Genomic DNA, 56448 nt, shown 5'->3' with positions numbered 1-56448 from the left:
CCTTGCACATATCCGTTCTGATATGGTGGAACGGGCCAAGCGGAGGCCCTTTTTCACCAGAAGATCAGTCATAAATAGATTGCATAAGAAGCTTGGGAAGCCAAAATTTTGGGGCAGTGTGAAATTGTTTTGGATGCAGTTGCCCAAAATAGGTGTCGTATTCACTCTATCCTTAATTCTTTTTCTACATGTTTTGTTATCTAATCCTTTCATTAATGATACCGGATTAACACCTATCTCCTATCTAAAAAATATGATTCATCCTGTAGAACTATCTTCCACTGAGGTGCTGAATCAACTAGATTATTCTGATATCGCCCAAATAAAGCTTCCCAGTGTTCATTTTCTAGGAATTACAGAGTATCAAGCAAAAGCCGAAACCGGTGCTATCAGTACTCGATATAATTCTTCCTACAGTAAGCAACGTAATTGGGCTAAAAGCATTCTCCCCACAGGATGGTTTTATGTTGCTAAGCTTGATAACTCATCAATCGTTTTATTGGTCTCAGATGCCAATCAAGCAATGCAGATGCAAAAAAGTAATTCCATTGATTCGCCAGGAACAATCGTGAAAATGCCGCAAGAGTTACCTGAGTATGTATGGGAAGTTTTGCAGATTACAGACTTTGGATCCAAATACAAAGATTCCAAATTTGTTGTCGATAAACTAATTGTTGTACATAATGTCACTAATGAAGTTCCCGTTAAAGCAGCGATTTATTCCGTATTGTTACTAGTTCTCTATGCATTTTTGCTTCGACTGTTTATCAGAACCTACAAAACGGTCCGATTCTAATAAGGAGGAACCGATGGCACCCACCGATCTTACATATAATCAGAAGGGTCACAGATTATTTCTGCGAGCTCTTTCGTCTGTTTGCTTTAGCAAAAGTGGAGCCTACTATTATGCGTTATATCATGAAAATTTAAGTAGACAAAAGTGCCTATTTCTTCTTAAGGAAAAACAGATTACAGATAAGACCGCACTAATTGATACAATAAAATGGCTCATATCGGAAGGGAAGAGGGAAGAATTCAATCGTCTCCGTCATTTCTTATTTACTTTTTCCGAATCAGAACGAACGGCATACATTCAAGCGTTACCCGAGGACCATCGATCGAAATCTCAGTTGATTCTTGTCGATTACTATTCGAGATGTCTACCTTCAGAGGGTATTGCTGCTCATGACTATGCTTGGTGTGTCCTTTTATCCAGAGCTGGTTTGAAACTGGGTTACTTGCAAAAAGATCAGGCAATGGAATATATGTTGAGTGCTGCAAGACTGGCACAACAAGCGTATTCCGGATGGAGTGAATATATTGCCGGTTTTGTGGCAGGAATTGATTTTTTAATTCCGGATACGTCTTTCCAAACTGCTAAAGAAAATCGAGGTTTCTACACCAAGCTGCTCGCCTCTAGACACAGTCCCATGCGTCAAGTTGATTGGAATGTAGCCCTCAACAGTAATGAATGATCTAAAGTAATTATTAGAGATGCGAATTTCCTGATGTTTCGTCTCCATATTCACGCTTCGGGTTCCGTCGAACAGGCAACCGTGAACGACGCCGTAAAGATCGCGTTTCGATCGTTGAAGCGACCCGCCGAAGTCTTCGATACGTTACGCGTTTCACTGATATTCGTATTATCAGCGAAGTAAAGGCGCCGGATGGACGCTTGTAGACGACATTCTCGCCCGGCTAAGCGTTCACCGGGCTTAATTGCTTGCTGCAAAAGAAAAGACGCCCGATATAGGCGCCTGTAAATTAGTGGGCAAATGTCATTCCATCGTGAATTAATAACCTGTACTCCCTGTCATCTCCTCACATGTGGAGAGTGTTTCCCTGCTTCAACTAAAAATGAGTATCTGAATAAAACAGGAAAGCACCCAAGCATGTATGCTTTCGTGCTTTCCTACCAAACCAAACTCTTAGGAGGGAAAGTAGCCCTTTTTAAATAATTCGTACCATTGATTTAATTCATCGCCCTCTAATACACCCAATCTCTCCAGGATATGTCTTGAAAACTCCAATGCACCGCTTCCATTCGCAGTGATGAGATTCTTGTCACGGATTGACTGACCCTCTACATAATGTTGATCTCCTCTGTAGTTCGGAGCTCCTTCCTTCAAATAAGGTAACGTATTGCCTGTATGTCTATGATTGTCCAAAAATCCGTGATTCCCTAAAAAGGTCGTAGCATCACAGATGGCTGCGACAGGAATATCCTTGCTAACACAATACTCGACCACTACTTTTGCCTGCTGATTCTTTTCTTCTCTCCATCCCGTTCCGCCAGGTATGATTAACATGGCGATATCTAAATTTGGATTGAATTCGTTTACGCTATAATCTGGAAGGATCGTTAAACCCCCCATCGAAACTTTCGGTTCCTGATCAATGGCGATTGTCTTTACACGATATCCTGTTCCCGGCTTGTTCAGCTCGGAACTGACGTAACTTGCCTCCCAATCAGCAAAACCATCCGTTATAAAAATGAGCACTTCCTTCAAAGTGATTCCCTCCTTGTAATGTTTTGTACAAATGAATTGTAAAACAACTTCACTGACAGTTATGGTCAGGAAAGAAAACGGAAATCACATGAACATCTTGAAGCGATCAAGATGAAAACAAAAAACGTAAAACCATCACGACAATAATGCCTGCGAGTACAGTTGCCAATAAACTACGTGTTTTTATCGCAATGAAAAAGGTTGGTATGGCTGCTAAAAGTTCAACGTTATTCGTAGAAAAAGAAATATTTTCACCATTTTTAAATATCTCTTGAGCTACTAGAGCAGCCATAACAGATATGGGGACATAGCTTAACCATCGTGTTGCCCAATCTGGCAATTGAAAACGACTGAGTACCATAAGAGGAAGCACTCTGGGGATGAATGTAACAATAGCTGTTCCTATAATCATCAAAAAAACATCCAATCTTACTTCCATTTTTCCATCACCATCCCTATCGTTGAAGCAAAGATTGTAGCAACAATAACTCCCATGCTGCCAGACAACACTGAACTGGTTCCCACAGCAATGACAACTGCGATTATCGCAACAACCACATCACGAGCAATTTTTTTTCGACTTAACATCGAAAGTACCAGAAGTCCAATAAACATCGCTGTCAAAGCAAAATCCAAACCTAATGTTTCAGGATTTGAAATCCATTGTCCCAAGAATGCCCCGGCTATATTAGCTACGCACCAGTTTAAATAAGCCGTTACATTTAGACCGTGCATCCATTTTTCACTAATGTAATTCTTTTTTGCAGCTTCGTTGATAGCAACACCAAACGACTCATCGGTAAGTAGAGACCCTACTAGCATGTTCCTAAGCGGAGAAAGATGCCGAAAATATGGTGCTAGGGCTGCACTAAGTAAAAGATGCCGAAGATTGACAAAGAAAATCGTAATAATAATGGTGGTAATCGAACTGCTTGCTGCCATCATCCCGGCAGCGATAAATTGGGCTGAGCCAGCATAAAGAATTAAACACATCAGGGCTATCTCAGTTATACTAAGACCCGCTGTCCTTTCGATAACACCAGCAGCGAATCCAATACTTAAATAACCCAGCAACGTTGGGACACAATCCTTTATACCTTGGCGAAAAGTATCCTTATCTCTTGAATCTGCTACCGTTTCGATTTGGTCATTCGCTAAACCCATTTTATCCTCCTTAGTCTTATTTGCATTAAAGGAGTTATTATTATAACCACTATGAAAAAGTGAAAGAAAATACGGTTCAAATTACTTGAACCGCTTTCCTGTAACCACGTGGAACAGGTCAGGATGGTTAATCCAGACAGCTTCGGCTTTCTCAGGGCCAATTTCCTTAACTAATTGCGCAAACATAATGTCGTGCCTGATGTACTCCATTGCTACTAATACAAGTGCTGGGTCTTGTGTTTTTATAGCCCATGCAGCAGTATTTGGAGCGAAATTTGCTATTAATACTTCTTCATTGTCCCGAGCGACAATGGTTAAACGACCACTCATACGTTCCTCTGCTACTTTAGGAGACATGTAATCATGATGAGTGGTTGCACCTATCTCGGTATCGGGTGCTCCAAACAAAATGGAAAATACAGGAACGCCTTCTTCTACACGCTTATCTGCATCCTGTTTAATAAAAGAAATCTGTGGTTGCCAAATCGATAACCATAGTTCTTCTCGGGCTTTGTTTACCATGTCGACCATTTCTGTGATAACCAGTTCATCACTACTAATGCGTCGAACCACGTCTACTTGCTGTTCACTTTCTAATGCAGATAGATTTTTTTCAAGATAATCAAATGATTGCTCGAAGGAATTACGCAATCGCGTGATTAATTCTTTAGCTGGCAAAGGAGAGTAGGTCAGAGGTTCAGAAGGTACCGTATAAACTGCTCCTTTATCTAACAATTTCCCTAATACTTCGTAAATCATGGAACGAGGTACACCCGATCTCTTACTAATCTCATATCCAGTTATAGGAGACTGCTTTAAAAGCCCGATATATGCTTTGCATTCATATTGTGAAAACCCCAATTTCTGAAGCTCTTTATAAATTTCATCCAAAGAAAACCACCACCTTTCATACTCAGCCTTAGTGATTATAACAATAACCTCTACGTTCTATGGTGGTTATTATAATAATCACTAAGAATATAGTCAATAATTTAAAGGCGGGTTTGCTTAAATTGTATAGTAGAGAAAACAACGAAAGAAGTGATATACGATGGATTTAGAAATGATCATGCAGGAACTTGAAGCTCTCGGCAAGGAACGAACCAAGAAAATTTATCTATCCAATGGCGCTCACGAACCACTTTTTGGCGTGGCTACAGGCGCTATGAAGCCCCTGGCTAGAAAAATCAAGATCAATCAATCCTTGGCTGAGCAGCTTTACGCTACCGGGAACTACGACGCCATGTACTTTGCCGGTGTGATCGCAGACCCAAAAGCAATGACCAATGCCGATTTTGATCGGTGGATGGACTCAGCTTATTTTTATATGCTGTCCGATTATGTGGTTGCCGTAACCTTATCTGAAGCAGATATTGCCCAAGAAGTTGCCGATCAATGGATCACAAGCGGCGAGGAGCTCAGAATGTCTGCGGGCTGGAGTTGTTACTGCTGGCTTTTGGGTAATCGCCCAGATCGTGAATTTTCCGAAAGCAAAATTGCCAATATGCTTGAAACTGTGAAAAGTACGATTCACGATTCTCCCGAACGAACAAAATACGCTATGAATAATTTTATTTACACCGTGGGAACTTCCTATTTGCCACTCCACGATAAGGCGGTCGAAATCGCAAAGGCAGTAGGGCCAGTAGAAGTCCAAAAAGACAAAGCAAAAAGCAAGTTCCTAAACGCTTTCGATAATATTCAAAAGGCAGTAAGTAAAGATCAGCTTGGCTTCAAACGGAAACATGTGAGGTGTTAATCCTCTTGGTTTCTCGTGAATAATAGTTCAAACGGAGTAGCCCTTTAGAGGTTGTTCCGTTTTTTTGCGAGCAAGTCGAAGCTCTCTTATTTGTAATAGTAGGCAAGCTTGAAGGCGATACTGGTCGTGTGGAGGTTTTTCGGACAAGCGAGATCAAACTCCTTCTGGAGACTGATATCAAAATACATCGACTGTGGGATGTAACTACTCTCCGTTGGTATATTATGGTACTTAAGTTTCAAAAATAAGATTCGAGGAGATGTAATCCGTGAAGACGTTAATCGAATTCAAAAAAGTAACGAAAGAATACAAAATCGGAGAAGTGCCAATCAAGGCACTGAATGGTGTTGATTTTTCCATAGTAGAGGGAGAATTCGTCGTTATTTTGGGTGCGAGTGGCGCTGGTAAAAGTACGATTTTGAATTTGCTAGGCGGAATGGATACGGCTACCTCAGGTCAAGTATTTGTTGGCGATCAAGAAATCACCAGGTTCAACGAAAAAAAATTAACGCAATACCGCGGTGAGAAAGTTGGCTTCGTCTTTCAATTCTATAACTTAATTCCGAATTTAAACGCTCTCGAAAATGTTGAGTTTGCCACGGAAGTATGCAGAAACCATCTGGATGCAAAAGAGATTTTACATAAAGTTGGATTACAAAATCGTATGAAAAACTTCCCTTCACAGCTCTCTGGTGGCGAACAACAAAGAGTTGCAATCGCGAGAGCTGTTGCCAAAAATCCTTTGCTTTTACTTTGTGACGAACCAACCGGAGCTTTGGATTATGTGACAGGTAAGTCCGTCTTAAAGCTTCTCCAGGATTTGAACAAAGAAACGAAAAAATGCGTCGTATTGGTCACACATAATTCCGCCATTGCTCCTATGGCTGACAAAATTATTAAGGTGAAAAGCGGAACGATTGAAAGCGTTACCATTAATCGCGAAAAGCAAAGTGTGGAAGGGATTGAGTGGTGAAGATGAAATTATTTTTAAAATTAGTAAAGGATATCAAACAATCGATCGGGCAATTTATCGCCTTTGTTTTGGTTATCGCAGTAGGAGCCTTTTTCTATGGGGGGCTAGTAACTTATAGCAATAATCTTAGTGCTTATACAGAAGGTTATTTTAAAAAACATAACGTAAGCGACCTACATGTATTTTACAAGCAAATTTCCAAAAATGATGTCGCTGATTTAAGTGAAATAGAAGGCATAAAAAAAATAGAAGGACGTTATACCTTTGATGCCACGCAAGCCTTTGAAGGTGAAAAAGCTTCTTTGAAAATTCATTCCATCCCTGTCAAAAACGAAATAAACACGATTGCTATGATTGAGGGCAGAATCCCATCAAAAAAGAATGAGATATTATTAGATTCTCGTTATGCGAAAGAACATCTTTTTCAAGTTGGTGATGAAATCCGTATTCGTGCGAACGAAAGAAATTTTACATTTACTATTAGCGGCTTGGGTGAAAATGTCGAACATGCAAAAAAGAACGAAATACAAGACCATAAAACCTACGGAGTCGCTTATATTGCCGAAGAGACAATCTCTGAAATCTTAGGTGGCCTTTTCTATAATGAAATCATGATCGATGCTACAGAAGGTTACGATATTGATAAATTAGGTCAATCCATTGAATCACAATCCCAAAACCTCACTTATGTAAACCAAGTAAGTAAAGAACGGACTTTCAGCTATTCGAAAATAAATGAAACGATCCATAATAATAAATTGATGAGTATGGTTATCCCTTTCGTTCTCTTTTTGATTGTAGCGATTATCTTGTTTCTTACCATGTCGAGAATGATTGACTCTCAAAGAAACCAAGTAGGAATCATGAAGGCTTTAGGTGTCAAAAACAGAAACATCATGCTTCATTACATGGGATACCCTGTGCTGGCAGGTATCATAGGCTCAATCATAGGTTGTGCGATTGCCGCTCTCGTATTTGTTCCATTCGTAACTGCATCGAGTGCAAGAGCCTACTCTCTTCCTGGCATTACATGCTCCCTTTCTTTTTATTCTTTCATTCCCCCCATTATTTTCTCCAGTGCTTTTGGAATCCTAGCGTGTTACTTAAGTGGTAGAACCATATTAAAAGAACATGCGGCTCAGGCTATGCGTCCTAAACCGCCAAAGAAGATGAAATCGCTATTGATAGAAAGAATTCCGGGTATTTGGAGTCATCTTTCCTATAGCTACAAACTCATTTTAAGAAATATTTTCCTAAATAAACAAAAAGCTTTAGCAAGCTCAATTGGTGTTGTTGTAAGCACGGTCTTATTAATCACTGCTTTTGGCACTCAAACTGCCTTGCAACAAGTAGCTAGTCAAATTGAAGATGTTTATACGTATGATTTACGAGTAGATTATACGATGGGAACATCTACTGATACGGTAAAGCTCCCCTCCGGTATGAAAAATCATTATTATCTATCCACCTTTCCTGTTGAATTCATAAAAGGTGATGAAAAAGATAATGCCACTCTCGTTGTTACTGAAAAAGAAAACTCTCTCATTCATTTCTTTGACGAAAATGATCATCGGATCCCTTTAGAAAATAATGGTGTGCTGGTACCAAAATCCTACGCCGACAAATATCATATTTCAGCAGGAGATATCATCTCTATAACGTTCAAAGCACCAGAGCTTAAAAATAAGTCTGTAGATATGAAGGTTTTGCATATATCTACGCAGTATTCGAATCCTTCGTTTTATATCACACCAGACTATTTAAAGAGCTTTGGCATAGACTACACTCCAACCTCGCTTTTCGTTCAAGCAAATAGCTCTGTCGATCTTATTAGCGTTCGTAACTTCTTTGAACAAGATCCTCATGTAGAAACCATTGCAGATAGAAATGATCTAAAGAAAACTGCTGAATATATTTTGAAACAAAACAATTTTGTCTTTATCATGTTTATTGTTTGCGCCGTCATCCTCTCTTTTGGCGCGATATACACAATCTCTTCCATCAACATTTATGAAAGGAATCGCGAGCTTGCAACACTTAAAGTATTAGGCTATCAAAAACATAAAATAAACAGACTTATCTTTTTTGAAAACATGATACTCACTACATTTGCGATCCTTGTAGCTTTACCGATAAGCGGTTATGTTTATTCCATGATTGTCAAGGCACTGTCTAGTACCCATCAACAAATCCCGGATCAATTACATATTCCTATCCTATTGGTTTCTGTTACTCTTGCCTACTTGCTTACGATTCTGTCCAACTTGCTACTTCGGAGAAAAGTAACCAACATCAATATGATTGAATCATTAAAAGGAGTAGACTAAAACTATCGACCAACTGCTTTACGCGCTTGTCTTACGTGTAATGTTTTCATGGCAAATCTGGCTATTGGGTGGGCAATCAATATTTCAACCCAAAATGCTATACCGAAGTTTCTCGGCCAGTTATGAAAGAAGTTTCGAAACGGTTCCAGACTTATTTCCTTCGTGCCAACCCACATTCCGATCATGGACAACAAAATAGATAAGACCGTAACATTTAGCAAAATATGTAGTAACACTCTGGCATTAAATCCATCTGTCTGTCCCACGAATTTTGGCATCACTTTGCTTACAATCGGTCCCGCAACCAATTTTACCAGTAGAACAACAATGATCCACATAAAGGGGATTATCTTTAATGTGTCTAAATAAACTTCTTTGCTAAACCCACGTTCCAGCCCCACTATAATAGGCGCAATAATGTTTACGGAAAGGATTGAAATAATTAGTAAAAAGATGATACCCTCTTTTCCGTTTCGAGGGAGTCTTGTTTCTGCATTCATCTTGATTTATCAACTCCTTCTTAAGTAAAACACCTTGTTATTATAGTGATGGTAGAAATGTCTTCATAAGTGAACACTTTGTGAACATTCACTACTTCATTGCATCTTTCGTAAAGGAGTTGGAACAAGTATTGGAAGAAGCCCCGTAGAATAGGTCAACATCCGTTTCCATCCTATACCTGTCTTCATACCATAAACAAAAAAACAGGGAGGAAACGAGGAATGCCCAAAAAAGTCTCGCTTTGTGAGCAGTTCTCCAGAATTATCAGGGGGCAATCTGGCTTTGCTGGTGGAAAATGCGTCTCGACCATCAATCGCAATCAAATAAAAACGACGATTTTGGGGAAAAGATTTCGCGTAACGTCTTCTTTTTCATTCGAATCCCTCAATCAACAAACGGGCAAAGCGCTCTGTTTAGGGAGGGCAGCGTTCTTGCAGAAAGAAGTCAATCCGTTCATTATAGCCATTCGGAATCAAGGCATAAAAGTCTCCTCTATCCATAATGAATGGCTATTCGATCGTCCCCGCTTGATTTATGTAAATATTGAAGCAGTTGATAAACCTCTTGCTTTCGCAAGAAAAGTAAGGCGAGCATTGGATGCCATTCCTTCATGAGAATAGAAAGCAACGAGTCCTCTCTGTTACCGCAGAGAGGATTTTTTCGTCTCTAGAACATCACAACTCGATCAGCTATAATAAAAAACAACCAAAAATAGGAATTATAGTGAAAATTAGTACCTATTCAAACACCTCTTACTAGGAAGGAATGATTCTCTTGGATACTCAGATCATCGATATAGGCGTAAACCTCATGCACCGCTCCTTTCACCAAGATCGTGATGAGGTTGTCGCCAGAGCAGAAAAATAAGGAATTTACCCATTAATTTTGACAGGAACAAGCTTGAGAAACAGTATGGATGCCTCACGATATGCGAGTCGCTCCAAAGGAAAGCTGTACGCTACGGCAGGTATTCATCCTCACGATGCAAAAAGCTGTGATGAATCGGTGATCAAGAAATTAAGAGAACTGGCATCTCTTCCCCATGTAGTTGCGATTGGAGAGTGCGGGTTGGATTTTAACCGTGACTTCTCCCCGCGGGATATTCAAAGAAAGTGGTTCATTGAACAAATTTCCCTGGCCACAGAACTTCAACTGCCGTTGTTTTTGCATGAACGCGATGCTCATCTTGATTTTGTCTCGATTCTCAAAGAGCATCGCCAAAAAATCAATCGTGCGGTTGTACACTGTTTTACCGGAACCTCCAAGGAATTGGATACTTATTTAGAAATGGACTTTCATATCGGGATTACGGGATGGATTTGTGATGAAAGACGTGGGAAACATCTTCGGGAGCTTGTTAAAAAAATTCCCTTGAATCGTTTGATGATTGAAACGGACGCGCCATTTTTAACCCCTCGTGATTTGAAAGAAAAGCCTGTGGATGGTCGGAATGAGCCAATGTATTTGAGACATATATTGCACGCGGTCGCACAATGCATGGGATTGAGCCCAGAGGAAGTGGCCAGCGCTACTACCAAGACTGCGAAAGAATTTTTTAACGTATAAGTAGTTTTTCGCAAGAGGGACTCGTGCCCTCTTTTTCATTTTGTGACAAGGCAATGAATATAGAGCATTTCACAAAAACGTCGCTTTACGATTGTTAAAAATATATTTAAATTACAAATAATGGATGAAATTAAAAGAAAGGTGGTTTGTTTATGCTTAAAAAAAGTATGGCTTCAAGTTTAGGTCTTTTATTCGTTGTGATGTCTTTCACACTTCCTACTCAGGCTGCAGAACCAACGCTTTCGAAATCGTCCGAACAAAATATTTCATCCCATGCATCACTAAAACAATCCCTATCAGCGAGCTCTTCTTATGGAGCAAAAATGTGGGTCAGGAACAATCAACTGGTCCCAGAAGGCTGGGTGATTACAGACAGTAACAGCACCCATTTCGAAATTACATGCGTGATTGGGGCCACCTACAGATCGACACTATGGATCAAGTACAACCAACGAATTCCGGATGAGTGGGCTGGTATAGATGGCAGTGGGACTTCCCTTCAAATCATTTATACGGGAGGAGCTGGTTACGGAGATAAACTGTGGGTGCGGAACAATCAAATCATGCCGCAAGGATGGGTCATTACAGACAGTACGACTGATAAATTTGAAATTACGAGTATTCAAAGAGCGCCAAAGGGAGCGAAGCTATGGATCAGGTATAATCAACAGATTCCAGCAGGCTTGGTTGTTACCGATCGCTTTAACACGAAAATTCAAATCACTTTTATGGGCTAGAGACCGCTACTAGAGTGGGACGCGACTAATCTGCGTCCCGCTTTTTCATTTCGGCTGTTTTTTGTTTTTTACAATTCTATTACATCCCCATGCTATGCTTTACGAGAGGTAATCCGGGTGGCTACCATCCTAATTGTCTGGATGAAATTCCTATTAATGAGTTGATTAAAAGAAACCTGCAATCAGTGGGACATAGATGTATTTCGGTGATGGACGGAAAAGCGGCACTGGATGTAATGGACAAGCACGAGGTGGATCTCGTTGTGATGGACATTATGCTGCCGGAGATTGACGGACAAGGTAAAGGGCCTGACTCTCGGCGCAGATAATTATTTGGTAAAACCGTTTGAGATGCTGGAGCTGCTGGAATGGGCTATAACAAGTAGCAGAAAGCTTTACCTAGAGTCAACGGAGCATTTACCTGTTCACCTTGTGAAGTACGGTTCGACAGACTGTAAAAGTTGGGGAACCGATGCAGACTATTGGTTTTTACTATTCCGTTCATTTTTAATTGCTCTTATTCTACTAAATCTTTCATACTCTTGTTTGTTTAAGTAATATTTTCACTGTCATCAGCTCCTGATGGCAGTTTTTTATTTCCGGAACCTTATAGGCTGAAGGTTAAAAATACCTCAATGAAATAAGAGTTATGAATCTTTTAAATAAGTTATTTTTTTGTAATATATGGTAGAATAAAAAATCAAAGGGAATAAACCCTGCTTTTGGTAAAAACAGTATAACGATTCTGGTAAACAAGTCGAATTGAATGGTAAACTATAGTGTTTTGGGAGCGGGGGATTTGTGAAAAATGGTGTTACTTGCGCAGGAAAAAGGAAGTTTTACGCATGAAGCAGTTGTAGGGTGCCCTCCAACATAATGCGGATTTTGTACGCTAAGTATCGAAAGCCTTGAAAAACACGTATTTTCTGTACGCTAAGAATTGATAGAACAGCCCTGTTTGAACATATCCAGACCTAGATTTCACTAGTTTTCTCGTTTTAACGTGGTAAATCCACGTTTTGCTGGCGGTACCATAGCTAATTTTCATGACCGCTAAGGTCTTACCGTACAATTTTCGCATTTGGTTGGCGGTACTCCTTATAGAAATTAACCAGCAATTAGACAAGTACATTTACACTGTTTAATCCAAAATAACATAGCGATTCAATTTAACCGCTTCTTGTCAATGTGCTTATACTTGCCTTGGTTTTCTTCAATTTCTCCATCACTTGGTCCAAGTTGAATCCACTCAAGCTCATTTCTGAAAGTATAGTTATAAGTCACATCAGGCTCATCTTTAAACACTACATTTACTGAATATGTAGGCATTTTAGAAAAGACAGCCTCAACTTTGAGTATATCAGACTCTTTATAATCGTTTGTTACCATAAGATATTGGTGCATTTTCGCTTCAAGATCATTTAATTTTATTTGAATGTACGTATACACTCCACCAACGATCAAACCCAGAACAACTATGGAATAGAACAATTTTTTCATCAGAAAACCACCCCATGACTACCATAAATTTACTCAATTGTACATTTTACCGAATGTTCTATCAATAAAATTCTATTTAGAGGTGCTATATCGATGAAAATTCTAAAGAGCGCTTTTTTCACTACCTTGTTTCTTATTCTTCTTGTTGTACCACTTAGTGCAAGTGCGTCATCTACTACCCCTACAGCTGTACCTAACCCTACGTATCCAGGCACTAACATAGAGATGAAAGTTGGAGATGTACTATACTCAACAAAAACACTAGGAAGCTCGTTTAAAATTGTAGGACATGTTGGAATCGTAGGCTCCGATTTCAGAGTATATCATGTTACTCCAGCAACAGATGGCGGAGTAGCAGACAGTATCGATTCCTATATGAGCAGACACGGATCAGGCGAAACAATCGAAATCTATAAATATCGATATGCCGGAGCAGCAAATGCAGCAATGTGGGCTAAACAAAATTACAGTAAAGTATATAACTATTACATTTCTCTAGATCGTTTAAGTGTGATGAATCCGAATTACTGCTCAAAATTCATTTGGCAAGCTTTCTATTATGGTGCTGGTAAAGATGTCATGAATAAAAACCTCACAGACAGCACTTATGGAATTATATATCCAATTGGTTTTACCTATTCAGGATTTTCTCTTTACGATTCGTTCAAAGTAAAATAAGAAAACCAAGCTCCTCATTTTGGGGAGTTTAGTATATCCCTAGGATTGTATTACCCGCATAAAGCGTCTATAAAAACAAAAGAGCGTTCCCCAGCTATCCAAGGCGTGGGGGACGCTCTTCTTCATAGTTTTAAAATATGTACTAGTATATATAATTCTATAGTGGTAGAACCAGCGACCGTGACAGTTTACTTGAAAAAGGAATCTTTTTTACGTATTCAAGTAAATCGTGTATCCATTGGTATAATAGGCTTTTCAGGCGGTATCACTCAGGAGCGTTTACAGGTAGTTTTATTCCAGGGCAAAAGCATGAATCCAATGTGCATACTCTTCCCGACGACTGTCTGAGCGGTAAAACGAATTAGGAGTGTAATAAGTTGTATCCTTACTATCGTCACACGAGAAAGGACACCTGACTGATCTTCCGGGGTGTCTCATTTTTTTCATAAAAGTGAAAGATTGTCAGCAGCTACTCCGTCTATACAGTGACAAGGAGGTGGGGAACACCAGTGGAGGATCATACTGGCGCACGAATCGAGCAATGGTTTCACTCATACAGCCAGGATGTATATCGATTTCTCGTCTATTACACGGGACGAACCGATATCGACGATCTTGTTCAAGAGACCTTTATTCGTGCCCTGAAAGCCATACACGACACAGAGGTTGAGAATCCCAAAACGTGGCTGTTTGCCATAGCACGAAACGTAGCCATCGATGAAAGGCGCAAGACAAAACTGATTAGCTGGTTGCCAGATATCTTCTTGCAGCATCTCGTTTCGCACGACAAAACACCGGAAGAATCGCTGATGTTAAGTGAAAACAAGCGTCTGCTCTATGAAATGATTAATCAGTTAAAGTCTTCTTATCGGGACGTGTTGATACTTAGAGGGATCAAGGGATTATCGAGCAAGGAGACTGCGGAGGTTTTGGGATGGAGCGAAGCCAAAGTCAATCTCACGATGCATAGAGCGATAAAGTCGATTCAAAACAAACGAAATGTTTCGATTGCGGAGGTGATGAACGATGCCATCATGTGATGAGCAGGTCATTCTGGAAGAATTGAATCAATTCCCAGAGCAAATCCTTTCCCGAGAACGAAGCCAAGCAATATTAGAGGGTGTGCGAGAAGAAGGAGGTAGACTTCAAAAAGTGAACAAGCGAAAAATATACTATGGATGGCTGGCAAAAGGGCTGATCACCTGCGGCCTATTGCTCGGTTTTTTCTGGATGAAACCATTTTCTGCACCAGCAGAATCAACGAGCAGTGCAGCAGCCTTGACTCCTGAAGAACAAACGTATTTTGCGGCTGCTCAAAAAGCCGTACAAGATGCGAGTGGCATTCAGAAGACCTTCCCATTTGGAGAGATTGAGAAAGACGCAGACTCCTATATGGTACAGGCAAAGGATCAAGAAGCCAGAGAAGCTCTCGTAACTTTTAAGCCTGGTACCACAGAGGTTCTTACCGTCTTTGCGAGGTTTGCGATCAACGAATTACCGAAGCCCTATCATAAATTTGTAGAGACTGCACAAGAAGCATTTAAGGATACGAAACAACAGGTTACCTTCCAAAAAACCAGTTTTTTCAAAAGTGAGAAAGAAGCATATTTTTCCTTTTGGACAGAAGATAAACAGTACGTCAAAGTCGATTTCCCAACAAATAAAGTGACTGGTTTCACATTGTATTACAACCTAGAAGACGTCGATCAAAAGATCATCTCCATCGCGCAAACAGCCTTGATGCGTTTATCCAATGAAAAAAATCTTTCCTTTACCCAAGCCAAAAAACGTTCAGACGAAAGTGAAGATAAATGGTTGCTCATTAATAAACAAAAGAGATATGAGGTAATGATCGGAGCAAAAACAGGTCAAGTGTATGAAGTGAGCCATGGAACAGATAACTATAAAGTCAAAGCACTAAATGAAGTCATTCCCGTAACCAAGCCACTTATTCAAGACATTTTTGGCATAGATATCTCTGGGTATACGGCATACGGCGGCCGGGACTGGGGCGGCTATATTTTGAGAAGTCCGGGGAAACCAAGCTTCTCCATACAGCTTGGAAATTTGGATGTTGGTGATATTGATCGAATTGAAATCGAATAAGGAGCAACGGGTTCTATATATCGTATATGGAACCCGTTTTCCTTCTCCATCGTACTTCGTTAGTTGATCGACAGCTTCATTTTCAGCCCCTCATGCGTCGCTTTAAAGCCTAATCGTTCATAAAAGCGCAACGCATCTTCTCGTTGTTTATCTGTCGTTAGTTGAATCAGATGGCAGCCTCTCTCCTTCGCCCGTTCAATCGCCCATTCGATTAACTTTCTCCCAACTCCTTGACCCCTTTCCGTAGATGCAGTACGAACCCCCTCAATCGTCGCTCTCCAGCTACCTTGATGTGTCAGATAAGGCGTAAACGTAATCTGTAGAACACCAATAATTTCCTCTTCACGGCACGCCACAATCAATTCATTATTGGGGTCTGCATCAATGGATTCAAACGCTTTTATGTAGCTTTCTGGTAGCGGAGTTTCGTAACGCTCTCTCGTCTTACCTAATTCATCATCCGCAAGCATTTGCACAATTCTATTCAGGTCTTTTGCTGTTGCGACTCGAAAATGAATCATCGTTTGCCTCCAATTGAATCCGTTGCGGGATTATTCTAACATCTTACAAGAAAACCCCTTTAGCTAAAAGGGGTGGGGAATTCATATATTTTTACTTGCACGTATTTCTTCTATTCGGATTCAAAATCAGCGCATCATCGTCCAGCTCAAACAATTTATCCAACAGCGCATCCAAGCCATGCTCCAATTTATATTCCATCTCTTCTTTATACAACGGAATCAAGAAATAGGCATGAACCTTGTTCCCATCCTTGGTGGGAATGACGCTGATCTCTTCGGATAGCTGAAACAGAACGACTCCATTTAAGCCAGTGCCATCCGCATACGGTTCATAGTCCTCATAATTCGGTATCGTATGTCCGTATCCCAACCACGTATTGTACTGATGAGGAAAACGAGCCATTTGCTTCATCAGCCTGATCGGCCAGTAGTTGTTTTCATCCTCCAGTGACTCTTGTGTCAGCTCCCAGGAAGCCGGTAAAAATATCATCATTTCTGCTCGATCGAAATTCTCTTCCATCTGCTCCTGTATTTCATCCGGGATCGTCATCGGTAAATCACTCATCCCAGTCGTATACAAAACCCAAAATGGTTCTTCTTCTGTAGGACTCATTACATTCACATCAATATGTATCATATCGGAAATAATTTCGTGAAAAACACTGCTTTCTCTTCCCGCAAATACCGTTTCAAAGTGGGCAACAATTTCCTCTACATATTCCATGGGAGCTGGGGGTTCATAATCAGCTTGTTCGTTATATGTGTAAATCGTGGTGCCGTCCTTTGACTTTTCTCCGTTGTTCGTACCGCCGAATAGCTTCTTGAAAAAATTCATCGCAAATCCTCACCTTCTCATCATTTAGACGCTGGGTCCTCTCTATTGTATCGGCATGAGATACATCCAACATTTACCTTATCCTTGTAATTCTTGCAAGAGAATTCCGAATCAACTTGCAGAAAAAAGAGGGGATTTTTAGCCCCCCTCTTGATAACTCTTCTTATACCAACACTTGCAAATGCTCCTGGCCATTAAAAGCGACTAAATCTTCTCCCTGAGTAACACGACTGACCAAGTCAGGATTGGCAAGGAATGGACGTCCGAATGCCGCCACATCCATAATTCCATCCTGTACAGCCTGCTCGGCGCGAGCAGGAGATAAACCGCCCACGCCTATGATGATGCCATCCCAGTATTGGCGGACGAGCTCGTGCAGTGTTTTGCCTTCTGCAATCACTTGATCAAAATTCATAGTGGAAGGATGAAGCATCGTTAATCCCGAGTCCTTAAATGCCTCTACAAAGATTTGAACAGCCGCGACTGGGGCCTCCCACATATACTCACGCTGATCATCCTTCAACGCAGAGAAGCGCATAATCGTTCTATTAGCGCCCACTTCGGAAATAACCGCTTTCGCCACCTCTTTCATGAAGGTCAAGCGTTGGCGCAATTCTCCGCCGTATTTGTCTTGGCGGTGGTTGGATGTTTCCGAATTAAACTGATCAATCAAATAGCCATGTGCACCATGAATCTCAACGCCGTCAAAGCCTGCCATCATTGCATGGCGAGCAGCCTGCGCATACTGCTGAATCACTTCTTGAATATCGGCGAGCGACATCTCTTCCGGGATATCGTAAGGTTTGCCCAATCGATGGACATGACCCTCTGCTCGCAGTGCAGAAGGAGCCTGCGGGGGTAAGCCTCCAGCGATCTCATGGTGTGACAACCGCCCGACATGCCAAATTTGTGCAACAATCGCTCCCCCCGCCTGATGAACTGCGTCTGTGACCTTTTTCCAGCCTTCTATTTGTTCCATGGTAAACAAGCCTGGAACACCCTTCGTTCCTTTTGCACGAGGACTAATGACGATTCCCTCAGTAATAATCAGACCCACTCCGTCTGCCGCTCGCTTCCGATAATATTCGACGACATCAGGACCAACTACCCCCGTCTGGTCATCTGCGAAGGTGCGCGTCATGGGGGCCATTGCAATTCGATTGCGCAGCTTCCAAGCTCCCATTCGAATTGGTTGCAGCAATGCTTGGTTTTCCATTCCCATTTTCCTCTCTCCCATCCTTACCTGTCATTTCCTTACATCGTATCGGATCGCCAGCTGCTTTTACAGATGACATGAAAGGAATTATGCTATTTTCCCCTTGAAAACAACGGTATTATGGAGATAATTCATGGAAAGTAAAGGGGGTCATGCGAATGGATCAAGTGGATAAGGAAATACTCATGATTTTGCAGGAGAATGCCCGCATTTCCATGACGGAATTGGGGAAACTGGTCAACCTGTCTCAACCGGCTACCACGGAAAGAGTTCGCAGAATGGAGGACAAAGGCGTCATCATGCAATATCGTGCCATCCTCGCTCCAGAAAAAGCAAATAAACATATCAGTGCTTATTTACTTTTTCATACAAAACGCTGCGAAAAATTCATCGAGTTTTGCAAGGAGTATCCAGATGTGTTGGAGCTGCACAGAATCAGCGGACAATACAATTACCTGCTGAAGGTCGTCACTGCTTCCATGCAGTCCTTGGAGGCATTTATCAATGCCAGTGGGGAACACGGGGAATCCACGACTTTAATCGTCATGTCCTCACCAATCGAACAGAAAAAGATCGTTCCTTCTGTGATCGAGGAGTGCTAAACATCCTTCACTGTAATAGCAAAAGAGGGAAGCCTCTCTAGCGCTCCCTCTTTTCGTCTTTCTTATTTCAATTCTGTATAGCACCTGATCTCTTCTTTATCTAGCTGGAATCCAACTGATTCGTACAGAGCCAAAGCAGATTTATTCGTCGTTTCTACCATGAGATACGCGGATTTCAGCTCATGCGATTTTAGATATCCCAATGCTTGTGTCAGTAAATACTTCGCAAACCCACGCTTCCTCCAAGGTTCTTGTACGAAAACATCCTCGATTACTCCCTCGTCTTCCTCTCGCCATGCCATCAAGCCAGCAGCTATCGTATCGTTATGACGAATCACCATCGATGTCCAGAGCGCCTTACTCTTGTAATCAAACAATCGTTCAAGTCCTAATGGAGCATCTGGCCAAATGGTGGCTTCCACATTTAAGTAATCTTTTTCGTCCTCTGGGCTCTCCATTTTCCAATACGAAAAATCAAAGTCTTCATCCAGCGTTAACACAGGAATAGACTCTAGTAAATCGCGCTTCATCTGAAACAAGCTATTCAAACGCTTGTAGCCCATTTGGGCGAAAAATCGGTTGTTCTCTGTTTCGGAAGAATCGTTACCAACACATAGCATCGTTTGGTACGTTCCTGGCAACGTTTCTTTTAATTGCAGAGCTCTTTGAAAAAGATGCTGATACACATTTTCTAGCAAATCGTCGTGATCGTCTCGCTCCGGGAGCGTTTTTATATTCACGTAGATCGAATGTTTGGTTTCCTCTGAACGTCCGGGAGGGATCGTATTAATGATACTGACTTGACCCTTCGCGATCATTTTCCCATTTTCAAATGCACAATAGACATTACTCCAATTTGCTTCTTCACCGACCCACCAAAACGTCGCGTTTTCTTTTGCAGTCACAGCTTGATATAGCTCGCCGAGTAACGGGAAGTCTTCCTTTTGAAAATTCCGAATAATTATGTCAGCTGATAATAGACTCACATTTTATACCCCTTTCGAAATCGGGGAATATCACGAATTTGCGGGCTACTTACGCGAGTTCCCCATCAAAAATTTGCCCTTTGTTAGCATGTATCCAATCATAAGAAACGCCTCCTTTAACAATTGTTTCCATATGAATTATCATACCGTGTCCCTTATCAGCTATCAAACCATTTTCCCATCAGGTAAGGATTCATCTTGCGAGAAAATCAAAAACCAAGTAAACTTTAACTCATTTACTGGAGGTATGAAAATTATGGAAATGATCAATTTCACAGGTGACTTCGAAAAAGTTGGGGAGAAGGAGCTTCCTTATGGACACGAGAATCCCGGAAAGCGTTAGACCTTTATTACACGACTATACGCAACGACTCATGGCAGAACTGCCTGATGTCATCTACGGTGTGTATTTGTATGGTTCTATTGCGCTGTCAGGCTTCGAGGAAGATAACAGCGATATTGATTTTGTAACACTTTTGCATAGAGGGTTAACGAATGCAGAAATAGAAACACTCAAGAACATTCATCATACTCTCCATAAGGCCAACCCATTAGCCAAGAGAATGGACGGCATGTATATCAAGCTGGATGACATCGGAAAAACCAATCCATCTTTGGAGCCTTATCCTTACGTTGACAATGGGATATTCAAACCATCCGGCCACTATGATATCAATCATGTGACGTGGTGGATCCTCAAGCAACAGGGCATTACCGTTATGGGGAAAAGTGTTGAAGCATTACACATCCCTACCCAGTGGTTTGATGTCGGGGAAACGATGAAATACAATGTACATGATTATTGGGCGCCAAAAGGAAAAAGCATGCTGAATTTCTTGCTCGATGGGTGGGTAGAATTCGCCGTTTTCACCTTATGCCGAATCTATTACGCGCTCATCCATGCGAGCATTATTCCCAAGAGAGAAGCCGTAGAACAAGCCCTGCAAGAACTCCCAAGTGAATGGCATCTTTTATTGAAAGAATCCTTGCGAATACGCTACCAACCAAATGAACCATCTTTGTTTTCGAACAGATTCAAGCGGGCAAAGGAAACTCAGCGATTTATACACTATATCTGCGAGCTGTCGCCTAGTAAGACGGAATAAGGATCATCCCCAGACACCGACTTGGACCAAAGAAAGCGTACAGCGAGCCGAAGCTCTACGGCAAAGCCGCTTTACATAAGGAAGGAGATTTGATTATGAAAATCATGGAGCAGCATTTGCACCTTGAGCATTTTAGACAGATGGCACAACTCGAGCTTCAATACTATGATGCTGAATTTATTACACCTTATGAAGAGAGCTACAATTGGTATTTGTTTCGTCCCGATTCCGTTGTTGCAATCGAAGAGAATGGGCGCATCATCGCTTTTATGAACCTGCTTCCCGTCAAACCGCATATCTACCTGCAAATTGCACAAGGGACGTTTAAAGACAGCCTGATGACGACTGCGGATATCGAAGATTTAACTACTTCACCCGAGCAAGTCTATTATTTTCTGTCCTGTGTCGTTGTCGATCAATCTTATCGGAAAAGCCCTGCCTTGCGCATGATGCTACATCATTATCTCGATGTACTGGCTCATGTTGAGCAAAGTGGCTGCCGCATCCAATCGATCATCATGGATAATATCACAGAAGCAGGCAATCGGTTCGCTCAGCGCCTTGGCATGAAGCATGTATGTATAAGCGACCACGACTCTCATATACATGCCTCGGACTATGAGGGCTTCAAGCAGCATGTGCACGCGAGTTATCCCATGTTTTCCCGCTAAAGGCTTGGCATCGACTTGGTGCGAAGCCTTTTGGCGTATGTTACTTATAGAGTGCCATCATTTCTCGCACTCTCTCTTTTGCAAAAGCTCTTAATTCCACTGGCTCCACTACCTCCATATGTCCGATCATATCCAAAATATCGCGACATGCTCTTTCATAACTGTACAAATTAACCGTCAATTGCTCGTACTCTCCCCGCTGTACAGTGGAAATCACCTCCAGCCTCTCTCGCACGGCCAGCTTTTCAGCATGCAATCTGATCACTACAGGAAAATATTCAGCTTCACGACAAGCCTGCTTGAACGCCGCCTCCTGATTCGTCCAATAACCTGCCAACAAAAAGCTCTCCGGAATCTCGAACGCCTCCTCCAGTACATGAACAGAAGGAATCCGCTCGCATTTGAATGTTCGAACCTCCTGCGCGTTTTCACAGTAAGCAACGAGATACCACTCCGTTTTTTTCACGACGAGACCGTAGGGACATACCGTACGTGACGAGCTGCTCCCATCCATTTTGCGGTAGGCAATGACGACTTTACTTGAACGCCAAACCGCTGCCCGCAAAACCTCCAGACTCGGTATAACCACTCTCTCTTCCCACCACGGAGCCTCATCGAAATAGAAACGCTTCTTCGCTTTCTCGATATCTGGCCGATAAGTCTGCGGCAACGTCTTTTCCAATTTGAGTAAAGCAGACGTTAATTTGTGTCCAGTTTCGGTATCCTGCCTTACATGAATCCCCATCCCGGTCAAATACAAGTGCACGACATCATCGACGTACAGCTGTTTCAGATTGACCGTATATCCTTCCATCAAATAAATTCCACCGCCAGGCCCCGAAGTTGCCGCGATCGGAATCCCTGCCTGGGAAAGTGCGTCAATATCCCGATAAATCGAGCGAACAGACGTCTCCAGTGCAGTAGCAAGTTCTTTTGCTTTCATTTTTCCTCTAGATTCGATCAGCAGCAAGATCGCAATCAATCGATGCAGTCTCATCTTCAGCCTCCACGGACAAAAATATCACTCTATTTTTCGACGCAGTCAAATTGATGACACGATGCTGTCAACAATACAAAGATATCATAGAGCTATCATTATGGGAGGGATGTAAGATGAATATCGCAGTATTAGGAACCGGCTTTGGTGCGTATCATGTTCATCTGCTGAAAAAAATGGATGGTGTTGATAGATTGGTAGTTTTCGGTCGAAATGAATCGAAGCTGCAAAAGCTACAGGAAGAGCTGCATGTGGAGATTACGAAGCATATGGACGAGATCATGCGCGATCCTACTATCGATGTCGTGGACATTTGCTTGCCTTCGCAGTTGCATCGGCAATTCGCAGGAGAAGCACTCGAAAACGGAAAGCATGTATTCTGCGAAACACCGGTTTGTTATACGCTAGACGATGCACAAGCCATGAAGCACGCAAGAGACCGTTCGGGAAAAAAGCTGTTGGTGAATCAGTTTATCAAATTTGACCCGGCGTACGCCTACCTTCGCAGTGCTCAGACAGAAAACAAATACGGACGGCTCCTCTCCCTCTCGCTCAAAAGAGAAACAGCTCCTTTATGGGGGGATCTAGGCTTGTCCTCCATTACAACTAATCTGATGATCCACGAGCTGGACTTCGTAACATGGCTGTTCGGTCGCAATGCCAGTATGAGCGCATGGGGGACAGAATCATCGGATAAAAAACAGTCCATCGTCCACTCGCACTTTCATTACCCTGATGCGCATGTTGAAATAGTCGCCTCCTCGCAGATGCCGACCTCGTACCCCTTCACTGTCGGTTACGAAGCGTACTTTGAGAAGGCAAAGCTCGTCTTTCAGGAAGCTGACAGCCATGGTCAAACGGAATCTTTCTTATGGGAATACACATCCTCAGGCAAGAATGCACTCGTTCTCGAACCTGTCAATCCGTATGAAGAGAGCTTGCGTCATGCCATTCAATGCTTTACGGACCATACACAATCGATTATCGATGTTGATCATGCAGTTGAGTCCTTAGAACTCGCGCTTGGACTACAGAAACAGCTTGCGCGCCAGTAAAAAAACAAAACCTCCATGAAGCGTCTTTTCATGGAGGTTCACTGCGTGCTCTTTAATTGATGACCTTGCCTGTCGTGGCTTCTATTGCCCATGGCTGTTCTGAATCCCGGCGGATTTGGTAAGCAAGTACTGGCTCCGCCCCTTTTTCCGCTGGCAAGTACACGAGTTCCAGTGGGGCATGCTGCACAAATAGATCACGTACTTCTTCCTTGGAGAGGGTTTTTGCTGTCTGATCAGTCTGTATCCATGATAAATCCGAAAAGTTGCCCGTAAGCTCGGTAACAAGCCCGCTAGCCAGCTCGACCGACACCTTATAAGGATGATCCATGACGGGAATCCCGTTGACCTTTGGTGCAAAAGTAAACTGGATGGTGCTAGGTGACTCTTGCAACGCTTCCAATGACAACTCACGAACATCGATGGGGAGGAATTTCTCCAGGTGGGCTATCGCGAGCGCTTTTGCCTGTTCGTAGGTCGTTTCTCGTTGGTTCTTACGTCCATCTGCAGCCATCTGTGAAAACCCGAGGAATACTCCGTCATCTGTCGTCTCAACGGAAACGCCGTTGCCCTGCCCATCATTCCAAGAGTATGAAATACTATGCGGATTTACACCGATGAATGCTTTTTGTTCCACCTTTATGTCCAACTTGCGCTCAAGCAGCTCTGCCACCTCTTCAGAAGTTTTCAGCACGAGTGGTACTCCTTGTCCCGCAACAGCAAAGGACTTTTTCTCTGCTCCCTCTTGGCTGATCAGCTTGCCTGTTTTCGCGTTCACATAAACATCTGATGCTGCTACGTATTGAAGTCCTGGTTGTTTCTTTCCTGCATAAACGAGTCGAAGCGTACTAACCAATTGCTGGGCTGCCTTCACTTTGTCGATCGTCCCGTCACGATTGGCAGGCAATGACGCTACGCCACTATCTTCGAGATCAGGGTAAAGAAGTAAGGTCATTTCACCTGTTTTTGGGGAGATACGGACCATCGCGCTATTCTCTTGAAGTGGAATGCCATTGATGATTTTGCGAAAAGCTACTTCTCCTTGTGCCAAATTCGAGTGAACATGATCCACTTCAAACTGTTTGCTCTGTGCTCCCAGCTTCTTTTGCAAATAGGCTTCTGCCTGTACCTCCACTGGCGACTTCTCACGTGTTGGTGTGAGTCGACTCATATCTAATGGATTCGTTGCTGCCTCTGGTGCTAATGTCTGCGGCCTTGGAGCATCACGAGTAACTGCTTGGTTTTGAACGATTTTGTTATCTACTTTTGGGGCAGCTTCCTGCTCCTGCTGTGGCTTAGCCTTACTTTCAACTGGCAGGGAAGGGGTAGCATGCGGTGGTGTAGCTGTTATGACAGCAGGAGGAGAGATGGTTGCTTGCGTATCTACAGATGGCTTCAGCGGTGAATCATAGCTCAGCCAAACACCCATGAATACGGCTGCTGCAAGGGAACCTGCTCCGGCGACAACTCGCTTGACCATCGCTGCCTGCTGCATGCGATACGCCTCACGAATGAGCCTTTCCTTGCCCATCTGCTTCCACACTTGACGAGGTGGATTGCTCTCCTGCCTGACTTGCTTCAGTAATTCGATTACGCGGTTTTCATCTGGCAAACTCATTGGCAATCCTCCCCTCGCAAGCGCTGCCGAGTATTTTCTGCAACGCCTTTAGTCCCCTGTGACAGTCCACTCTCACTTTTGTCTCTGGAATCGCCAAAATCTCGGCTGTTTCCTTCACGCTGTACTCCTTTATGTATCGCAAAATCACAATGATACGCTGATCGGGCTTCAGCTTTTGCAAAGCACGTTGAATACTATGCATTTCTTCTTTTGTCGCAAGCTCCTCTTCTGGAAGACCCTCCGTAGACTTCATGAGGGCCAACCAATTGTCTGAGAACAAACGCTGCCACTTTTGCTTGCGGTAATGATCAATCGCGACATGCTTGGCGATGGAAAAAAGCCATGTCTTCATTGCGACCCGACCGTCATACCTCGGAAGTATTTTTAAGAGTCGTGAAAATACTTCCTGCACCATGTCTTCTGCATCTTCTTGTCTGCCTGTAAAGTAGAGCAAGAAATAGTAGATGTCATCATAGTGGGTCTCGTAAATAACCTCTATCCGTTCTGCCAAATCGGGCGACAACAGGCTCCCCCCTTTCTTATTCGTTTGCTTCCTCTTCCCCATAGGTGTAGAACTCACCGGTCTGCTGTTTTTCACTCTGACCATTATTCGAATGAGGTCGATTTTTGTTTCAGGGTAAATGAAGTTTTTTCCACAAAAAAAACCGACTCCTTATTAGGAATCGGTTGTAACCTAGCTAAACCTTATATTTTGCAGGAGCCATCTGCGCAATTGTCGCCGGATTGCTCGTCTTTTTTCTCGTCGTTCTGCACAAATTTCAGAGCAGGAGCGGCGCTTTCTTCTTCCCATATCTGGTTCAATGCGCCTAAAAAGACTTCTCCTGGCTGCGCGCCAGAGACTGCATATTTGTTATTAATGACAAAGAACGGTACACCCGTGACACCCAAATCGTTGCCTCTTTGTTTGTCCTCTTGTACTTGCTCTCTGTATTCGTCCCCTGCCAGCATGGCGAGCGTCGCTTCCTTGTCCAAGCCTACCTCAGAAGCAAGCTGTGCCAGCACCTCGTGGTCACCGAGATGGAGCGATTCCGTAAAGTACGCCTTCAGCATTCGCTCCTTCATTTCCTTCATTTTTCCATGGGCATGAGCAAAGTGCGTCAAGCGGTGCGCATCGAATGTATTGGTCGGAATCATCGTGTCAAAATGATAGTCGAGACCAACACCTTTTGCCATTTGGGTTACTTGGTCATTCATGCCCTTCGCCTGTGCGAGCGGAATGCTATACTTGGCTGCCAGTACTTCATGCATGTCCATATCAGTATCGCGTTCCATCTGCGGGTCGAGCTGGAAGCTGCGATATACGACCTCTACTTGATCCTTATGCGGAAATTGAGACAGCGCTCCTTCCAGACGGCGCTTTCCGATATAGCAAAACGGGCAGGCAAAATCAGACCAAATTTCAATTTTCATGTTCCATCCTCCTCTATTTGAACGGTGCTGACCGAAAGACAGCAAACCGCACACTGCAAAATTCGTCGTATGCACATTATACAACAACGTACGGTACGACTATGCACTTTGGAGGCTGAAAGCTGCACTTTGCCCATGCAATCGGTATAGAAAACAGAGCCCAGTAACCATGCGCCCACCACTTACATAAGATATGTCAAATTGGATCATGAAGTAAGGTGGTGTAACATGTACGGATATCAGCCTTATGAAAACCCATATGAGTATGACTTGCGAGCTGTATCCTCACAACATGGACGGAGAACAGGACAATCGTTTGCCGAAATTCAGGGCGGTCCACTGGCGCCGAACCTGCACGGCTACGTTGTGTTTACCGATGTCCCCTACGGCACCGAAGTGTTCGTAGAAGTCAGCGGTCTCCCCGCTTTCCAGCCAGCCGCTGGCAATCAGCCGCAAGTCGGGCCTTTTGGTTTTCATTTGCATGAGCATGGCGTCTGTACAGTAGGAAATCCGGAAGATCCCTTTACCCCAGCAGGCAGTCACTGGAATCCTACACAACAACCACATGGCAACCACGTAGGCGATTTCCCCGTGCTGTTTTCCAATGATGGGTATGCGCGAATGACGTTTTTCACAAACAAAATCAGTGCAGTAGATGTGGTCGGCAGAAGCCTAATCATCCATCAAAGTCCCGATGACTTCCATTCGCAGCCGGCAGGAAATAGCGGAAAACGACTGGCATGTGGAGTGATCTACGCTGGATAACGCTTCACTCGAACAGGAAAAGGGGGCAACTCTGTAAGCTGCCCCCTCCCATTATTGAATCAGCTATCGCCGTAATGTAGACAAATCAAATGCTGGTACAAGCCCTTCCTCGGCTGCGCGACCGAGCAACGCCTCGACAGCTGCATAACCATCGTTACCCAAATTTCTCGTAAACTCATTCACGTACAAGTTAATATGCGCTTGCGCTACCTCAAGGGACAGCTCTTGGGCATGAGACATGACATATTCTTGTGATGCGGTCGGATTCGCCCAAGCATATTCCACAGAGGAGCGCGTCCAATTGGTCAGAGCCTCGATATCCATTGATTTTTTCGCGATGATGGCCCCCAACGGAATCGGCAAATTGGTATCAGACTCCCACCAGTTGCCCAAGTCAGTCATAAGAGACAGCCCGTAGTTTTGATACGTGAAACGCGCCTCGTGGATCACGAGTCCCGCATCGATCTTGCCGTCACGTACAGCAGGCATTATCTCATGAAACGGCATGACGACGATCTCCCCTACACCACCTGGGACATTTTGTGCAGCCCAGAGCCGGAATAGTAAATAAGCTGTGGAGCGCTCACTCGGAACGGCTACACGTTTGTTGGACAGGCGTGCTGGATCGTTCGCATTCTCGCCAGAATTTCCTTGGGTCAAAACGAGTGGCCCGCATCCTCTGCCCAGTGCACCGCCGCAAGGGAGCAGCGAGTAGTTGTCCATCACCCATGGCAATGCCGCATAGGAAATTTTCATTACTTCAGGGCCTTCCCCCTGTGCAGCAAGCGTATTCGTAATATCGATATCTGCGTACATAATATCGAGCTTTGGTGCTCCCGGAATCAAATCATGTGCCCAAGCATGAAAAACAAAAGTATCATTCGGACATGGTGAAAACGCAATTTTCATGATAGTACCTCCCGTAGTACAGAGCTTCCCTTTTCCAGAGATTCCAACGCATCTTTTATCCGCCAAGCGGACTTATCCCGCGGTCCAATTGCATTCGATACCGTGCGAATTTCCAGAACAGGTCGACCAGCAGCGTGGGCAGCAGTCGCAACACCATACCCCTCCATCGCTTCAGCTAGCGCGTCTGGCATCCGCTGTGCCAAAGCCGCCGCTGTTTCCGCTGTTCCCGTCACGGTTGACAGTGTGAGTACGATTCCTTTTTTGGCGGCCAAGCCTGCCTCTTTCATCGAATTTGTCAACTGTTCGACCAATTCCTGATCGACACTTACCCGAGCTGAACCAAATCCCAGCTCGTCCACACTGCAAAAGCCCTCAGGCGTTTCTGCACCCAAATCCGCACAAATAATCTCTGTCGCGACAACCAGCGACCCAATCTCTGCTTGTCCCACGAATCCACCGCATATTCCTGCACAAATGACCAGATCGTAGTCCACGCGAGCAAGCGCTCTGGCTGTACTCGCTGCGGCTGCTGCTGGCCCTACTCCCCCAGCGATTACTGTGAAACGCTCATCCCCTTGAATGCCGCGCATCACTGCATCCCGTTCTGCGTCAACGGAGGTCACGATCAGAATGCTTCTATATTGTTGTGACAAAATCATTTGCCCTGGCTCCTTTCAACCGCTTTCCCTCTTCCACGTTATCGCTACTTTTCGTTCGTGTAAAGCCGTTTAAAGAGTTTGTCAAAAGACAGGGAAATTATTACAATGATACCTGTTGTGCATTTTCGTTAGATGAGAGGTGACCGATCATGCTTCATCCACCGAATCCAAACACCCATCCCGACTGGCTCGCCCCCTATTCTTTGGCCTGGTACACTCAGCTGGGCAAAATGACTGGTGATTACGTATACCCGTGGCGCTCTACCATTACAGAACCGAATGGCGAGTCGCTTTTTATGGAAGAAATTAGTCGCATGGTTCCGAATCAATCCGTTCTCGACATTGGCTGCGGGCACGGCGCATTCACACTGCACTGGAGCCGTTCTGCCAAAGAAATCGTCGGCTTGGATGTGACAGAAAACTTTGTGGAAATGGCCCGGACGCAAACACCCGAAAACGTCTCCTTCGTTGTCACCAATACGAAATATACCCTCCCCTTCCATGACGATACGTTCGATTGCGCCTACAATCGCAAGGGACCTACCTCCGCCTATCCAGATATAGCACGCGTCGTCAAAAGAGGAGGCTCATTCATCGGATTGCATCCAGGCGATCAGTTGTCAGCCGAATTATTCGAATGGTTTCCTCATTTATTTGGTTCACGTCCAGTAGACACTCCGATCCTGCAAAATCTTCAGGAGAGACTCAGACAAGCTGCTTTTCAGCGAGTCGATATTCAGACGGTGATCGCCACCGAGTATTTTCAGAGCCCACTCGATGTCATTCGCATGCGTTGCTTCGGACAAAGCCCCGCTATTCTCACGTCCGCCATTGAACAACACATGGAAAGTGTTATGCCGATTTTTGACCACTATGCGACTTCTGACGGTCTGCCAACTACACATATGTATTACCTCGTTCGCGCGATTGTTTGATTCTTCCTATTAAAAAACCTCCAGCCGCATTTAGCCAGAGGTTGTCACTACGCTTATCCTTTTAGCAAATAGCTGTTGCCATCTTCATCCTGAAAAGTCGCATAGGTCCCCCACTGCATCTTGTTCAGTTCTCCTTGAAAAACAACACCGTTCGCTCGCATCTTTTCGTACGTCTTTTCAATTTCTGTACATTCAAAAACGATCGAAGCTTTTTGTTCCTGCCAGTTGCTCATCATACTTTTTGGATAGAGTACCAAAGCAGTCTGGGCACCTGTTGGTCCTACCTCCAGCCAACTGCTGTTTGGTCCCATCGGGTGCTCTTGCTTGACTTCAAATCCAACCTTCTCTGTCCAGAACACTTTTGCGCGTTGTTGATCTTCTACGTAAACAGCTACCGTTGCCATTTTGGTAATCATCATATCCTCCTTACTAGCTCGAACCTTATCATCCCATTGTAACCGAAAAAAAGTTTACTTATCGCTATCAGCACACCCAAATGTTGACAATAGTTTCACAGGAATTTATATTTAATTACGAAATGTAAGGAACAAAACATTGAATAAGCTTCTCCCTTTCAATGCATCATGTTAGTGTAAAAACAAGTTGCAGGAGGAATGCAGAGTGGGTAAGGATTTTATTGCAGCCGTAAAAGACAGAAGAACGTACTATGGGATCAGCAAGGAAAATGTTGTATCTGATGAGCGCATTAAAGAAATCGTTCAGGAAGCAGTAAAGTACACACCATCCGCATTCAACTCCCAAAGCGCTCGCGTCGTTGTCCTCTTAGGTGCGGAGCACGATAAGCTGTGGAACATGACCAAAGAAACGCTGCGTAAAATCGTCCCCGCTGAAAATTTCGGGGCCACGGAAGAAAAAATGAACGCCTTTGGTAGCGGCTACGGCACTGTTCTTTTCTTTGAAGACCAGAGCGTCGTCGAAAACCTCATGCAGCAATTCGCAGCGTACAAAGATAATTTCCCGATTTGGTCCGAGCAATCTTCTGGCATGCTTCAGTATGTTGTGTGGACTGCGTTGGAAACCGAGGGCTTCGGTGCTTCCTTACAACATTACAATCCACTCATCGATGAAGAAATCCAACAAACGTGGAACCTCCCTAGCCAATGGAAGCTGAGAGCACAAATGCCTTTTGGCAAACCAACCGCTCAACCAGGTGAAAAACAATTCCAACCTTTGGATGAGAGAGTGAAGTTCTTTTCCTAAGTAACATTTTGTTCCATATTCGTAATGGACGGCTCTGAACATTTCGTACTCAGGCCGTCTTTTCGTTTATTGAGCGATTGCTTTCCTCTTTTTTCTGTGATAATATTAGCTTAAACAAAAGATTCTTATTAAAGCGTTCACATATTGTAAAGGGTTTACACTTATGTTTGAACCTTTTACAATGTGTGAATTTTATTTTATCCATAAATAAAAGTTACATATTCATTTTATTTTGTTGGAGGTAACACCCATGCAAACAGGTACAGTTAAATGGTTCAACGCAGAAAAAGGTTATGGCTTCATCGCAGTTGAAGGCGGAAACGATGTATTCGTTCACTTCAGCGCAATCCAAGGCGACGGTTTCAAAACCCTCGAAGAAGGCCAACGCGTTGAATTCAACGTGGTTGAAGGCAACCGTGGACCACAAGCTGAGAACGTAACAAAACTGTAAATTACAACATAAAGCTGCCCTTGCGAATAACAAGGGCGGCTTTTTTTTCCAGCTTTTTTTCTTCGCAAAAATTCGTTCTTTGTTCCTAAAGAGCAGTTGACATTAGCCATGCCTCCCCATATAATCACTTTATAATGCAGAGTAAAGCAACGGCGCTTTCTAGCATAAGTTTCCAAAATGACACAATAAAATAAACGCGACTTGTATTTTTCGTTTATTTTTAGCGAGCTATGAAAGCGGTTCCAGCTGGTTGTTATTGCCATTACCTGTAAACAAGTTCATACAAAGTAAGCAACGGCGCTTAGGGTCTATCTCATTCATTGATGAGATCCTAAGTGCTTTTATTGTTTACATCCGCAAAAAGGTGGGATATCCATGGAGCACATTGGAAGCGTCATTATTTACATCATCATGTTATGTGCAGTGATTGGTGCCATTGCCGCGATCCGCAACAGCGATGAGGGTCTCGGTAAAGAGTTCATGGAAGGGATTCACTCAACAGGTTACATCTTCGTTCCTGCTGCCGGTATCATGGCTTCCCTCCCGTACATCTCTTGGTTCGTAGAAAAAGCGGTATCACCCATCTTCAACAAAATTGGAGCAGATCCTGCGATTGCGGCAACTGCGATTCTCGCATCTGACATGGGTGGCTATCAGTTGGCAAACCTCCTGAAGACCACCACGGAAGGATGGGTTATGGCCATGATCGTCGGTCTGATGGCCGGTGCTACGATCGTGTTCTCCATCCCTATGGGACTTGCTATGTTGGACAAGCGCGACCATAAATACATGGCGCTTGGCGTAATGTCCGGTATTTTGACTGTTCCGATTGGTGCTTTTATCTCTAGTGCCATTCTTGTTTTGACAAATGCAGAGGTTCGTGCTGAAATCTCGACGAACGCTGATTCGACTTATGCTTTTGCCATTGGCTTCGGACAGGTACTTCTGAACCTTTCACCAATTTTGTTCTTCGTATTAGCGATTGCTGCTGGTCTGCGCTTCCTGCCAGACCTGATGATTAAAGGCTTCATGATTTTCGGAAAGACAATGGATGCAGGTATCAAGCTCGTTCTCGTATTCTCGATCGTGCAACACTTTACTGGCATCTTTACAAAGGTTTTCGGAGCTTGGGGCTTCGATCCGATCATCGCCGATCCAACCGATCAATACCGTGCGTTGGAAACTGCCGGTTACATCGGGATTATGCTCGCAGGTGCGTTCCCAATGGTTTACATGCTGCGTAAATATGCAGCGAAGCCACTCGAAATGTTGGGCAATAAGCTGGGCATGAGCCCTTCTGGTAGTGCAGGCTTGCTCGCAACTAGCGCGAACATCCTGGCTATGTTCCGTCTCATTCGTTCCATGCCGCCAAAAGACAAGGTTATCAACATTTCCTTCGGGGTTTGTTCAGCTTTCTTGCTGGGTGACCACTTGTCCTTCTCGGCTAACTTCCAACCAAACATTATCTTGCCGGTTATGATTGGTAAATTGGGTGCAGGTATTATCGGGATTGCTTTTGCTTACTGGCTCTCCGTTCCGAAAGCACTTGAACTGGAAAAACAAGATCGTGCTGCCGGAATTATCGGTCCAGACGAGTACTTGGATCATCACAGCGCGCAAGCTGAAGTTGCAGCAACCAAACAATAAAAGCAAAAGAGCGGTCCTTCGTGGGCCGCTCTTTTTTCCTTCATACACCTTTTTGGTTCATCTCCCAAATTTCCCATGCAGGTACCGGCTTTTTTGAACACCCCTCCATTGTTAATTCACGCGCTTCTTTTGACCACAAAAAAGGATAGATCGCAAATATTTCATCGCCTTTTAGATTAGAAACGTCCCTCTCCCAATCCTTCCAGAAAAATGTCGCATAAAACGTATGGATATCCCCCGTCATTGCCCAGTGCAAAAAGTCGGAATAGCCAATTTCAAGATCCTCCCACGCAAGACTGTCCGGAGCGAAATACCATATACCGCCTACCGAATCCGGAAACATTCCACCATTGATCGCAAAGAATCCCCCTATGACATCGTCTGCTACCAACAGCATCTGGTTCATGGCACATTGCTGATTCCAAGAAGTGATGGAACGGGGTAAATGAGGATGGCCGGACCCTAGAATCCGCAGCCAGCCTTGGTGAATCAGAATTCCGCCCGTTTCAAAAGCAACAGCCCCTAGAGTTGACCTCGTCGTTACTTGTAAATCAACAAGCTGTTTTTTCCCTTTCTCCTGTTCAGACGGCAGAAGGGTAATCTTTCGGTCTGATGCTGACTGCCATTTTTTTATTTCTTCCATCGCTGAATCCTCTTCGCAGTACAATTCCTCGAAGCTTTTCATTTCAGCCTCCACTCCAAAGTTATTGGCGCGGCGCCCATAAGATGACGCTCACTCCGATCAGGCAGATGATCGCACCTACCCAGTCATACAAATCGGGTGTCTTTTTATCCACCAGCCATCCCCAAAAAACAGCAAGAATGATAAAAACCCCTCCATAGGCGGCATATACCCGCCCGAAGGAAGGGAAGCTTTGAAGCGTAGGAATGATTCCGTACAACACCAGGATCAGCGCCCCGACGATACCGTACCAGTATGGCTTGGACTCCTTTAGCCACAGCCATACCAAATATCCCCCGCCGATTTCCGCCAATCCCGCCAAAATAAACAATAGTATCGATACTGTCATCCATGTTTCCTCTTTTCCTATCAAAACGAGTAAGTGCAAAGATCACGTCTATTATCTGATTGTCTCTCATAGTCTGTAGATGTAATCATCACATTGGCTCGCCATGACGAACGAATCCTCAAAATCTACCCTTGATGGGCAGCCTGTGGAGAGCAGCACAGGTCTCCTTTGCCCGATTCAAGTGCAGATTTCAGGCTCCCCAATACATGTGACCAAGCCATTTCGTGCCAGCCCCGAGCCTTTTCCCACTCCTCTCCCTCTTTCCAACCGAAATGCTCGACCAATACTTGCGTTTTCCCCTCTGCTTCAGACAAGGTGACGAGCACGTAAGTCAAGGCATCCTCGTGATTCATGATATCTGCGAATTCATCCGGCCCCTTCCATGTAAAGCCCAAGCGCTCCTTCGGTTCAAAATGGGTAATGATGCACCCTTTCGTCCCCATCTGGTCGCGAATAGCTGGATTGAAGTATAATTCGTACGCTCCGCCCAGATACGGCTCAATCGTTGCATCAGGCGCAAACCACTGAACAAGCCGTTCCTTTCGTGTCCATGCCCACCAAACCAACTCTATGGATGATGATACTTCTATCTCCGTTTTGAAGAAACCCATTAAACTTCCCCCCAACTATTTTCCTAACAGTTTGAAAATAGCAATTTCTGTATAACCAGTCAATACAGAACACTCGCTGTCTCCAATTTAACGCCTGAACGAGATTTCAAGCGTATAAATGAGTCTGAACAAGTCTGAATGGAATATTTTTTACTAAAAAGTGTAATTGTGCAGTAATCGCATAAGAATGAATGCTATAATAGCTAAGTAAGTAAAAAATTTCACAATGGGGAGAGGAACGATGGAACAACCACTTGCAAAATCGGCTCATCAGAAATTACCCATTGGAAAATTGCTCAAGAGGATCTTCGGTATCCTGATTGGTGCTTCCCTGTTCTCGGTGGCACTCGAGATTTTTCTCGTACCGAACAATATTATCGACGGTGGAATCGTAGGTATCTCGATTATTACCTCGCATCTGTCTGGGTTCCCTCTTGGCGTTTTCCTTTTCGTGCTTAACTTGCCCTTCTTAATCATAGGGTACAAGCAAATTGGAAAAACGTTTGCACTCTCGACCCTCTTCGGGGTTACGATCATGTCAATCGGAACGACACTGCTTCATCCTGTCAAAGGGCTAACGGATGATCCCCTGCTTGCAGCTGTATTTGGCGGCATACTTCTCGGGATTGGTGTAGGACTTGTTCTCCGTTATGGAGGCTCTCTGGACGGTACAGAGATCGTCGCTGTACTGCTTAACAAGAAATCTCCGTTCTCCGTTGGTGAGATCGTAATGTTCATGAACTTATTCATTTTGAGCAGTGCCGGATTTGTATTCGGTTGGGATCGCGCGATGTACTCGCTGATCGCCTATTACATTGCATTCAAAATGATCGATCTGACCATCGAAGGCTTCCAGGAGTCTAAAGCGGTATGGATCATTAGCGACAATCACAAGGATTTGGGAGATGCGATTGTTGCTCGTCTGGGCCGTGGTGTTACCTATTTGAATGGTGAAGGCGGCTATACTGGAGACGACAAGAAAGTAATTTTCTGCATCATTACACGATTAGAAGAAGCCAAGCTGAAGCTGATCGTGGAAGAAGTGGACGAGAATGCCTTCTTGGCTGTCGGCAATATTCACGATGTGCGCGGCGGGCAGTTTAAGAAGAAAGCGATTCATTAAAAGGAAAAATGTACCCTGTAGAGCAGGCGTTTGGGAACGTCTGTCTATAGGGTATTTTTGTGTAGACATATTTTTACTTTATTCTTACTGCCGTTCCCTCTTGTACATTAATTTCATATTTCTCAGTTGCCAAAGGAAGGTCCTCAGTTGTGGTTAGGAGGTATATGTTTGAATCAGCAGTTGGTTCTAGCTTAATAAAGTAATTTACACTACTCCAAGTAATTCCTACCACTTCTTTTGTAGGTAGCTCTAACGGAATTCTTACTTCCTCGAGGGTATTGTTATTTTTTAAATATAAACGAGCTGTACTATTTTTCTGAAACAAATTAATAAGTTCAATACAGTATTCAAATTGATGATCTGATGTTTGCTGTATCGAATCAGTCTGTACCTTATCTGTTAACCATCCACTCGTATCTACATTTTTATAAAACTGAGGTGTCATAAAAAGCATTGCGATCATCAAAAGTGAGACACCAATGGCTTCCCACCATTTTGTTGGGCTCCACTTTTTATACAATAGATAAAAAGACAAGCCACATAATATTATGGTTGGTATACCTAGATATACAAGTAGTACTGTTGATATCAGGTCTAGATCGCGTTGAAAGTTTGCAGTCGAACCGAGTACAAACCAGATAAGACCTGATAGGTTAACGAATACAGTAATGATCCAAATTATATTAAGCCACCATTGCATTGGGCATCCCCCTCTACTCACTAATCAGGCTCGTTGGGATCATTTCCTTCTAAACAATTCTATTCATATCTAGTAGCCATTTCTTGCATGATAAATTTTTTAAACTTAGGTAATAACTTTTGCATTTTCTGATTATCGTACCATTCCACATTCTTCCAGAAATCATTATATTCCTGTAACTGCTCTGTAATTATTACTAATTTTTCTCTTGATAGTTGACTAAGCTTATATCGTTCCTGGAAAATATCATCTAGTACCTCAAAGCATATAAAAGGACTACCATTAATACTAATTCCATTACATAGATCTTTTAATACGGATATTTCCTCTATGTCATCTTTAGAAAATGAATGATCAAATACCTCCACTTTACTTCACCATCCTATTCTGTGATGTTTTTGTTGAGTGATTTGTCGGTTGTCTCCCGGTTTTATATGCTAATAGACTGTTATTGATATAAGAATAACAATTCAAGGAAAAATTGAAACCCCAGACAAGTCGTTGATTACTTGCTTGGGGTCATCATAAATAGTTCTCCTATGTTAGAGTGATCACTGAGCTCGATAATTTTTATTCAAGTGTCTCTGTAATAATGATTGTAAATGATCGATCTGACCATCGAAAACTTCCGAGTCTAAAGCGGTATGGATTATTAGTGACAATCACAAGGATTGGGAGATGCGATTGTTGCTCGTCTGGGCCGTGGCGTTACTTACCTGAAAGGGGAAGGTGGCTACACCGTGGACGACAAGAAAGTGATTTTCTGATCTTTACTCGTTTGAAAGAAACCAAGCTGAAACTGATCTAGAAGAAGTGGACGCTAATACCTTCTTGGCTGTCGGCAACATTCAGGATGTGCGTGGCGGGCAGTTTAAGAAGAAAGCGATTCATTAAGAGGAAAAAAGTGTACCCTATAGAGTTGGCGTTAAAAAACGTCTGTCTATAGGGGATTTTTGAATCCTAGTGAAACATTCCTAATATTACTTGTAGTTTTGGGGTTGAGAGTATACACAAATTACAAAAATCATTATATAAACCCCATAAGAAAGCAATGCAGCTCGGAATATAATTAGCTAGCAATCACACTTACACATAATTTTCAAAAGAATCTATTAAGTATACTTTCAATACTCTTGATTCTTCATACTCAGATTCGTTAAATTCCAAAATTCTTAACGGGTGCCTGAACTCTCTCTCTAGAGATTTTATGATATCTTGCATAGAATTACCATCATAAACATAATCAGAATAACAATATTGATCTGGCAGGTAAATTGGGGTTCCCAAAAACTTGGAGAACTCAAAACAAATCTTCCGTATTTCCGATTGAAGAAACCTATTAGTTAAAAAATCATTCCATGCAACTAAACAACTATATTCACAAAGATTTTTACCGATTATAAGTTTATGTCTATTACCAAACATTAATGTAGTAAATAAATCTTGATTTAATTTATCTAGTGGATCTTTAAGCCCCTGAGTATAACCCACATTCCAATCCACGTCAACATATCCTTTAGTTTCTGTGTCAATGTCGTTAAATAGAATTTTTTTAAAATGTACTGAACTATTTAATACGTTTTTGAAATTGAGGATATCTTCATACACTTTGAACTTATGTTCGAAAATAGCCGTAAATTCGCTCCCCATATGTTCTTTCCTTTCAATGAAATTCATAAGTACGTTTATATAATTTTATAAGTGAAAACTTGTGACGGGTATAAGTAGCGCAACTCTACCAAAGAGTGTGTACTCCTTAAATCCCGTCACTCCGACTAACTAATCTGCACTAAAGCTTATTGTTCTGAACTATCAACACTTCATCGATACTTTATCTTACTAAGTATAACTTAATCATATGATCTGCCATACGGATTTGATCCAATGTTATAGTTATATATCCCCTCCTTAGTCCAAATTTGGATCTCGGTATTATCTTTTAGTAAGATATCTCTATAGTTAGAATGGTATGTCTTGAAACCGTGGTACACTATATCGAATACATCAAACTCATTGACACCCTCGTATTTCATTGTATCAATGATGACAATACTAGCCCCTTGCCTTAAACCACTACTCATCTGACCAGACGCAGTATTGTGATTTAAATTATCCCCAGTAAGGGTTTTTAACTCTGTCAGTACTCCATCAACTAAAAAATCAGGTGATTTGGCACCTTGTAGGCCTTGGTTGTTTTTTGTATCTAATGCAAGTACATCTTTCCCCATCATCATTAAATATGCTGCTGCTGTTCTTTCCTTCATATCTGGTTTTGCACCTGAGTCTAATTTAAATGATCCCCATCTCTGTTGATTCTCGTATAAAATATCTTCCCAATCGTCGAACTCAATTCCAACATTCCCCAGAAATGCTTCTTTAGATATTTCATTCTCCCATCTTGCCTCTAATAAGTTAGCTACAGAAACATTGTTATCATATCTTAATAGAAAACCTGACCATGAGAAATCTAAACCCTTTATTTTATTTCCACTAGGATCAACAAACCTCAACGGATTATTATGCACATACGTATACCGGTTCAAGGAAAGCGGATTCTCCACTTGCCCCTTATACGCATCCTCCGAAATAAACCGCCCAACACTCGGATCGTAGTACCTAGCACGAAGATAATACAGGCCTGTTTCCGCGTCGTAAATCTCGCTCGTATACGTAAACGGATTTGCCATAGACTCCGACTTCGAAACAATATTGCCCCAAATATCGTACTCGTAGGTGTTGAGTACTTGTCCGTTCTTATCTACGATCTTTTTGACATTTCCGAGGCTGTCACCGAGGTAATAGCCACCTTGCTGCCCACCACTATGGAGCTTGCGGAATAAAATACCGTTCCCCCAGATATTTTGCGCTTTCACGTTACCGTTTTGATCTAATTCTTCAATCACATACCCATTTACATAAACATATTTCGTAGTATCCCTGTTGGATTCCTTCACAGCTCGTAATCCATCCGGATTGTACGAAAAAGAACCGCTGTCCCCATTCTGTTTCGAATAGTTTTTCAAGCGGTTGAATCCATCATAGGTAAATGTATAGCTGTCTTTTGTATGTGGCTCGGTGCCTTCTACATGCTCGCGATTGCCTCTCGTGTCATAACGATAGGTGCGCTCGCCCTGCGGATTCGACTCTGTCTCGATTCGATCAATCTGATCGTATGCATAGCGATAGGTCTTTCCGTTTTGCTGAATCTCTGTTTTGTTGCCAAATGCATCATATTGTAATTGTTCCGACCACACAGAAGAACCATTTTGCGTATGCCCTGTTGTGACGGCTTCCCCGAAGGAATTGTATTCTTTCCGAGCCTCTGTGCCATTCGGATAGCGAACGGTCTCCGTGTCACCTGTGGTGCTGCGTGTGTATTGATAGGTGATCAACCCGGAGAGCGTACTGTCCACGCTCTTGATTCTGCCTTCATAGTCGTAGGAATAGTTGACTCTCGTGCCATCTGGATACGTCAGGTAATCCATGGCATTATCGTCGTTTTCATAGCCAATTGTATAGTTTCGATTAAACGCTGTCTGGTTTTTCAAACGGCCAAAAGCATCGTAGCTATATGCGATTTCTTGCCCGTCGCTATTGGATTGTCTGGTAATCTTGCGTGTAATGGGATCATACTCGTTTGTACTTGTATAAACAGTGGTACCATCCGTTTTGCTTACACGTAACTCAGCTATTTCATAAAACGGCGTGTAGCTGTATTGATGAACATTCCCTGCCTTATCTGTGACAGAATCAATTTCACCGTTCAACTGATAGCGTATGCTTTCACTCTGATTTCCCTGTACATCGGATTCTCCCAATTTCCAGGAAAGATTATTATAGGCATACCGTCTAGTCTCCGTGCCATTTTCCGTTACCTTGACGAGGTTACCTTGAGGGTTGTAATCATAGCGATACTCTTGATTCAGTGGATCAATCAAAGACACAAGATTACCTGCTACATCATACAAGTAGTTCCAATAACGGATTTCTCCATCGTAGCCATAGACTTCTTTTGTAGAGAGCCTGCCCCACCCGTCATAGTCATACTCGATACGTCGTGTTTGACTGAGATCCTTAGCCTGCTCCACTTGTACATAACCGAATGGGTCAAGCAACTGTACGGTTTGCAGACCATTCGGATGCTGAGCGACAGCGGCTCCTTGGGGCAGATAGCTGTCGTCTGTTACGGCTGTGTTTGCATAGGAATGAGTCGTTGCTTCTCCTTGTGAATTCGTAACAGATTTCAGGCTGCCATCCGAATAGTAGTCATATTCCAGTTTGCGTTCTTCCATCCCGTTCGGGGTAGTAGAACGTACATGTCTGCCGTCAAACAAGCTTCTGCTATACTCGTTCGCAACCAGCGTTCTTGTGCCGTTGTTGCTCACTTCTTCTTGAAATTCCACATCGCCGTGAACGGTATAATACGTAACCTGTTTCAATCCATTGGGGTCTGCTTCTCCATTCGTAAATACTTCTTTGGTCACACTACGCGAAGCATCGTCGAAGGTATACGCAACTGTCTTTTTCTGTTCGTCGTGATCAAAAACTTCTTCGTTAAGGCGATCCAGATTGTCATAGAAGTAGTGAACGGTGCTGCCATCACTGAAAGTTTGTGTCTCTAGCAAATCCAGACCATTCACATACTCATAGTGAAAAACAAGATCGGTCGTCTGATTGCCTAAATCAACCTCTTTGATACCCTTTTCGATCACGTGACCATAATTGTCGTACTGATCAAATGTGGTCACCAAATAGCTATCGGCTATCGCAGGATCAGTTGTAGACGTAATCTCTTCTATTTTCGAAACCTGTTCCTCGGTGTTGTACTCCAAATTACGAATAACCGTATCTGTTCTTTCACCTGTACTAGTTGAATAGGTTCGTTCTTCGGTTTCCTGGTCAATCAGCATATCGGCATTAAAAGTGAACGAGTTGGTCTGTGCCAATGCATTGTCCGCTGATTTCTTCGTTACTTTTTCTACCGGGCGATACACTTCTGCTTCTCCCCATACGGTAAAAAGCTCGTAATTCCATTTCGTCACGATACCGCTGGCGTCAACATGCTCGGTGATATCCCCGAAGTCGTTATAGCGGAACTTCGTGATATTTGCATAATTGGGTAAAATCTCTTCGCTCGTAGAATCTATCTGCAAAGAACCGTCTGGATTTACTTGTGGGTCCATCAAGAACTCCCGAACCGCCTCGTTGGGGACACCGTCCATAAAACTGAATTGATAGAGCGGCTTTTTATCTTGATACGCATAGGTTGTATACTGGACAGGATTGTATTTGTAGGTTGTGTTACCGTCGCTGATTTGCAAATCAGGGTTGTCCCGCAGCGTTTTGGTTCGAACCCGTTTCAATAAATGGTTTCCACTGTCATCGGTGTAGAAGGTCTGCTCGACTCCGTGTGAATAGGAATCGTATTCAATCGTAGAAACAATATCACCGAAACGCTCATCTGCGTCGATCAATCGATGGGCTGACCATGTTCTTGGCTTCTTCCAAATTTCCCACGTTTTTTGCCCCGCACCATTCACCATGCTGTATTCCATGCTGTACATGACTTCTTCTTCTGTCTTCCCGTACGGAATGTAACTGAAATCAACCATGCTTACCGGATGGTAGCTGACATAGGACAAAATATTGTCGTCCTGGTAGAGTCGGACAACCCCACGGCTTTGTGCCACTTTATTTTCCTGGTAGATGGAATAGTAATAGGTCATCGCTAACCCATTGATCGGATAATGCACCGATCGCAACAACAAGTAATCCAAATTTTTGCTGCGATTTTCGTTGTCTTGGTTCAAGTAATCGTCCGACTCAAAGGCAAAGGAATCATCGCGATTGAAGGTATAATCACTAATGAGGTTAAATTCTGCCTCCCGCATTTCATACGCATAGCTGGCAATGACTTCAGCGTTTTGTTCAACGGAAAGCAACTCAGCAGACGTGCTGCGTTCAGGACTTGTATCGTTACTGTACACGACATCATAATCAATTGTTTTGATTGGCTCATCCTGATCTTTGTCAGTTTGATCTCTGTACAATTTCAGGTTTTTGATTCCACCTGCCTTGTCTCGCTCCATCACCACATAGCGCCCATACGTATCCTCAATCTCGACAACATGGTCATTTTGTTCATCCATGCGGTATCGGATCGTATCACCAAATGGGTTGCGTTTTGTTACCAAAAGCTCACTGCTGGATCGGTCAAACGTATAGCGATATCCATTCACAATTAATTCAACATCTCGTCCCACTGTTTGTTCCGTAAAAGAGATTCCCTCATAGGGATAATTCACCCATTCGTTCCCTTCTCGGATGAGGGTTGTGCCATCTTCCAGATGAAAAACATAACGAGATACGCTTCTCCCTGCTTCGTCCTCCCGAACAGCTAATTTATACTGCGTTTTCCGCTCGCCGCTCTCTGAAAAGTGACTCACTTCTTCTGTCGTAATCTCGTCGTAGTACTCAAATGTGGGGAAGTTAAAGCTCCATCCTGTCGCAAATGGGATGAACTCGTTTTTGAACAGCTTGGTTTCCCTGCGATTCTCCCACGTATCATTTCTACTATCGTATTTCAATATGGGTTCTCTCGTTTTGCTGTCGAGCTGGTTATATGCCCGTTGGATGACCAGATCCATTCCGTTCTTTCCAGACAATGCTAGGTCGGTCTCCACCAGATTCGCTGCACGATAAAACGCGTCTACGGGCTTGCCCGAGTACGTTTTCGTGTAATACTGCGCCATTTGCCCCACTGAGTACTGGACGTCTTCAGCCGCGAGCGCGATTGCCATCGATTGCTTGCTCAATTCAGCAACTTCTTCTGTTTGTGTTTTCTCAAAAGTAAAAATATCAGGAACGTGGGTCACTAATTGTTCCCGTTGACTATTCGTTACATTCTTCAGCAAATCTTGGACCACTTTATCGTTCCATGTATTTTGCTCTACCTTTTCCTTGTTGCTCAACAGCTTTCTCAGTTTCGGATAGAAGTAAGAGGCGATCTGCATCGATTTACGATCAAGCTTTTTATTCATCTCGATCACTTTATCAACAGAGAGCGGGTCCCATGATATTGCCTTCATCTCTTCTTGTGTCAACACTGGCACTTGAGCGGCATCTGTTTCCTGAGCGCTTTTGGATGGGACGCTATTGATTTTCTCAATGACCCATTCTTTGGTATCCTTCTTTGCCGACTTATCGGTTGGTGCCCCATATACCATACTTGGAAAAATCGCAGTCGTGACCAAAGCGGCTGTTACAAATGACGTTAGCCATTTCTGTAGGTTCATGTTCGTTATCCCTCCTTTAATTCACTCTTGTTTTTGTCAATACATTCCCGTTTTCATCGTAGGTGATCTCGATGATCAGAGTCCCGTTCTCATAAATCTGCGTCAGTTGATTTCGGTTATTGTAGACATATTGGACTGAACCCCCGATGGCAGTGTCGATGAAATCAAAACGAAAGGGGTTACTCGTAAGATTGGTAGAAGCACCAACTACTTTAGCGGGAGTAATGGTTACGGTTGCGTTCGATACGTCATTTGCGTTCGCATGATTCATTGCCTTGCCCGTAAATGCAATAGATAGTTGAGTATCAGTTATCCTCGTAACCTGAAGACCTAAGCCTGCAGGCAAGTTATTCACAGTGACTCCGCTAGACATGTCTTGAACGAATGCTCCATTGGCAAGTGTAACAACCTGTATCGCTGAAATGGTTCCGTCATTGAGTGAGTTTTCCTGAATAACCGGAGAGCCTACTGCAATCGTAGGACTCGCTGAAGAATCGGCACTCGCATTCAGCTTCACAAAAGAGAAATCATCACCATATGCCCAGAGCACAACATAGACAGGTTCACCAGCTGTTACATTCATCTGAATCTCGGAAAATAGTGATTCCCCATTGTCATCGTTTGTGGCAATTTGATTGGACAGATTTTCGTTAGAATAGAGCTCGAGAACGGTATCCACAACCAAATTCCCGTCTCCAAAAGGACTGGTGAAAAACTTTACATTTCCCGAAGCATCAGGCGTAAATTTGTATACATTTCTTGATAGGCCTTCCAGTGTGATGTCCAGAGGATTGTTCGTCTTTAGTTCTGGATACGATTGCGGATCGAGCTCGGCCCGAATTCGCGTGTGAAGATTTCCACCGAGAGCACTTAGTTTGACATAGTACGGTTGACCGCCAACCAAATATGGCGTTACCTCTGAGAAGCGTGTTAGGTCGGAAACATCATCGTTATCAGCGAGCAACTCTGTCAGACTCGAATCGGAATACAGCTCGATCACCGTGTCATTTTCCGGGCCAATGTCACCATATGGTCCTGTATAAATCCGATAGATTCCATCCGTTGTCGGTGTCAATTGAAAGACCTGATCGACTCCTTCAGGGAGACTGACATCGTATGGCTGAAAGACATACAACTGATCTTCTGCCAAACGTAGTTGATACGGTTCGTCGGTAGAAAAATCAAACCCATGGACGACTGGATAATACTTGCTTCCAGCCGTTGCCTGGAACGTAGCCATTTCTTCTTCGCCCTTGCCATTGGCACTGCTTGCTACTACCTCTCCTAGCTCATCAAGGACATAGACGTCGTAATCCATGGTAGAAGGAACTTGCAAGCTGACCGTTATCGGAGCATTTTTCTTGGCCTCGAACGAATAAAAGTCCTGATCGCCTGAGTACGACAGGTAACTTTCGATTGAATTCCCAGCACTGACCGGAGCAGCCTGTGAAACCTCATCATTCGGCTCGTACAGATCGACAGAAGCAGCTACAGGAACTGCTTTTGCAGCAGCGAAGGATCTCAAAGACGGACTCGTTAGTTGCTTCCGTGCCGCTTTCAATTCAGCTTGGTACTTCTCAAGCAAATCTCCTGTTCTCTTGTCTTTCCGTTTTGCGAAAAGATCGCTTCGTTCCCGATCAAATTGCTGGATAGACCGATCTGCCGCCTCCATTGGCAAAACCTTTTTGGAAGGATTGTCTCTTTCTTTTGCAATAATCGATGCGGGTTGCAACATGAGACAACAAACCAGGAAAAAAATAAGATGCTTCCTTTTCATGTGATTCCTGTACCCCTTTCTTTTGATTTTTTTAAACGATGAAACCAACCGCCAAACGCAAACAGCCACCCGGCTGATCACCGGATGGCTGCTGTCTTGCTTCGTATTGATTTCTTCGTTTGACTCTAGTATAGCCTGACTGGAACCATCTTGAGCAAAATGAACGCTCGTGTGAGGTTCTGTAAAGAAGTGTCTACCGTATGTTTCCACAACCTAAAAAATAGAGTACGATACTCGTATATCTCATGGAATAAGGGGGTTTTCTCAGTGAATCAAGCATTCTCGATAGAACGAGTTCCTTTTGAACAGAAGCACGCTCTCAAGCAACTGTTGGAGCTGTATACGTACGACTTCACTGAGTTTGAGCCTTTCGAAGTAGATGACGACGGCTTGTTTGGCTATGACTACTTTGAGAAGTATTGGGTCGAACCAGAACGCCATCCCTTTTTCATCAAAGTAAATGGTAAGCTGGCCGGGTTTATCCTCGTCCGCATGCTCACAAGCTCTGATCCAGATTTGCCATCAATCCACTCCATTGCTGAATTTTTTATCATGAAACGCTACCGTCGGCTGGGGATCGGAAAAGCGGCCTCCCATCAAATCTTCAAAATGTTCCCGGGTGCCTGGGAAGTCTTTCAATTGGAAAACAACGTACCTGCCATCGGCTTTTGGCGTGCCAGCATCCGCGATTACACAGCCAATCACTATCAAGAGCGTCAAGAGGATGGCAAAGTCATACAAACGTTCATTTCGAGACCATAGCAAAAAAGCCAAGGGACAGCACAAATCCCTTGGCTTTTTTTAGGATGACCAACTAACTGGTGGCCTCAGGACAGGAAAGGTCATCACGACAACAGTTCCGCTACCCAGCTTGCTGTCCACCGTAATCTCTCCCCTGTGAGCCAAGACGAGCTGCTTGGCAATCGCCATGCCCAGCCCCGTTCCACTGGTATTCTCTCCTGTATGCCCACCTCGGTAGTATCTTTCGAACAGATTGGCCAGTGTCGTCTCATCCATGCCCGGCCCATTGTCAGCAATTTTGACCACAAACTGATCTGCTGCAATCGACTGTACCTCTACGAGCACGTGTGTACCTGCCGGGGTATACTTGATTGCGTTTGTCAAAATGTTGACGATGATTCGGCGAAACCAGATTGGATCAACCTCGGCTGTTATCGATTGGACATTCGCCGAAAATTCGATGTCATGTAAAGAAGAACTTGGATCGTTCACCATATCCACCACAATCCTGCGAATGGTTTCTACGATCGCGACAGGCTGTTTGACCATCGGCAAAGCTTGGTTCTTGAGTCGATAGGTCAAATTCAAATCTTCAATCAGCCCGTTCATGTAGTCTGACTTTTCCCTTATCGTTTTCCCAAATTCGCTGACTTCTTTTCTGTCCCACTCATACTGTTCCGACTCCAAAAAGGTAGCATAACCGTAAATCGAGCTCAAGGGTGTCTTGAGATCATGGGAGAGCCCGGTAATCCATTCCTCTCGCGTCTGCTCAATCTCTCGCTGAAGCTTTTCATTGGAGCGCAAGGTTTCACTCAGATGCCGGAGTGCGTCAAACACATCCTTGAAAACACGAAATGACTTCTTTTCTTTCCCTCGCCAATTCCTTCCGATTGGCTTTCCTTTTTTCCCGATGGGCTCCTCATAGCGACCTTGGGCCAGTCTTTCCAGCCAATTCACCATGTGCAAAAGCGGCTTGCCTACCCGCCACGCATACCAGCTGCCTGCGAATAGAACGACCAGGATCAAAAGAATACCGATCTGAAGGAACGTTTCCTTGACCATGACATCCTCCGATGTCTCTTGGACACCTGACTGATAGGTTGGATTCGGAATGCCCACTACGTATGTCAAATCGCTATTTTTGTCATATCTGCTTGTGATATGAACAGGAACATTTTTGGCTATCTCACCATTCTGAAGAACTTCCGTCATGTCTAACTGGGCGGAAGCGTTCGGGTGATTCCATTGATGAATGAGTTTCCCCGCACGATCGTATACCAAGTACCATGCCTTTTCCCGGGAAAAGCTTTTATTCAACTCATTCCATGTCTCCTTGCTCGTTCCCGTTTTTGCTGCGATCAGGCGCTTTATCATTTCTTTTTCGGGAGCGGGTGTTCCATAAACGATGATAATGTTCTCGTCAGATTGGTTAATGACCCAATGTGTGATGTGGTAACGAGAAGCATCACGATTTTCTACATAAGCGATCCACTCCCCTGGCCCAAATTGACTGGGAACATCAGCAGGTGTCCGATAGTTGTACAGAATTTTGCCGTGCTTGTCGATGATCTGCAACCAGCCTTGATGTCTCGCCACACTCTTCTCGATTTCCGGATTGACGTGAATACGCTCTGCCTCATAATCAATCTTCAACGTCAAATCAGACGCATTCAGCCTGGACAAATCGATGGACAATTGCTCGTTCATAATCCGCCAGCCTAACCCCAGCATCGCGATAATCAGAAATAGTAGCAAGACGAGGAGAAACCCGAACAGTTGTCGGACATATTGAAAGATCAGCTTGTTCCGCAAATTCATGACTGTCTTGCCGGACTAACCAGCTTGTAGCCCAGCCCTCTCACCGTGACCAGGAGCTTTGGCTGTCCCGGATTTTCTTCTATGCGCTGGCGCAGCTTGTGAATGTGCACCATGACTGTATTTTCATCAAACATCCCGTATTCGTCTTTCCATACATGATCGTAAATTTGTTCTTTCGTAAATACCCGGTTCGGATTCTGGCAGAAAAAGACGAGCAAGGAAAATACTTGCGCCGGGCAGTCCACTCTCTCTCCGTTCACGAACAGCTCAGCTGCCTCCACATTTACTTGAAAACGTCCAAAATCAAAGCGTTTTTCTTCCTGCGATGGAGCAGTTCCCCCCAAGGTTCTGCGCAGATGAGCCTTCATCCGGGCAACGACCTCTAGTGGATGAAACGGCTTCGTTATGTAATCATCCGCTCCATAAGCAAATCCGCTTAATTTATCAAAATCCGTGCCCTTGGCTGTCAGAAAAAAGATCGGTGCCTTCGTTCGCTGACGCACTGCTCCGCACAGCTCAAATCCATTTTTATCAGGCAGCATGACATCCAGAATCAACAAGTCGTATGTCTTCTCCTCCACGAGACGAATCGCCTCTGCTGCTGTCGTACATGTATCGATCTGGGCAAAGCCTTCCTTTTTCAGCACTGTTTGGAGCATCTGCAAAATCGCTTCTTCATCATCTACCAGCAAGATTCTTGCTTCTTTCTCCATGTCCGTTCCCTCCCTTGCTGTCATTCATTCTACCATGAGAAACGATGCCAACAAAAAAGATAAGGAAATGGTAAGGTAGCGTTTTAGTAGGGGAAAGGTCTGGCCTTTATCATGAAGGAGAAAGGAGCGGATTTACCTATGTGGGCTATTTGCCAACACGAATTTTTTCGTTTGTTTAAAAGTATCAAATCGTTAATTACCGTTGCCTTTATCGTCGGCATCTCGTACTTGGTTTCTGACCTCGTCAATCAGGCAGCAAGCTTTCTCCCACAACAGGAGCTGGCGCAGGGACATGCGCTTGGTATCTTTGCACTCATCATGCTGTTCGGGCCCTTGTTTGTATTCAGCCTGTCTCATGATGTCATAAATCGTGAGCTAGCAGGCAGGACGATTCGCTTTCTCGTTACCCGGACTTCACGCAATCAGATCATTTTAGGAAAATTTCTCGGAGTCGCGTTCTTCTGGCTAACCTGCATGATTATTACGTTTGGCGTAGTTTTCGCCACCGTGCAAACGTTTGACGCCAAGACCTTTTACCTCTGCGTATCCCTGCTTATCTATTGCATCTCGCTGGCACTGCTGCTCTCGCTCGTGATACCTCGCCCCAGCTACACGATGTTTTTGGGAATTGTGATCGCACTGATCATGCCAGGTCTCGGACTGTGGAGCACCTTCTCCAGTCACCCAGCAGCACCATGGATTAAATATTTGACACCCTTTTCCTTTATGGAAAAAAGCGGCGCCTGGACCGGCTTTATTTGGCTCTATGCAGCAGCATTCCTGATCGCTTCTATGTACTTATTCCGACGGAGGGATTGTTAATGGCAATGATCGAGACCACACAGTTGAACAAGCGCTTTGGCAATCGCACGGTCGTGAATGACGTCAGTCTTACTGTGCACAGCGGGGAGATTTTCGGTTTCCTCGGTCGAAACGGCGCGGGAAAATCGACCTTTATCAATATGCTGACAGGCATTCTGATTCCGACAGCGGGCACCATTCGTATGTTTGGAGAGGATGCTCATACAGAGGGATGGAAAAAACGAATTGGCGTACTGCCTGATTACTCCACCTTCTACGACCATTTATCTCCTGCGGAGCACCTGCACTATTTCGCTCAGGTAAAAGGCGTCACACTGACAAAGGAAGAATGTATGCGCATCCTGACAGACGTTGAGCTTGAGGAGCATGCATCCCGCAAAGCCAAAACCTTTTCCTTCGGGATGAAAAAGAAGCTGGGTATTGCCCAAGCATTAGTCGGAGACCCGGAGCTCATCTTCCTTGATGAACCTACTTCTGGCGTAGACGTTGAATCAGCCCTGCATATTCAAAATTTGCTGCGCAAGCTCCATCAACAAGGAAAAACGATCTTCATGACCTCGCACAATTTGAATGAAGTCGAGAAAATCTGTACCCGCATCGCCATCATGAAAAGCGGAAAAATCAGTTCACTCGGCACTCTCGATGAACTGCAAGCTGCCCATCAGGCATGGCGATCTGTACATGTGCGTCACTCGGCTTTTGCTACCGAGGATTCTGGAAATCTGCGCACCTTTATTGAGTCCCTCGGGCGCAATACGATTTGGGAAGACGGGCGTCTCTCTATCCAGGTCGATGATGATCAAAAAGTGGCAACCCTCGTTCGTGCTCTCGTTCAGGCACGTGTGGATATTTATGGCGTGAACGTTGAAGTCCCTTCGCTCGAACGAATCTTTATGGGGGAAGAGTCTCATGATGCTTAATCTCGTTTTTGCCCTGCTTCTATCCGGGATGCTACTTTTCAACATCGCTATAGGAAAAAGCGTGACCACCGGAAGTATGTCAATCACGATTGGCCTGATTGTCCTCAATCTCATCTTTTTCATCACAAAGTACAGGAAGAGTCAGCATGAAAAAATGAAAGATCAGGTTAGTAGGTACCAATGATAATCGCAGTACGCAAAAAGTGAGGAACAAAAGAAGCAAGAAAATATATAGAAAAAAGCAGCTTGATTGCCACCGAAAACAGCCTGCAAGTTATGCGGCTATTGGGCAACGGGCTGCTTTTTTCTACAAGATTGCGAGAAGCTGATCCAGTCTTTCAATGACAGCTAGTGGCTGATGCTCGGAAGTAGGCTTCTTCCCTCGTGGATTGATCCAAACAGCTGAAAAGCCTGCGTCCATCGCGCCTGCTACATCTGCCTCCCACGTATCTCCGACGAACAGCACCTGCTTGCTCTCAACACCGAGCTTTTCACGAACATGTTCATATATGCGCAGATCAGGCTTATGATGTCCGATGATTTCAGAGAGAAACACCCGCTTCCGAGGAAAATACGCAGATAATCCCAACCGTTCCAGCTTGATAAAAGCCATATCGACAGGTCCATTGGTGACAATGCCTAATGTATACTCTTCTGCCAACGTCGCAATGGTGGATTGAACAGTGGCATCTGGCTGGACTGCATCCATACATGCCGCCTGATAGGCGCGTTGAAAATCGTCGACCTGCTCCCCTTCAATCTGTCGGTTACAATCAGCCATGGCTCGCTGAAAACGCAACCTTCTGTATTGCGTAAAATCGTAGCGTTTGGCAATAACATCGGCCCACAAATCATCTCCGTGGCGCCGCAGAGCCTCAAGGAATTTCTCTTGGTCTAGTTCTGCTGTAAGTGCATGGGTCGCAATCGTCTGCTGCATCCCTTTCTCCCAGCAAGCTGAAAAATCGAAGAGAGTGTCGTCGAGATCAAATAGGATTGTTGTAAATTTGGACATGGCTGAGTTGCTTCCCCTTCCTTTTTCTTGCTGTTTCATTGTGCATATGACTCTGTCTTTTGTTATGATCATTGTAACGGAAAAAGGAGGTGGAAACATGTCAAACGAAAAACTTGATATTTTGATAGAGGGTATGAATGAGTTGCGTTTGGTTGCTCATGCTCTTATGGATCGGCAGTACGAATTGGATGCCAAGATGGAAGCTATGACTATGGACGTTCACCAGTTAAAAGCAGATGTTGCCGAACTGAAACAGGATGTCGCCATGTTGAAGCAGGATGTTGCTGAGTTAAAGGAAGGTCAGGATCGTCATGAACGTATCTTGGAGACATTAGCGTTGCGTGCTCTTGAATGGAATAATTTCCGCCTCGATTTCATTCGCAAATCATCCTGAAGCCTTTAGTTTTTAGGCAATTCCACAAGCAGTGTCTCTTTCAACTCAACTGGCAAAGAAATAGATTGGCGTGTGTTCGCATCGATCATGACCATTGTCACATCGGCGTCCGCCACTAATACATCTGCAGCGTTGTACAGCTCCTGGCGGATGACGAAGCTTTTTTCACCCACCTTGACCACTGTAGTAATCGCCGTTACCTCTTCACGCATCTTCAACTCTTTTCGGTAGTTAATGTTTATATTGACCACTACCGGCATGATGGCCCGTCGCCTCAATTCATCCAGCGTAAATCCTTGCTCCCATATCCACTCAAAACGCGCCCACTCCATGTACTCTAAATACTTAGCATTGTTCACATGTCCGATTACGTCAATATCAGTAGAACGCACAGTTAGATGATAGCGATGAGCCATTTCCTTCTCACTCCTTGTTTTTCTTCAGTATAACGAATTCAGGTAGCTGAGTGAACATTCATTCAAAATTTTCCGAATGATCATGCTGTTCTTTCCTGATCTTTTTCCTATAATAAAAATAAACACCAGAAAGGAAGATTGGATGTTCGAACAAGAACTATTGCCGACCTTGCAAACAGCTCGCTCCCGGTATCAGGATGCACTCGTCCATTTGAATGAAGCCGAGCTTGGCTGGAAGCTGGCTCCGGGCTCCAATTCCATCGGATTTTTGATACATCACATCGCCGAAGTCGAATATCGATTCTGTATGATGTTTTTCGGCAGAGCAATCCCGTCCGAAATCACCCTCACTACAATTGGACCTGTAAAGGATGAAGGAAACTTTACCGACTTGTCTGCCTTGCTTGCTTTCAAAGATGCTGCCTACCATCACTTGCTGGATTCTCTGGCTACCCTGCCAAAAGACGCGTGGGACATCCCCTGTGAAGCACCGATCGCCACACTGACTCCCCGTCAGGCACTTGGTCGTCTGATCTATCATATGGGCTACCACGGCGGGCAAATTGGACTTATCCGCAAGTACGGAGGACCTCAATGAGTCTCATTCTGACAGGTGAGCGGCTCATCATTCGCGAATTACTGCGCGAGGACCTGTCCCACTTACTCGCCACCTACAACAGTAATCCAGATTACAATCAGCTTCGAAACGGCACGAGCACAGTAAGTCTTGCTGAACTGGAAGCCGAATATGACGCCACCATAAGCATACCTTCCGGGCATTGGCTCACTATTACACGGGAAGGTACGATCATCGGAGTCATCCATATCGTCTTCTCCAGTGAAAGCGATCCAAAAAGCTGGATTAGTCTCTTGCTTCTGCATGCCGATTACCAGCAGCAGGGCTTTGGAAAAGAGGCAGTGGCACTCATCGAAGACTACTGCCTCCAACATGGCAGTCAGCATGTTCATCACGGTGTCATTGCGCATAATGAACCCGCTCTTCTTTTCTGGGGACGGCTTGGCTATGAGCAGTATCGTCAGGTGGAGGCACCAGTCGGTCGTCTGACACAACCGGTGCTGCTGGTAGCCAAGTGGCTAACCCCTACAAAGTAAGGAGGTGAAATATATGAACCGTCGCCTTTTTGAAAATGATGTGCCCACCCTCCTCTCCTAGTCGGTGAGGAAGCGGTTCTCTTACTGCCTCCCGGCTACGGAATAACGCTCGAATGATTCATTCATTATTCCGGGAGGGACTTGTTATGTCACAATCACAATGGAAGCAAATGTTTTTGGGAGCTGTCTGCCTGACGCTTGCCGCAGCGATCTGGGGCGGTGTTTATGTAGTCAGCAAGGTCGTGTTGGAAGTGATTCCACCGTTCACGCTATTGATTTTGCGCTTTTGCATTGCTTTAGTCGTGTTGGGGGCATTTACCGTTGCTCGCAAGGAGCATGTCGCAAAAAAAGATTATCCTCTGCTGATGGCCATCGCCTTCGTCGGGGTCACGATCTCAATTGCCGCGCAATTTCTTGGTACCAAGCTGTCTACTGCCCACATGGGTGCATTGATTACCTCCGCATCACCTGCCTTTATTGCCATTTTTGCGGTCTGGCTATTAAAAGAGCGCATCCATCTGAAGCAGGCAGCGGGGATTTTGATAGCGACGATTGGTGTGATCATCGTCATCGGTGTTCCAGATCAAGCTGACGCCCAGTCCTCCCTGGCAGGCAACCTGATTTTGTTCGTAGCAGCGATTAGCTGGGGATTGTATACCGTTCTTAGCAAAAAGGCAACGCAGCGCTATTCGTCCCTGCTAGTCACTACCTACGTAGCATTATTTGGCATTATCTTTACGAGTCCGCTCATGTTTTGGGAGCTGTCTGTCACGCCTGTCTCCTGGCAATTTGGTTGGGACATCTGGGCAGGCGTCCTCTATATCGGGATGATTTCTACCGCAGGTGCTTTTTATTTGTGGAACAAGGGCTTCGAGCTAATGCCCGCAGGGAGTGGGGCCGGATTCTTTTTTGTTCAGCCCATTGTCGGTGCATTTTTAGGCTGGCTGTTGCTGCATGAGCATTTGGGTGTCGGCTTTTTCGCTGGTGGCGCATTTATTTTCCTCGGCGTCGCCTTGTCGACTCTTCGTACACGTGAATCGGCCAAAAACAAACGTGAATCGATGGAGGAACATCCTCTACCCCAATACAACGAGAAGCAAGGCTAAAAATCATGTATGCTTACATGCTACGAGGACTTCCCATTTGTTGGGAAGCCCTCGTTTTCTTATGCTATGGACGAAAATATTGCCGGACGCTTCCTTTTTCGAAAGACAGCTCCACTTCAGCAAAAGCTCCATTAATAAACGTGATTTGTGGCGGCATATGCCCACAATCTACATCGTAGAGGACAGGGACTTGCAGCTCGGCAGCCAGCTCCTGATAGACATCTTCTACGGTGTAGCCTTCGACCGCCTGATTCGCTGGACTGCGCCCAAACATGATCCCCGCACAATGATCGAACCATCCGGCCAGCTTCATTTGTACCAATGATCTGCGCAGATCAGTCGTAGAAAGCTCACAGTTTTCCAAATACCAGATGATCGCTTCATTCCCGATTTGTTCTTTTTGAAACATTTGTACATCCCCATACGGTGTGCCGATCACATGCCGAATGATATCGATACAGCCGCCAAGTAGCCGTCCCTGCATGTTTACGTGGGGAGTAGTCTCTGTCGTTTTCCATACAGTCTGTTCCGTCAGGTGAAAGATATGCGGCGAAGGATTCGTATGCTGCCATTCCTTTTGATACATCGGGGAAGAGTACTGCAAGACCGACTCGCCCTTTTGTGTTGATAGAACCGTTTCCCACATGGCGGTCGTCTCATCCATATCTGCTCCGCGCAAATCCACCAGATTCGTCCCATGGGCCGTAGCCATCCCCGTTTTTAATGTAATCGCAAACAACAGCACACTCACATCTGAATAGCCTAACACCCATTTTGGTTGCATGGCATGAAAATCAAGTTTGTCTAAAATCTCAATCAGCAGCTCGCCACCCCAGGGAGGGATGATGATATCGACGTTTTCATCTTGCATCAGGGAGTTGAATTCGGCTGCGCGGTTTGTGGCAGGAGCTGACTTGGCTTTTTCCTGCGTCCAAACTGTATCTTTGCAAACGATGGAATACCCTCTGGTCTCCATACGACTGCATGCCAGCCTGATTAGTTCATGCAAATACTCTGGTACACCAGATGATGGCGCGGTTACACCTATAGTTGCGCCCTTTTTCAATGATGGATACGTGATCATGCTTCTCCCTCCCGCTTGCTATGGTTGATTTTGGATAATCATACCATGAAATTGAACAAAAAAAAGACGGCCTATAGCCGTCATCAAGGTATATAAAACGGGAGGGAAGTAGAGGAGTTCAAACGAACGTGTTTCCAGTTCGTGAATGATTACTTCTTGCTGGCGTCAGTCGTTGTAGACTGTCCAGTGGAACCGCTGCTTTCGGTTCCCGTAGCACCAGGCGATCCAGTGCTGGTACCTGCATCAGTTTTGGCATCTGTCGCAGGTGCTTCCGTAGACGAACCTGTGCCCGTCGATGCATCAGAGCTGTCCGCAGAAGCGTCCGTTGT

General features: G+C 44.2%; 59 protein-coding genes and 2 pseudogenes (2 of these 61 running past the window's edge). 30 read left to right on the top strand and 31 right to left on the bottom strand.

Translation table 11 applies throughout. The features are described 5' to 3' along the window. Positions 1-796, top strand: partial view of a hypothetical protein gene (locus ACKKE8_RS05680; RefSeq protein ID WP_409177318.1) — the final stretch only. The gene continues 1061 nt to the left of window position 1, outside the view; the window shows 796 of its 1857 coding nt (coding positions 1062-1857); its start codon lies beyond the left edge, outside the window; it ends in the stop codon at positions 794-796. Positions 797-809: 13 nt separating this feature from the next. After that, entirely contained in the window at positions 810-1475 is a 666-nt protein-coding gene (locus ACKKE8_RS05675; RefSeq protein WP_409177317.1) for a DUF1266 domain-containing protein, read from the top strand. Positions 1476-1928: 453 nt separating this feature from the next. On the opposite strand, the gene ACKKE8_RS05670 is transcribed toward ACKKE8_RS05675, so the two are convergent. From ACKKE8_RS05670 to ACKKE8_RS05655, 4 genes are all read right to left on the bottom strand, one after another. After that, positions 1929-2510 (bottom strand): type 1 glutamine amidotransferase family protein, encoded by a 582-nt coding sequence (locus ACKKE8_RS05670; protein WP_409177316.1) that lies wholly within the window; start codon positions 2508-2510, stop codon positions 1929-1931. A gap of 106 nt (positions 2511-2616) precedes the next feature. Then, complete coding sequence (locus ACKKE8_RS05665) at positions 2617-2949, bottom strand: AzlD domain-containing protein (RefSeq protein WP_409177315.1); 333 nt, start codon at positions 2947-2949, stop codon at positions 2617-2619. Continuing rightward, the gene (locus tag ACKKE8_RS05660) at positions 2940-3674 is read right to left on the bottom strand and encodes an AzlC family ABC transporter permease (protein WP_409177314.1); all 735 of its coding nucleotides are present in this window, start codon (positions 3672-3674) and stop codon (positions 2940-2942) included. The genes ACKKE8_RS05665 and ACKKE8_RS05660 overlap by 10 nt, the downstream gene beginning before the upstream one ends. Before the next feature lie 81 nt (positions 3675-3755). Then, entirely contained in the window at positions 3756-4565 is an 810-nt protein-coding gene (locus ACKKE8_RS05655; protein ID WP_409177313.1) for a TrmB family transcriptional regulator, read from the bottom strand. A 160-nt stretch (positions 4566-4725) separates the two neighbouring features. On the opposite strand from ACKKE8_RS05655, the gene ACKKE8_RS05650 reads away from it, so the two are divergent. The 3 genes from ACKKE8_RS05650 (at position 4726) to ACKKE8_RS05640 (ending at position 8733) form a co-directional block, all read left to right on the top strand. Next, positions 4726-5433: a DNA alkylation repair protein gene (locus ACKKE8_RS05650; protein ID WP_409177312.1), complete on the top strand. Its 708-nt coding sequence runs from the start codon at positions 4726-4728 to the stop codon at positions 5431-5433. A 268-nt stretch (positions 5434-5701) separates the two neighbouring features. Further along, positions 5702-6406: an ABC transporter ATP-binding protein gene (locus ACKKE8_RS05645; RefSeq protein WP_409177311.1), complete on the top strand. Its 705-nt coding sequence runs from the start codon at positions 5702-5704 to the stop codon at positions 6404-6406. A 2-nt stretch (positions 6407-6408) separates the two neighbouring features. Next, positions 6409-8733 (top strand): ABC transporter permease, encoded by a 2325-nt coding sequence (locus tag ACKKE8_RS05640; RefSeq protein ID WP_409179073.1) that lies wholly within the window; start codon positions 6409-6411, stop codon positions 8731-8733. A 2-nt stretch (positions 8734-8735) separates the two neighbouring features. On the opposite strand, the gene ACKKE8_RS05635 is transcribed toward ACKKE8_RS05640, so the two are convergent. Continuing rightward, on the bottom strand, positions 8736-9233 hold the full coding sequence (locus tag ACKKE8_RS05635) for a hypothetical protein (RefSeq protein WP_409177310.1): 498 nt from the start codon (positions 9231-9233) through the stop codon (positions 8736-8738). A 222-nt stretch (positions 9234-9455) separates the two neighbouring features. Between ACKKE8_RS05635 and ACKKE8_RS05630 the strand changes: the two genes are divergently transcribed. From ACKKE8_RS05630 to ACKKE8_RS05615, 4 genes and pseudogenes are all read left to right on the top strand, one after another. Further along, positions 9456-9848 (top strand): DUF1259 domain-containing protein, encoded by a 393-nt coding sequence (locus ACKKE8_RS05630; protein WP_409177309.1) that lies wholly within the window; start codon positions 9456-9458, stop codon positions 9846-9848. Positions 9849-9999: 151 nt separating this feature from the next. Then, a pseudogene (locus ACKKE8_RS05625) lies at positions 10000-10800 on the top strand (TatD family hydrolase). A gap of 323 nt (positions 10801-11123) precedes the next feature. Further along, entirely contained in the window at positions 11124-11537 is a 414-nt protein-coding gene (locus ACKKE8_RS05620; protein WP_409177308.1) for a hypothetical protein, read from the top strand. Between the two features lie 89 nt (positions 11538-11626). After that, a complete protein-coding gene (locus ACKKE8_RS05615; protein WP_409177307.1) occupies positions 11627-11866 on the top strand; it encodes a response regulator in 240 nt (79 codons plus the stop codon). 835 nt (positions 11867-12701) lie between these two features. Here ACKKE8_RS05615 and ACKKE8_RS05610 read toward each other — a convergent pair. Continuing rightward, a complete protein-coding gene (locus tag ACKKE8_RS05610) occupies positions 12702-13037 on the bottom strand; it encodes a DUF3139 domain-containing protein (RefSeq protein ID WP_409177306.1) in 336 nt (111 codons plus the stop codon). Between the two features lie 93 nt (positions 13038-13130). On the opposite strand from ACKKE8_RS05610, the gene ACKKE8_RS05605 reads away from it, so the two are divergent. The 3 genes from ACKKE8_RS05605 to ACKKE8_RS05595 all read left to right on the top strand — a co-directional run bounded on the left by ACKKE8_RS05605 (position 13131) and on the right by ACKKE8_RS05595 (position 15821). Beyond that, positions 13131-13715 (top strand): hypothetical protein, encoded by a 585-nt coding sequence (locus ACKKE8_RS05605; protein ID WP_409177305.1) that lies wholly within the window; start codon positions 13131-13133, stop codon positions 13713-13715. Between the two features lie 509 nt (positions 13716-14224). Continuing rightward, positions 14225-14755 carry an RNA polymerase sigma factor gene (locus tag ACKKE8_RS05600; RefSeq protein ID WP_409177304.1) on the top strand — a complete coding sequence of 177 codons (531 nt, stop codon included), beginning with the start codon at positions 14225-14227 and terminating at the stop codon, positions 14753-14755. Further along, positions 14742-15821, top strand: coding sequence for a hypothetical protein (locus ACKKE8_RS05595; RefSeq protein WP_409177303.1), 1080 nt, complete (start codon positions 14742-14744; stop codon positions 15819-15821). The genes ACKKE8_RS05600 and ACKKE8_RS05595 overlap by 14 nt, the downstream gene beginning before the upstream one ends. A 59-nt stretch (positions 15822-15880) precedes the next feature. On the opposite strand, the gene ACKKE8_RS05590 is transcribed toward ACKKE8_RS05595, so the two are convergent. The 3 genes from ACKKE8_RS05590 to ACKKE8_RS05580 form a co-directional block, all read right to left on the bottom strand. Beyond that, positions 15881-16342, bottom strand: a complete 462-nt coding sequence (locus ACKKE8_RS05590; RefSeq protein ID WP_409177302.1) for a GNAT family N-acetyltransferase — start codon at positions 16340-16342, stop codon at positions 15881-15883. Positions 16343-16433: 91 nt separating this feature from the next. After that, positions 16434-17177 (bottom strand): suppressor of fused domain protein, encoded by a 744-nt coding sequence (locus ACKKE8_RS05585; protein WP_409177301.1) that lies wholly within the window; start codon positions 17175-17177, stop codon positions 16434-16436. 163 nt (positions 17178-17340) lie between these two features. Further along, positions 17341-18414 (bottom strand): alkene reductase, encoded by a 1074-nt coding sequence (locus ACKKE8_RS05580; protein WP_409177300.1) that lies wholly within the window; start codon positions 18412-18414, stop codon positions 17341-17343. 137 nt (positions 18415-18551) lie between these two features. On the opposite strand from ACKKE8_RS05580, the gene ACKKE8_RS05575 reads away from it, so the two are divergent. Beyond that, positions 18552-18995 carry an Lrp/AsnC family transcriptional regulator gene (locus ACKKE8_RS05575; protein WP_409177299.1) on the top strand — a complete coding sequence of 148 codons (444 nt, stop codon included), beginning with the start codon at positions 18552-18554 and terminating at the stop codon, positions 18993-18995. Between the two features lie 62 nt (positions 18996-19057). On the opposite strand, the gene ACKKE8_RS05570 is transcribed toward ACKKE8_RS05575, so the two are convergent. Continuing rightward, positions 19058-19981 carry a GNAT family N-acetyltransferase gene (locus ACKKE8_RS05570; RefSeq protein WP_409177298.1) on the bottom strand — a complete coding sequence of 308 codons (924 nt, stop codon included), beginning with the start codon at positions 19979-19981 and terminating at the stop codon, positions 19058-19060. Between the two features lie 314 nt (positions 19982-20295). On the opposite strand from ACKKE8_RS05570, the gene ACKKE8_RS05565 reads away from it, so the two are divergent. Together ACKKE8_RS05565 and ACKKE8_RS05560 are read left to right on the top strand one after the other, a co-directional pair. Continuing rightward, the gene (locus tag ACKKE8_RS05565) at positions 20296-21087 is read left to right on the top strand and encodes an aminoglycoside adenylyltransferase domain-containing protein (protein WP_409177297.1); all 792 of its coding nucleotides are present in this window, start codon (positions 20296-20298) and stop codon (positions 21085-21087) included. A gap of 95 nt (positions 21088-21182) precedes the next feature. Next, on the top strand, positions 21183-21758 hold the full coding sequence (locus tag ACKKE8_RS05560; protein WP_409177296.1) for a GNAT family N-acetyltransferase: 576 nt from the start codon (positions 21183-21185) through the stop codon (positions 21756-21758). A 40-nt stretch (positions 21759-21798) separates the two neighbouring features. On the opposite strand, the gene ACKKE8_RS05555 is transcribed toward ACKKE8_RS05560, so the two are convergent. Beyond that, the gene (locus tag ACKKE8_RS05555; RefSeq protein ID WP_409177295.1) at positions 21799-22755 is read right to left on the bottom strand and encodes a helix-turn-helix transcriptional regulator; all 957 of its coding nucleotides are present in this window, start codon (positions 22753-22755) and stop codon (positions 21799-21801) included. A 116-nt stretch (positions 22756-22871) separates the two neighbouring features. Between ACKKE8_RS05555 and ACKKE8_RS05550 the strand changes: the two genes are divergently transcribed. Continuing rightward, positions 22872-23810 carry a Gfo/Idh/MocA family protein gene (locus ACKKE8_RS05550; protein WP_409177294.1) on the top strand — a complete coding sequence of 313 codons (939 nt, stop codon included), beginning with the start codon at positions 22872-22874 and terminating at the stop codon, positions 23808-23810. A 52-nt stretch (positions 23811-23862) separates the two neighbouring features. Here the strand turns inward: ACKKE8_RS05550 and ACKKE8_RS05545 are convergent, their stop codons facing one another. The 3 genes from ACKKE8_RS05545 to ACKKE8_RS05535 all read right to left on the bottom strand — a co-directional run bounded on the left by ACKKE8_RS05545 (position 23863) and on the right by ACKKE8_RS05535 (position 26856). Continuing rightward, entirely contained in the window at positions 23863-25425 is a 1563-nt protein-coding gene (locus tag ACKKE8_RS05545; protein ID WP_409177293.1) for a YcdB/YcdC domain-containing protein, read from the bottom strand. Beyond that, positions 25409-25948 carry an RNA polymerase sigma factor gene (locus ACKKE8_RS05540; protein WP_409177292.1) on the bottom strand — a complete coding sequence of 180 codons (540 nt, stop codon included), beginning with the start codon at positions 25946-25948 and terminating at the stop codon, positions 25409-25411. The genes ACKKE8_RS05545 and ACKKE8_RS05540 overlap by 17 nt, the downstream gene beginning before the upstream one ends. A 182-nt stretch (positions 25949-26130) precedes the next feature. Then, positions 26131-26856 carry a DsbA family oxidoreductase gene (locus ACKKE8_RS05535; RefSeq protein WP_409177291.1) on the bottom strand — a complete coding sequence of 242 codons (726 nt, stop codon included), beginning with the start codon at positions 26854-26856 and terminating at the stop codon, positions 26131-26133. Positions 26857-27084: 228 nt separating this feature from the next. Here ACKKE8_RS05535 and ACKKE8_RS05530 point away from each other — a divergent pair, with 228 nt between their 5' ends. Beyond that, positions 27085-27621 (top strand): superoxide dismutase family protein, encoded by a 537-nt coding sequence (locus tag ACKKE8_RS05530; protein ID WP_409177290.1) that lies wholly within the window; start codon positions 27085-27087, stop codon positions 27619-27621. A 63-nt stretch (positions 27622-27684) separates the two neighbouring features. Here the strand turns inward: ACKKE8_RS05530 and ACKKE8_RS05525 are convergent, their stop codons facing one another. Then, on the bottom strand, positions 27685-28530 hold the full coding sequence (locus tag ACKKE8_RS05525; protein WP_409177289.1) for a 1,4-dihydroxy-6-naphthoate synthase: 846 nt from the start codon (positions 28528-28530) through the stop codon (positions 27685-27687). Then, the gene (locus tag ACKKE8_RS05520) at positions 28527-29189 is read right to left on the bottom strand and encodes a futalosine hydrolase (protein WP_409177288.1); all 663 of its coding nucleotides are present in this window, start codon (positions 29187-29189) and stop codon (positions 28527-28529) included. The genes ACKKE8_RS05525 and ACKKE8_RS05520 overlap by 4 nt, the downstream gene beginning before the upstream one ends. A 149-nt stretch (positions 29190-29338) precedes the next feature. Here ACKKE8_RS05520 and ACKKE8_RS05515 point away from each other — a divergent pair, with 149 nt between their 5' ends. Next, the gene (locus ACKKE8_RS05515) at positions 29339-30124 is read left to right on the top strand and encodes a class I SAM-dependent methyltransferase (protein WP_409177287.1); all 786 of its coding nucleotides are present in this window, start codon (positions 29339-29341) and stop codon (positions 30122-30124) included. 53 nt (positions 30125-30177) lie between these two features. Here the strand turns inward: ACKKE8_RS05515 and ACKKE8_RS05510 are convergent, their stop codons facing one another. Further along, the gene (locus ACKKE8_RS05510; RefSeq protein ID WP_409177286.1) at positions 30178-30540 is read right to left on the bottom strand and encodes a VOC family protein; all 363 of its coding nucleotides are present in this window, start codon (positions 30538-30540) and stop codon (positions 30178-30180) included. 205 nt (positions 30541-30745) lie between these two features. Here ACKKE8_RS05510 and ACKKE8_RS05505 point away from each other — a divergent pair, with 205 nt between their 5' ends. The 3 genes from ACKKE8_RS05505 to eutH all read left to right on the top strand — a co-directional run bounded on the left by ACKKE8_RS05505 (position 30746) and on the right by eutH (position 33443). After that, positions 30746-31345 carry a nitroreductase family protein gene (locus tag ACKKE8_RS05505; RefSeq protein WP_409177285.1) on the top strand — a complete coding sequence of 200 codons (600 nt, stop codon included), beginning with the start codon at positions 30746-30748 and terminating at the stop codon, positions 31343-31345. Positions 31346-31595: 250 nt separating this feature from the next. Beyond that, positions 31596-31796 carry a cold-shock protein gene (locus ACKKE8_RS05500; protein WP_007725380.1) on the top strand — a complete coding sequence of 67 codons (201 nt, stop codon included), beginning with the start codon at positions 31596-31598 and terminating at the stop codon, positions 31794-31796. Positions 31797-32171: 375 nt separating this feature from the next. Beyond that, positions 32172-33443, top strand: coding sequence for an ethanolamine utilization protein EutH (gene eutH / locus ACKKE8_RS05495; RefSeq protein WP_409177284.1), 1272 nt, complete (start codon positions 32172-32174; stop codon positions 33441-33443). A 40-nt stretch (positions 33444-33483) separates the two neighbouring features. On the opposite strand, the gene ACKKE8_RS05490 is transcribed toward eutH, so the two are convergent. The 3 genes from ACKKE8_RS05490 to ACKKE8_RS05480 form a co-directional block, all read right to left on the bottom strand. Then, a complete protein-coding gene (locus tag ACKKE8_RS05490) occupies positions 33484-34128 on the bottom strand; it encodes a DUF2625 domain-containing protein (RefSeq protein WP_409177283.1) in 645 nt (214 codons plus the stop codon). 19 nt (positions 34129-34147) lie between these two features. After that, positions 34148-34474, bottom strand: coding sequence for a YnfA family protein (locus ACKKE8_RS05485; RefSeq protein ID WP_106833682.1), 327 nt, complete (start codon positions 34472-34474; stop codon positions 34148-34150). A gap of 125 nt (positions 34475-34599) precedes the next feature. After that, complete coding sequence (locus tag ACKKE8_RS05480; protein ID WP_409177282.1) at positions 34600-35085, bottom strand: SRPBCC family protein; 486 nt, start codon at positions 35083-35085, stop codon at positions 34600-34602. Positions 35086-35326: 241 nt separating this feature from the next. On the opposite strand from ACKKE8_RS05480, the gene ACKKE8_RS05475 reads away from it, so the two are divergent. After that, on the top strand, positions 35327-36208 hold the full coding sequence (locus ACKKE8_RS05475) for a YitT family protein (RefSeq protein WP_409177281.1): 882 nt from the start codon (positions 35327-35329) through the stop codon (positions 36206-36208). A gap of 73 nt (positions 36209-36281) precedes the next feature. On the opposite strand, the gene ACKKE8_RS05470 is transcribed toward ACKKE8_RS05475, so the two are convergent. Further along, positions 36282-36908 (bottom strand): hypothetical protein, encoded by a 627-nt coding sequence (locus ACKKE8_RS05470; RefSeq protein WP_409177280.1) that lies wholly within the window; start codon positions 36906-36908, stop codon positions 36282-36284. Between the two features lie 59 nt (positions 36909-36967). After that, positions 36968-37276 carry a hypothetical protein gene (locus ACKKE8_RS05465; RefSeq protein ID WP_409177279.1) on the bottom strand — a complete coding sequence of 103 codons (309 nt, stop codon included), beginning with the start codon at positions 37274-37276 and terminating at the stop codon, positions 36968-36970. A 234-nt stretch (positions 37277-37510) separates the two neighbouring features. Here ACKKE8_RS05465 and ACKKE8_RS05460 point away from each other — a divergent pair. Continuing rightward, positions 37511-37802 (top strand): annotated as a pseudogene (locus ACKKE8_RS05460) (DUF2179 domain-containing protein); the annotation flags it as partial. A 192-nt stretch (positions 37803-37994) separates the two neighbouring features. On the opposite strand, the gene ACKKE8_RS05455 reads toward ACKKE8_RS05460, so the two are convergent. The 3 genes from ACKKE8_RS05455 to ACKKE8_RS05445 all read right to left on the bottom strand — a co-directional run bounded on the left by ACKKE8_RS05455 (position 37995) and on the right by ACKKE8_RS05445 (position 45938). After that, a complete protein-coding gene (locus tag ACKKE8_RS05455) occupies positions 37995-38558 on the bottom strand; it encodes a hypothetical protein (protein ID WP_409177278.1) in 564 nt (187 codons plus the stop codon). A 200-nt stretch (positions 38559-38758) separates the two neighbouring features. Further along, the gene (locus ACKKE8_RS05450) at positions 38759-44203 is read right to left on the bottom strand and encodes an RHS repeat-associated core domain-containing protein (RefSeq protein WP_409177277.1); all 5445 of its coding nucleotides are present in this window, start codon (positions 44201-44203) and stop codon (positions 38759-38761) included. A 16-nt stretch (positions 44204-44219) separates the two neighbouring features. Beyond that, the gene (locus tag ACKKE8_RS05445; protein ID WP_409177276.1) at positions 44220-45938 is read right to left on the bottom strand and encodes a hypothetical protein; all 1719 of its coding nucleotides are present in this window, start codon (positions 45936-45938) and stop codon (positions 44220-44222) included. Between the two features lie 309 nt (positions 45939-46247). On the opposite strand from ACKKE8_RS05445, the gene ACKKE8_RS05440 reads away from it, so the two are divergent. Then, complete coding sequence (locus ACKKE8_RS05440; RefSeq protein ID WP_409177275.1) at positions 46248-46742, top strand: GNAT family N-acetyltransferase; 495 nt, start codon at positions 46248-46250, stop codon at positions 46740-46742. A gap of 39 nt (positions 46743-46781) precedes the next feature. On the opposite strand, the gene ACKKE8_RS05435 is transcribed toward ACKKE8_RS05440, so the two are convergent. Both ACKKE8_RS05435 and ACKKE8_RS05430 read right to left on the bottom strand, forming a co-directional pair. Beyond that, the gene (locus tag ACKKE8_RS05435; protein ID WP_409177274.1) at positions 46782-48539 is read right to left on the bottom strand and encodes a sensor histidine kinase; all 1758 of its coding nucleotides are present in this window, start codon (positions 48537-48539) and stop codon (positions 46782-46784) included. After that, positions 48536-49252 carry a response regulator transcription factor gene (locus tag ACKKE8_RS05430; RefSeq protein ID WP_409177273.1) on the bottom strand — a complete coding sequence of 239 codons (717 nt, stop codon included), beginning with the start codon at positions 49250-49252 and terminating at the stop codon, positions 48536-48538. Before ACKKE8_RS05430 ends, ACKKE8_RS05435 begins: the two co-directional genes overlap by 4 nt. Positions 49253-49390: 138 nt before the next feature. On the opposite strand from ACKKE8_RS05430, the gene ACKKE8_RS05425 reads away from it, so the two are divergent. Beyond that, positions 49391-50074 carry an ABC transporter permease gene (locus tag ACKKE8_RS05425; protein ID WP_409177272.1) on the top strand — a complete coding sequence of 228 codons (684 nt, stop codon included), beginning with the start codon at positions 49391-49393 and terminating at the stop codon, positions 50072-50074. Then, on the top strand, positions 50074-50994 hold the full coding sequence (locus tag ACKKE8_RS05420) for an ATP-binding cassette domain-containing protein (protein WP_409177271.1): 921 nt from the start codon (positions 50074-50076) through the stop codon (positions 50992-50994). The genes ACKKE8_RS05425 and ACKKE8_RS05420 overlap by 1 nt, the downstream gene beginning before the upstream one ends. A gap of 307 nt (positions 50995-51301) precedes the next feature. Here ACKKE8_RS05420 and ACKKE8_RS05415 read toward each other — a convergent pair whose 3' ends face one another. Further along, positions 51302-52006, bottom strand: a complete 705-nt coding sequence (locus tag ACKKE8_RS05415; protein ID WP_409177270.1) for an HAD family hydrolase — start codon at positions 52004-52006, stop codon at positions 51302-51304. Positions 52007-52103: 97 nt separating this feature from the next. Between ACKKE8_RS05415 and ACKKE8_RS05410 the strand changes: the two genes are divergently transcribed. Continuing rightward, the gene (locus ACKKE8_RS05410; RefSeq protein WP_409177269.1) at positions 52104-52400 is read left to right on the top strand and encodes a hypothetical protein; all 297 of its coding nucleotides are present in this window, start codon (positions 52104-52106) and stop codon (positions 52398-52400) included. A gap of 5 nt (positions 52401-52405) precedes the next feature. Here ACKKE8_RS05410 and ACKKE8_RS05405 read toward each other — a convergent pair whose 3' ends face one another. Further along, entirely contained in the window at positions 52406-52816 is a 411-nt protein-coding gene (locus ACKKE8_RS05405; RefSeq protein WP_409177268.1) for an acyl-CoA thioesterase, read from the bottom strand. Between the two features lie 142 nt (positions 52817-52958). Here ACKKE8_RS05405 and ACKKE8_RS05400 point away from each other — a divergent pair, with 142 nt between their 5' ends. The 3 genes from ACKKE8_RS05400 (at position 52959) to ACKKE8_RS05390 (ending at position 55035) form a co-directional block, all read left to right on the top strand. Beyond that, complete coding sequence (locus ACKKE8_RS05400) at positions 52959-53414, top strand: DinB family protein (RefSeq protein ID WP_409177267.1); 456 nt, start codon at positions 52959-52961, stop codon at positions 53412-53414. Then, the gene (locus ACKKE8_RS05395; protein ID WP_409177266.1) at positions 53411-53929 is read left to right on the top strand and encodes a GNAT family N-acetyltransferase; all 519 of its coding nucleotides are present in this window, start codon (positions 53411-53413) and stop codon (positions 53927-53929) included. Before ACKKE8_RS05400 ends, ACKKE8_RS05395 begins: the two co-directional genes overlap by 4 nt. Before the next feature lie 146 nt (positions 53930-54075). After that, positions 54076-55035: a DMT family transporter gene (locus ACKKE8_RS05390; RefSeq protein WP_409177265.1), complete on the top strand. Its 960-nt coding sequence runs from the start codon at positions 54076-54078 to the stop codon at positions 55033-55035. A 64-nt stretch (positions 55036-55099) separates the two neighbouring features. Here ACKKE8_RS05390 and ACKKE8_RS05385 read toward each other — a convergent pair whose 3' ends face one another. Further along, the gene (locus tag ACKKE8_RS05385) at positions 55100-56119 is read right to left on the bottom strand and encodes a S66 peptidase family protein (protein ID WP_409177264.1); all 1020 of its coding nucleotides are present in this window, start codon (positions 56117-56119) and stop codon (positions 55100-55102) included. A 149-nt stretch (positions 56120-56268) separates the two neighbouring features. Next, a protein-coding gene (locus ACKKE8_RS05380; RefSeq protein ID WP_409177263.1) for a hypothetical protein crosses the window boundary here: on the bottom strand, positions 56269-56448 show its 3' end. The gene runs 192 nt beyond the window's last position; 180 of the gene's 372 nt are visible here — the last part of the coding sequence; its start codon lies beyond the right edge, outside the window; it ends in the stop codon at positions 56269-56271.

Origin of the sequence: Brevibacillus fortis (assembly GCF_046196545.1) — a bacterium.
In the GTDB taxonomy this organism is placed as follows: Bacteria; Bacillota; Bacilli; order Brevibacillales; family Brevibacillaceae; genus Brevibacillus; species Brevibacillus fortis_A.
This window is presented reverse-complemented; position numbering and strand designations above follow the sequence as displayed.

Excerpts from the sequence above, each read along its gene's own strand:
- ACKKE8_RS05630 (WP_409177309.1), top strand. The coding sequence starts at position 9,456 with ATGCCCAAAAAAGTCTCGCTTTGTGAGCAGTTCTCCAGAATTATCAGG.
- ACKKE8_RS05575 (WP_409177299.1), top strand. The coding sequence starts at position 18,552 with ATGGATCAAGTGGATAAGGAAATACTCATGATTTTGCAGGAGAATGCC.
- ACKKE8_RS05520 (WP_409177288.1), bottom strand. The coding sequence starts at position 29,189 with ATGATTTTGTCACAACAATATAGAAGCATTCTGATCGTGACCTCCGTT.
- ACKKE8_RS05565 (WP_409177297.1), top strand. The coding sequence starts at position 20,296 with ATGGACACGAGAATCCCGGAAAGCGTTAGACCTTTATTACACGACTAT.
- ACKKE8_RS05640 (WP_409179073.1), top strand. The coding sequence starts at position 6,409 with ATGAAATTATTTTTAAAATTAGTAAAGGATATCAAACAATCGATCGGG.
- ACKKE8_RS05545 (WP_409177293.1), bottom strand. The coding sequence starts at position 25,425 with ATGAGTTTGCCAGATGAAAACCGCGTAATCGAATTACTGAAGCAAGTC.
- ACKKE8_RS05420 (WP_409177271.1), top strand. The coding sequence starts at position 50,074 with ATGGCAATGATCGAGACCACACAGTTGAACAAGCGCTTTGGCAATCGC.
- ACKKE8_RS05500 (WP_007725380.1), top strand. The coding sequence starts at position 31,596 with ATGCAAACAGGTACAGTTAAATGGTTCAACGCAGAAAAAGGTTATGGC.
- eutH (WP_409177284.1), top strand. The coding sequence starts at position 32,172 with ATGGAGCACATTGGAAGCGTCATTATTTACATCATCATGTTATGTGCA.
- ACKKE8_RS05510 (WP_409177286.1), bottom strand. The coding sequence starts at position 30,540 with ATGATTACCAAAATGGCAACGGTAGCTGTTTACGTAGAAGATCAACAA.
- ACKKE8_RS05425 (WP_409177272.1), top strand. The coding sequence starts at position 49,391 with ATGTGGGCTATTTGCCAACACGAATTTTTTCGTTTGTTTAAAAGTATC.
- ACKKE8_RS05390 (WP_409177265.1), top strand. The coding sequence starts at position 54,076 with ATGTCACAATCACAATGGAAGCAAATGTTTTTGGGAGCTGTCTGCCTG.
- ACKKE8_RS05405 (WP_409177268.1), bottom strand. The coding sequence starts at position 52,816 with ATGGCTCATCGCTATCATCTAACTGTGCGTTCTACTGATATTGACGTA.
- ACKKE8_RS05595 (WP_409177303.1), top strand. The coding sequence starts at position 14,742 with ATGCCATCATGTGATGAGCAGGTCATTCTGGAAGAATTGAATCAATTC.
- ACKKE8_RS05605 (WP_409177305.1), top strand. The coding sequence starts at position 13,131 with ATGAAAATTCTAAAGAGCGCTTTTTTCACTACCTTGTTTCTTATTCTT.
- ACKKE8_RS05385 (WP_409177264.1), bottom strand. The coding sequence starts at position 56,119 with ATGATCACGTATCCATCATTGAAAAAGGGCGCAACTATAGGTGTAACC.
- ACKKE8_RS05445 (WP_409177276.1), bottom strand. The coding sequence starts at position 45,938 with ATGTTGCAACCCGCATCGATTATTGCAAAAGAAAGAGACAATCCTTCC.
- ACKKE8_RS05620 (WP_409177308.1), top strand. The coding sequence starts at position 11,124 with ATGTGGGTCAGGAACAATCAACTGGTCCCAGAAGGCTGGGTGATTACA.
- ACKKE8_RS05415 (WP_409177270.1), bottom strand. The coding sequence starts at position 52,006 with ATGTCCAAATTTACAACAATCCTATTTGATCTCGACGACACTCTCTTC.
- ACKKE8_RS05535 (WP_409177291.1), bottom strand. The coding sequence starts at position 26,856 with ATGAAAATTGAAATTTGGTCTGATTTTGCCTGCCCGTTTTGCTATATC.
- ACKKE8_RS05585 (WP_409177301.1), bottom strand. The coding sequence starts at position 17,177 with ATGAATTTTTTCAAGAAGCTATTCGGCGGTACGAACAACGGAGAAAAG.
- ACKKE8_RS05610 (WP_409177306.1), bottom strand. The coding sequence starts at position 13,037 with ATGAAAAAATTGTTCTATTCCATAGTTGTTCTGGGTTTGATCGTTGGT.
- ACKKE8_RS05435 (WP_409177274.1), bottom strand. The coding sequence starts at position 48,539 with ATGAATTTGCGGAACAAGCTGATCTTTCAATATGTCCGACAACTGTTC.
- ACKKE8_RS05660 (WP_409177314.1), bottom strand. The coding sequence starts at position 3,674 with ATGGGTTTAGCGAATGACCAAATCGAAACGGTAGCAGATTCAAGAGAT.
- ACKKE8_RS05555 (WP_409177295.1), bottom strand. The coding sequence starts at position 22,755 with ATGAGACTGCATCGATTGATTGCGATCTTGCTGCTGATCGAATCTAGA.
- ACKKE8_RS05560 (WP_409177296.1), top strand. The coding sequence starts at position 21,183 with ATGAAAATCATGGAGCAGCATTTGCACCTTGAGCATTTTAGACAGATG.
- ACKKE8_RS05525 (WP_409177289.1), bottom strand. The coding sequence starts at position 28,530 with ATGAAAATTGCGTTTTCACCATGTCCGAATGATACTTTTGTTTTTCAT.
- ACKKE8_RS05410 (WP_409177269.1), top strand. The coding sequence starts at position 52,104 with ATGTCAAACGAAAAACTTGATATTTTGATAGAGGGTATGAATGAGTTG.
- ACKKE8_RS05480 (WP_409177282.1), bottom strand. The coding sequence starts at position 35,085 with ATGGGTTTCTTCAAAACGGAGATAGAAGTATCATCATCCATAGAGTTG.
- ACKKE8_RS05455 (WP_409177278.1), bottom strand. The coding sequence starts at position 38,558 with ATGGGGAGCGAATTTACGGCTATTTTCGAACATAAGTTCAAAGTGTAT.
- ACKKE8_RS05650 (WP_409177312.1), top strand. The coding sequence starts at position 4,726 with ATGGATTTAGAAATGATCATGCAGGAACTTGAAGCTCTCGGCAAGGAA.
- ACKKE8_RS05470 (WP_409177280.1), bottom strand. The coding sequence starts at position 36,908 with ATGCAATGGTGGCTTAATATAATTTGGATCATTACTGTATTCGTTAAC.
- ACKKE8_RS05675 (WP_409177317.1), top strand. The coding sequence starts at position 810 with ATGGCACCCACCGATCTTACATATAATCAGAAGGGTCACAGATTATTT.
- ACKKE8_RS05615 (WP_409177307.1), top strand. The coding sequence starts at position 11,627 with ATGCTATGCTTTACGAGAGGTAATCCGGGTGGCTACCATCCTAATTGT.
- ACKKE8_RS05665 (WP_409177315.1), bottom strand. The coding sequence starts at position 2,949 with ATGGAAGTAAGATTGGATGTTTTTTTGATGATTATAGGAACAGCTATT.
- ACKKE8_RS05475 (WP_409177281.1), top strand. The coding sequence starts at position 35,327 with ATGGAACAACCACTTGCAAAATCGGCTCATCAGAAATTACCCATTGGA.
- ACKKE8_RS05590 (WP_409177302.1), bottom strand. The coding sequence starts at position 16,342 with ATGATTCATTTTCGAGTCGCAACAGCAAAAGACCTGAATAGAATTGTG.
- ACKKE8_RS05550 (WP_409177294.1), top strand. The coding sequence starts at position 22,872 with ATGAATATCGCAGTATTAGGAACCGGCTTTGGTGCGTATCATGTTCAT.
- ACKKE8_RS05580 (WP_409177300.1), bottom strand. The coding sequence starts at position 18,414 with ATGGGAGAGAGGAAAATGGGAATGGAAAACCAAGCATTGCTGCAACCA.
- ACKKE8_RS05530 (WP_409177290.1), top strand. The coding sequence starts at position 27,085 with ATGTACGGATATCAGCCTTATGAAAACCCATATGAGTATGACTTGCGA.
- ACKKE8_RS05490 (WP_409177283.1), bottom strand. The coding sequence starts at position 34,128 with ATGAAAAGCTTCGAGGAATTGTACTGCGAAGAGGATTCAGCGATGGAA.
- ACKKE8_RS05635 (WP_409177310.1), bottom strand. The coding sequence starts at position 9,233 with ATGAATGCAGAAACAAGACTCCCTCGAAACGGAAAAGAGGGTATCATC.
- ACKKE8_RS05485 (WP_106833682.1), bottom strand. The coding sequence starts at position 34,474 with ATGACAGTATCGATACTATTGTTTATTTTGGCGGGATTGGCGGAAATC.
- ACKKE8_RS05430 (WP_409177273.1), bottom strand. The coding sequence starts at position 49,252 with ATGGAGAAAGAAGCAAGAATCTTGCTGGTAGATGATGAAGAAGCGATT.
- ACKKE8_RS05515 (WP_409177287.1), top strand. The coding sequence starts at position 29,339 with ATGCTTCATCCACCGAATCCAAACACCCATCCCGACTGGCTCGCCCCC.
- ACKKE8_RS05450 (WP_409177277.1), bottom strand. The coding sequence starts at position 44,203 with ATGAACCTACAGAAATGGCTAACGTCATTTGTAACAGCCGCTTTGGTC.
- ACKKE8_RS05400 (WP_409177267.1), top strand. The coding sequence starts at position 52,959 with ATGTTCGAACAAGAACTATTGCCGACCTTGCAAACAGCTCGCTCCCGG.
- ACKKE8_RS05395 (WP_409177266.1), top strand. The coding sequence starts at position 53,411 with ATGAGTCTCATTCTGACAGGTGAGCGGCTCATCATTCGCGAATTACTG.